Here is a 56,214-nt window from a genome sequence, read left to right on the forward strand (position 1 = left end):
GTCCAGAACACCGGATCGCCCGGCGGGACGAGCGCGCCCTCCGCGCCCGCGAGGCCCGAGAACAGCACCGCGCTGACCAGAGCCTGGACGGCGAGCGCCTCGGGCAGGGCGGCGGCGGGCCGGGCGCGCCGCTCCAGGAGGGTCGCGCCGACGAGGGAGAGCATCGCCGCGAACGGCAGCAGGTACGCCCAGACCGGGGCGCCGCCGCGCACGTCGCCGCCGACGACGAGCGCGACCCCGGCGAGCCCGGCGGCGAACCCGCCGAACTGCCGCCGGGTGATCGTCTCGCCGAGGACGGGGACGGCGAGCGTGACGGCGACGAGCGGCTGCAACGCGGTGACCAGGTTGTTGATCCCGGCGACGACGCCGTGCTCGGCGGCGAGGAAGACGCCGTAGAGGTATCCGCCCTGCGCGAGCGTCCCGATGACGACGTGCAGGATCAGGTCGCGGCGCGGGATCCGGCGCCGCCGCCAGGCCAGCCACCCCCCGAGGACGGCCGCGGCGATGATGAACCGCCAGGCCAGCAGGGCGCTCGCGGGCGCGCCGCGGGTGCCGAGTTCCGCGCCGATGAATCCGGAGCTCCAGGTGACGACGAACGCGGCGCCCAGCAGGGCGTCCAGGCGGCGGCTGTCCACGGCACTCCCTCAGGTATACATACCGGTATAGCCATAGAGTACCTATACTGGTATGTATACTGGCGGTGTAGTCATGAGGAGGGAGGCGCCATGGCCGCCCACGGCGACCGGCCGCTCACGCCCGCGGGACGGCGGGTGCTCCAGGTAGCGAGCCAGCTGTTCTACGAGCGCGGCATCGGCTCCGTCGGCATGGAGCTGATCGCCACCGAGGCCGGGGTCACAAAGAAGACCGTCTACGACCGGTTCGGCTCCAAGGACGCGCTGATCCTCGCCTACCTGCGCACCCGCGACGAACGCTGGCGCGACTTCATCACCGCGCGGCTCGCCGCCGTCCCCGACGGCGCCCGCGACCGCGTCCTCGCCACGTTCGACGCCCTCGGCGAATGGTTGAGCACGGAGTGCGGGCGGGGATGCTCGATGGTCAACGCCTGCGCGGAGCTGCCCTTCCCGTCCCACCCGGTGCACGCGGCGGCCGCCGAGCAGAAGGGCTGGGTGCGGGACCTCTACGCGGAGCTGACCGGCGACGGCACGCTCGCGGACCAGCTGCTCATCATCCACGAGGGCGCGGTCGTCGCGTACAGCGTCGGCGGGATCCGGAACGCCGCCGCCACCGCCCGCGCGACCGCCGACGCCATCCTCCCCCGGTAGCGGGCGAGATCAGCGGCGGCGCTTGAACATGTTGATCATGCCGCGGAGGGCGCGCTCGTCCAGGGAGCCGAACGGGTTGTCGTGGACGAGGTACGTCCACGTCGCCGACGGGCGCTGAAGGCCAGCGGCGTCGAGGTCGATGCCGCCCTCCTCGGACGCCGTGAGGGCCTCGAATGCCGCGATCGATCGTTTCCGCACGTCCCCGAGAAGGCGCTTGCCCGCCGGGACGGCCTCCCGGTTGAACTCGATCAGCGGGTCGAGCCCGCGGCCCAGCGACCGCAGATGGATGCCCTCGCGCAGGTCGGCGAGGTAGGCGAGGTGCTCGGACCAGCAGCGGTCCAGCTGGTACAGGACGATCTGCCGCGCGGCCGCCGCCACCGCGTCCGCACCAGCGATCTTGGTGAGCTCGGCGTGCCGGTCGGGGGCGTCCTCGGCCAAGGCCCGGTCGGCGGCGTCGCCGGTCAGCACGGCGTCGCGCTCGGCGAGGACCTCACGCCGCTGGAGCCCGATCAGGTGGTTGTAGCGCCAGGTGTTGCGGTGCAGTTCGAGGTCGACGCCCTCGGCGACGCGCTGCGCGTGCCCGACGATCCAGTGCGCGCCCTTGTCGGTGATGAGCCCGTCGTCGTCCGCGGACGCCTTGCTCTTCTCGTCCGGCGCGAAGCGGGTGACGAGGTCGTCCTGGAGGCTGGTGAAGAACACCGAGCCGCCGGGGTCGCCCTGCCGTCCCGCGCGGCCGCGGAGCTGGTCGTCCAGGCGGCTGCTGTGGTAGCGGCCCGTGCCGATGACGAGGAGGCCGCCCGCCTCGGCGACCCGGTCGTGGTCGGAGCCCTCGACGTCGGCCGGGGCCGTGCCGGGCGGCGTGGACGGGCTGCCGCCGAGCCGGATGTCGGTGCCCCGCCCCGCCATCTGCGTGGACACGGTGATCGCGCCGTGCGCCCCGGCCTCCGCGATGATCGCGGCCTCCTCGGCGTCGTTCTTGGCGTTGAGCACGACCCGGTCGAGCCCGGCCCGGGTGAGGCGGCGCGCGAGCCGTTCGGACTCGGCGACGTCGCCGGTCCCGACCAGCACCGGCCGCCCGGTGGCGTGCGCCGCCGCGATCTCCTCGACGATCGCGACCTCCTTGTCGGCGGTGGTCGCGTAGAGGCGGTCGGGCTCGTCGTCGCGGACGCAGGCCCGGTTCGGCGGGACGACGGCGATCTGCAGCGCGTAGAACTCGGTGAGCTGCGCCGCGACCGCCATCGCCGTCCCGGTCATGCCGCACCGCACGGGGTAGCGTCCGACCAGCTCCTGGACGGTGATCGAGTCGAGGATCTCGCCGCTCGGGGACGCCTCAAGCTCCTCCTTCGCCTCCACCGCGGCCTGGAGGCCGTCCGGCCAGCGCTGGAGCAGCGCCACCCGCCCGCGCGACTCGCTGATCAGCTTCACCTCGCCGTCGCGGACTAGGTAGTCCACGTCGCGGTGCAGCAGCACCTGGGCGTGCAGGGCGACGTTCACGGCGGTCAGGGTGTCGAGATGCTCGGACGCGTAGAGCTCCAGCCCGAGGACGCGTTCCACCTCGTTCGCCCCCGCCGGGGTGAGCTGGACGTTCCGCGCCTCGTCGTCGGTGGAGTAGTGCAGCCCGGGCCGCAGCCGGCGGACGAGATCGGCGTACCGGGGGTCGGCGGCGTCGAGGTCGGCGGCGCCCGCGAGGACGAGCGGCACCATCGCCTCGTCCACCAGCACCGAGTCGGCCTCGTCGATCAGCGCGACGGACGGCTCCGGCTGGACGACGTCGCCGGAGTCGGTGGCGAGCCGGTCCCGCAGGAGGTCGAACCCGATCTCGCTGACCGGCGCGTACGTCACGTCGGCCTGGTAGGCGGCCCGCCGCTCGTCCGGCGTCGACGACTGCCCGACCCACCCGACCGTCACCCCGAGCAGCGCGTACAGCGGCCCCATCCACTCGGCGTCGCGGCGCGCGAGGTAGTCGTTGACCGACATCACGTGGACCCGGCGGCCGCGGAGCGCGTACCCGGCGGCGGCCAGCGCGCCCGACAGGGTCTTGCCCTCGCCGGTGGCCATCTCGGCGACGTGCCCGGACAGCAGCGCGAGCGTCCCGACGAGCTGGACGTCGAACGGCCGCTCGCCGAGCGTCCGGCGCGCGGCCTCCCGGCCGAGGGCGCACAGTTCCGCCAGGTCCTCCTCCTCCCGGAGGACGGACGCGGCGGCGGTCAGCTCCTCGTCGGACAGCTCCCGGACGCGCTGCTCCCGCTCGCCGGCCTCGTCCACCAGGGCGCGGAACGGCGCGAGATCGACGCTGCCGGGCTTCTGGACGAGCCGCCGGAGCCGCTCACGCAGCGCCATGGCCACCCCTCGGTTCAACGATCACGGTTCCCCCAACGGGCTGGTGCGGGACTGGGTTCCCCACCATGATCCCAGGGCGGCCCCCATCCGTCCCAGGGTGTTCTCCCCACATGGTCTGACCTCGATTTCATTCCTTGGACGGATCCCCGGGGCCGTTCCGCTCTGGGAGGATGAGGACATCACGGGGTAGCGGCGGCGGGGGGAACGCCACCGCGGAAACAGGGTTCGCCATGACACCTACGGCACGCAAGGCGGCGGCGCTCCGGCGCAGGCGCCAGATCATCAGTCAGACCGTCATCGACCGGGCGCTGAACGACCCGCGGCGCCACCAGGAACAGGCCGCCGCGGCCACCGCCAAGTAAGAACGAGAACGCTTCGATGAGCGCCTCCGCCGCCCGGCGGAGGCGCTTTCGCCTTTCCGGGGTCTCGCCCCGCTGGGAGGCCCGCTCTAGGAGACCCCGGCCGCGGAGAAGACGTCGTCGCGGGCCTTCACCAGGGCGGCGTGGAGGGCACCGCGCAGGACGGGGTTGCCGTCCACCTCGGTCACGGCGACGGCGGGACGGGTCGGGCTGATCCGGCCGACGATCTCCTCGATGCGGGTGGCGAGGGGAAGGCCCCCGGCCCGCCCGAGGCCGCCCGACAGCACCACCAGCCCCGGGTCCAGGACGATGTTGACCGAGGTCACGCCGTAGGAGATGCGGCGGGCGAGGTCGTCGAGGAACGGGCCGCCGCCACGGGCCTCGTCGGCGGCGGCCGCGCGGACGCAGTCCACCGCGGTCTTCTCGGCGACGCCGTACTCGTGCGCGAGGGCCCGGACCGCGTCCGCGCCGACGAGCGCGCCGTAGCCGCCGGCGAGGGTCGGGATGCCCCAGGTCGTCGACTCGGTGACGCCCTCGTCCGCCGGGACCCGCCGGGCGGTGCCGAGCGGCAGCGGCGCGCCGGGGACGGGCAGGTAGCCGATCTCGCCCGCGCCGCCCGACCGGCCGCGGTGCAGCCGGCCGCCGAGCATCACCGACAGGCCCATGCCGCGGTCCAGCCACATGAGCGCGAAGTCGTCGGAGCCGCGCGCGGCGCCGTAGGCCCGTTCGGCGATGGCGGCGAGGTTGACGTCGTTCTCGATCGTCACGGGACGGCGCAGGTCGGTCCGCAGCGCGGCGAGGACGCCCTCGTGCCAGGACGGCAGGTCGAAGGAGAACTGCACGTCGCCGGACTGCGGGTCGACCACGCCCGGCGTGCCGATCACGAACGCGCTCAGCCTGGACAGCGCGACCTTGGCCGAGCGGCACGCCTTCACAACGGCGGCGTGCACCATGCGGACGGGCTCGTCCGCGCCGTTCGGGTCGACGGTGACCTGGGCGACGAGGTGCCCGGTGATGTCGGCGACGCCGGCGGTGACGCCGTCCGGTCCGACCTCCAGGCCCGCGACGTAGGCGCTGGACGGGACGACGGCGTACAGCGCCGCGTTCGGCCCCCGTCCCCCGGCCTGCGATCCGACGACCGAGACGAGCCCGCGGTCCTCCAGTCTCGACAGCAGCTGAGACGCGGTTACCTTGGACAGCCCGGTGTGCTCACCGATCTGTGCGCGGGTCAGCGGGCCCTGCTGGACGAGCAGGTCCAGGGCCGCGCGATCGTTGAGCTCACGCAGGAGCCTCGGCGTCCCCGGGCGGTTGGCGACCATGCTGCTACCCCTCGATGTCTCAAGTGTCTCAATCCGCTAACGGCAGTTTTGTTTAGGAAAGTTTCTTGTTAGTTTACGCCCAAGCGTCGACCGTTCCGGTACCCCGGATCGGGGGCGCGCGCAGAGCGCGGACTGGCGAGCAGGGCGCCCGCGAGCGTTGCGAACGCGAGAGGGGCATGGCTGGGACCCTAAAGGGTCCCCATCTCCCCTCGCACCGCAGGCCACAAGGCCGCGCGAGGCGATGCCGGAAAGGATCCCCAGTGAAGTACATCAAGGTTGCGGCCGTCGCGGCCGCGATCGCCCTGGCCGCCACGGCCTGCGGCGACGACGGCGGCAGCGACGAGAAGGACGCGGGCAAGGACCCCGCGCAGCTCAAAGTCTGGATGATGGGCGAAGGAACCACGGAGCAGACGAAGTTCCTTGACGCCGTCGAGGCGGACTTCAAGACCAAGCACCCGAACACCGACGTGCAGATCAAGTACGTGCCCTGGGACCAGGTCGCGACCACGTTCCAGAAGGCGGCGGCCGGCGGCGAGGGCCCGGACGTCACCGAGCTGGGCAACACCGACGTCCAGTCCCACATCGAGCAGGGCAACCTCGCCGACATCAGCGACGAGTACGGGGACTGGGCCGACGGCAAGACGCTGAACAAGACCGCGCTCACCAACGACCAGGCGAGCGGCAAGACCTACGCGGTGCCGTGGTACGGCGGCGTCCGCGCCGTCTGGTACCGCACGGACCTGTTCCAGGAGCTGAGCATCCAGCAGCCGAAGAACTGGGCCGAGCTGACCGCCGCGGCGAAGAAGATCCAGGACTCCGGCAAGGCCGACGGCATCGGCGTGCCGAGCGACCAGACCAACGCGCTGCTCAGCTTCATCTGGGGCAACGGCGGCGAGGTCGCCGTCAAGGAGGGCGGCAAGTGGGCCGGCAAGCTCGACCAGCCGCAGGCCGTCGAGGCCGCGAAGTACTGGTCCGGCCTCGTCACCACCGACAAGGTGGCGCCCAAGAGCTACATCGGCAAGCACGAGCTGCAGGGCCCGCAGCGTGACTTCGCCCTCGGCAAGCTCGGCATGTACTTCGACGGCAGCTGGTCGCTGAAGGAGATGAAGAAGCTCGCCCCCAAGAACGCCGACAAGTGGGCCGTCTTCCCGATCCCGGCCAAGGCCGGTGGGAACGCTCCGGTCATGGCCGGCGGCTCCGACCTGGCCGTCTGGGCCGACACCAAGGCCAAGGCCGCGTCCTTCGACTACATCACGGTGCTGAACAACGCCAAGAACGCCAAGGCGTGGGCCGACTACAGCGGGTTCTCGTCCATGCGCTCGGACGTGAAGTTCTCCGACCCCAAGCTCGCGATCTTCACCGACATCGCCGCCAACACCAAGTTCCCGCCGATCAGCGCCGGCTGGGGCGAGTTCGAGCAGGCCAAGAAGGTCCTGCCGAACGCGATCAAGGCGATGATGCAGGGCAAGGCGGCCGAAGAGGAGATGAAGAAGGCGAACGAACAGGCCAACACCCTGCTGAACGCTTCGTAGTCCCCGGCTGATCGGAACGTCCATGCTCGACACCGCACCGGCGGTGCGGAGAGCGCCCGGCCGGAGATCGTCCGGCCGGGCGCGCGCCCGCCGCGGGCCCCGCCTCGGGCCCTACCTGCTGATCGCGCCGACCGTCGTCGTGATCGCCGTCCTGATGTTCTGGCCCATGATCCAGATCGGGATCATGTCGTTCCAGAAGGTCGGCAACCGCCAGCTGCGCGGTGAGCCGGCCGAGCAGGTCGGCACCGAGAACTTCAGAACGATCCTCAACGACCCGTTCTTCTGGCAGACCTTCCGGCACACCGTGCTGTTCGCCGTCGTCGCGGTGTCGCTGACCCTGGTCGTCGGGACGCTCGTCGGGCTGCTGCTCAGCAAGCTCGGCAGGAAGATGTCGTCCTTCGTCGCGGGCGGCGTCATGGTCGCCTGGGCCACCCCGCCGGTCACCGCGGCGATCATCTTCACCTGGCTGTTCGGCACGACGGGCGGGCTCGTCAACTGGACGCTCGACCTGCTGCCGAACTTCCTCGTCGGCGGCGGCTGGGCGGACTACAACTGGTTCGCCAAGCCGCTGTCCACCTACACCGTCCTCACCGTCTGCGTCGTCTGGCAGGCGTGCCCCTTCGTCGCCGTGTCCGTGCTGGCCGGCCTGAAGAGCATCCCCGGCGAGCTGTACGAGGCCGCCAGGGTGGACGGATCCGGCCCGTGGCGGACGTTCTGGAGCCTCACCTACCCGATGCTCAAGCCGATCTTCCTCGTGCTGGTCGTCATGTCGATCATCTGGGACTTCAAGGTCTTCACACAGCTGTTCATCATGTCCGGGACCGCGAACCGCGACGCGTTCAACCTGTCGCTCTACGGCTACTCCGAGGCCTTCGGGTCGCTGAATCCGAAGCTCGGCATGGGCTCGGCGATCGCGCTGGTCCTCACGGTGATCCTGCTCATCGTCACCGCCCTCTACGTGCGGGTCATGGTGCGTCAGGGGGAGACGAAATGACCACCACGACAGTGAAGCGGCCGGGCGGCGCGCGGCGCCGTCCGTCGTCCAAGCGGCTGCGCCGGAGGATCCTGCTGAACGGGACGGGGATCCTGGTCTTCCTCCTCGCGGTCTTCCCCGTCTTCTGGATGGCGTCCACCGCGTTCAAGCCCAACGACGAGATCTTCAGCACCACGCCGAAGCCGCTGCCCTCGCACCCGACGCTGGACCACTTCGACGTCGTCCTCAACGGCGGCATCGCCGAGGTCACCTTCTGGGAGTACTTCCGCAACAGCGCGATCCTCGCGCTGATCACCGTCGTGGCGTCGAGCCTGCTCGCGCTGATGGCCGCGGTGGCCGTCGCACGGTTCCGCTTCCGGTTCCGCACCACCTTCCTGATCATGCTGCTGATCGTGCAGATGGTGCCGCTGGAGGCACTGGTCATCCCGCTGTTCCTCGACCTCAAGAAGCTCGACCTGCTGAACAGCCTGTCCGGCCTCGCCCTCGTCTACATCGGCTTCGCCGTGCCGTTCGCGATCTGGATGCTGCGGGGCTTCGTCGCCGCGGTGCCGCGCGAGCTGGAGGAGGCCGCCGCCATCGACGGGGCCGGGCCGATCCGGACGTTCTTCCGGGTCATGCTGCCGCTCGTCGCACCCGGTCTGGTCGCCACCAGCATCTTCTCGTTCATCACCGCCTGGAACGAGTTCATCTTCGCGTTCACGTTCATCGACGACCAGAACAAGTACACCCTCCCGATCATGCTGCAGTTCTTCTTCGGCCGCAGCGGCAACGCATGGGGGCCCATCATGGCAGCGTCGACGCTGCTCACCATTCCCGTCATCGTGTTCTTCCTGCTCGTCCAGCGCCGCATGGTGTCCGGCCTCACCGCCGGGGCGGTGAAGGGGTGACCACCGACGACATCGCGACCACGGCGGACATCGCCCGGCTGGCACGCGGCACCCTGCTCCCCTCCTTCCCCGGCCCGACCGCGCCGCGCTGGCTGCTGGACGAACTGGAGGCCGGCCTCGCCGGCGTCACCCTGTTCGCCCTCACCGGCAACGTGGAGAGCCCGGAGTCCCTGGCCGCGCTCACCACGCAGATGCGCAAGGCCGGCGACCCGTTCATCACGATCGACGAGGAGGGCGGCGACGTCACCCGCCTCGGCGGCCACCAGACCGGCAGCCCCTACCCGGGCAACGCGGCGCTCGGCGCCGTCGACGACCCGGAGCTGACCCGGCGGATCTACCGCTCGCTGGGCGCGGAGCTGGCCGAGGTCGGCGTCAACTTCAACTTCGCGCCGTCGGTGGACGTCAACACCGCCGACGACAACCCGGTGATCGGCACCCGCTCGTTCGGGTCCGACCCGGAGCTCGTCGCGCGGCACGCCGCCGCGTCCGTCACCGGCACGCAGGAGGCGGGCGTCGCGGCCTGCGCGAAGCACTTCCCCGGCCACGGCGCCACCGTGGACGACTCGCACCTGTCGATCCCGCTCGTCGACGCCGACCTGGAGCTGCTGGACCGGCGCGAGCTGGTCCCGTTCCGGGCGGCGATCGAGGCCGGCACCCGCGCGGTGATGACCGGGCATCTCAACCTGCCCACCATCACCCGCGGCGTGCCGGCGACCCTCTCCCCCGAGGCGATCACCGGGCTGCTCCGCGAGCACCTCGGGTACCAGGGGGTGATCGTCACCGACGCGCTCGACATGGAGGGCGCGAGCGGTGCGATCGGCATCCCCGAGGCGTCGGTGCGGGCGCTCATCGCGGGCGCCGACCTGCTGTGCCTCGGCCCGAGGGAGCACGCCGAGACCGTCTCGGCGACCCTCGCGGCGATCGGCGAGGCCGTCCGGACCGGACGGCTGTCGCCGGACCGGCTGCAGGCCGCGGCGGACCGCACCCGCCGCCTCAAGGAATGGCTCGCCGGACACTCCCCCGCCGTCGTCGACCGCGCCGCCGGGCTGGAGGCCGCGCGCCGCGCGATCCGCGTGTCGGGCTCGCTGCCCGGCTGGGACAGCGCGCCGCTCGTCGTGGAGACGGAGTCCACCGGCAACATCGCCATGGGCCCGACGCCGTGGGGCCTGAGCCCCTGGGCGCCCGACGCCGTGCAGACCGACGGATCGGACGGCGCGGAGGACCTGGTCCTGGACCGCGCCAAGGGCCGCGGCCTGATCGTCGTGCTCCGCGACGCGCACCGGCACGCCGGCCAGCGGGCGCTCACCACGGCGCTGCTGACGGCCCGTCCGGACACCGTCGTCGTGGAGATGGGCCTCCCGGTGTGGCGCCCGGGGTCCGCCGTCTACCTCGCCACCTACGGCGCCGCCGCCGCCAACGCCCAGGCCGTCGCGGAGCTCCTGGGGCTCTGCTGAGGCAGCCGTGCAGGTGAAGGCTCGTGGCGCGCCCGCCGGACGAATGAGCCCGGTTCCGGCGGGCGCGCCACGCCGCCGGTCCGAGTGGTGAGCCGACAAGGGATAATGGTCCTATGCGATTGTCCGCCCGGGTCGACTATGCGTTGCGCGCCGCCGCGGAGCTGGCGGTCGCCGGGAGCCACCCGGTGACCGCGGTACAGCTCGCGGAGGCCCAGCAGATCCCGCCCAAATTCCTGGAGAACATCCTCGGCCAGCTGCGCCGGTCCGGTCTCGTCCGGAGCCAGCGGGGACCCGAGGGCGGCTACTGGCTGGCACGTCCGGCCGACAAGATCTCCCTCGCCGACATCATCCGCGCCATCGACGGGCCGCTGCTCGGCGTGCGGGGCGAGCGCCCCGAGCACGTCGGGTACGCGGGGCCCGCGCGTTCCCTGCAGGACGTGTGGATCGCGCTGCGCGCCAGCGAGCGCTCCATCCTGGAGCAGGTCATGCTCTCGCACATCGCCGAGGGGAAGCTGCCCGAGCCCGTCCGGAAGCTGACCGACGACCCGGCCGCCTGGGAAAGCCCCTCGTTCCTCTGAGGCCCGTCCCATGCCGGAAGGCGATGTCGTCTGGCTGACCGCCCGGCGCCTGCGCGAGGCGCTCGCCGGGCGTCCGCTCGTGCGCTCCGACTTCCGCGTCCCCCGGTTCGCGACCGCCAACCTGCGCGGACGCGCCGTCCTGGACGCCGTGTCCCGCGGCAAGCATCTCCTCGTCCGCGTCGAGGGCGGGCTGACCGTCCACACCCATCTGCTGATGGAGGGACGCTGGCAGATCCGCCGCGCCGGGCCCGTGCCGCGCGACCACCGCGTCCGGCTCGTGCTGGCGAACGCGGAGTGGCAGGCGGTCGGCTTCTCCCTCGGCCTGGTGGAGCTGCTGCGCACCGCCGAGGAGGACGAGGCCGTCGGCCACCTGGGTCCCGACCTGCTCGACCCAGGCTGGGGCCCGGAGACGGCGGCGGACGCGGCCGCCCGGCTGGCGGACGAGCCCGACCGGCCGATCGGCGAGGCGCTGCTCGACCAGACCCGGCTCGCCGGGATCGGCAACGTCTACAAGGCCGAGATCCTGTTTCTGCGGGGCGTCCACCCGTGGACCTTGGTTCGGAACGTTCCCGACCTGATCGGCCTTGTGGAGCTCTCTCACAGGCTGCTGGACCTCAACAAGCAGCGGCACGGCCACATCACCACCGGCGACCTGGCCCGCGGCCGCGAGCACTGGGTCTACGCCCGCGCCGGACGCCCCTGCCGCCGCTGCGGCACGAGAATCGAGCGCGGCGACCAGCCGTCCCAGGGCGGCAAGCGCACCACCTACTGGTGCCCCCACTGCCAACCCGTCCCCGCCGTCTAGACGGCGTCCAGGGTCGACGCCCGCCCTGCACCCGGGTTGCGGGGGCGGGTCGCCGCCTGGGGTGGGGCGCTGGATCCCGCGCCCATATCGAGCATCCTCGGCGTGCGATCGTTCCAAGTCAATTCTCGGGTTTCCTTATTGATCTCCTAGGCATAGCTTGGGTACATGACGCTGGACGACCTGCGGGTCTTCGTGGCCGTGTGCGCGGCGGGCAATCTCAGCGCCGTGGCGCGCGACCTGTCGTGCAGCCAGTCGGCGGTCAGCCAGCACGTGAAGCGGCTTGAGCGGGAGACCGGGCTGGTACTGCTGGAACGGCGTCCGCGCGGGGTCGTGCCCACCCGGGCGGGACACGTCCTGCATCAGGCCGCGATGGAGGGGATCGCCGGGCTGGACGCGGCGCTGCGCCATCTCGACGACCTGCGCCGCGGAGTCGGCGGCACGGTCCGGATCGCGACGGGGGCGACCACCGTCCGGCACTTCATGGCGGCGGGCGTGGCCGCGTTCCGGGGCCGCCACCCGGAGGCGGCGCTTCAGTTCGAGACCGCGGGCTCCAGCCGCCGCTGCCTGGAGGCCGTCCGCTCGCACGCCGCCGACCTGGCGTGGGTGACGACCGGGCCGCCGCTGGAGGGCGTCGAGCAGCGCGCGTCCCGGGAGCTACCGTGGATGCTCGCCGTCCACGCCGATGATCCGCTGGCTCAGCGGACGTCGATCGCGCTGGAGGACCTGTCGGGCATCCGGCACATCGAGCTACCCGAGCACTCCACGTCCCGGCTCCATCTGGAGACGCACCTCGAACGGCACGGGGTGCGGCTGACGTCCACGACGAGCGTCGCCGACTGGGACACGGCGCTGCTGCTCGCCGAACTCGGCCTGGGCCACGCGATCCTGCCCGCGCTGCCGGGGTGGGGGCGCGGGAGCGGGGACGTCCGGCTCGTCCCCATCCCGGACCTCCCGCCGCTCACCGCGGGGTGGGCCGCCCGGCGGTGGGACGCGCTGAGCCCGCTGGCCGTCGAGTTCGCCGACACCGTCCTGGAGCATCTCCGGACGTGATCGGCGCACGCCCCACGCGGTGTCGTTCACGACCGCCGGGCGGCCGTTCCGACAAGAAACGGCCCCGGTCCTCGCCGGAACGGTCGGCGAGGGCCGGGGCCTCGTCGGCTCCGCGGCGGCGCGCCGGGGATCGCGGCGGCGCGCCGCGCCGGGCCGGCGCCTTCGGCGCCTGGACGCGTCAGGTCTGCGCCTGGAACATCCAGTGCTGCTTCTCCAGTTCGCGGGTGATGCCGATGAGCAGGTCCTGCGTCACCTGGTCGGGCTCGTCGGTGGCCGCGATGCGCTCGCGGAACCGCGCGATGATCTGCGCAAGGGTGTCGGTGACCGCGGCGACGACCTTGTCGTCGTCGAGGTAGCCGGCCTCCAGCTGCGGAAGTCTCGTCCGGTCGGCGACCGTGCGGACGCGGCCGTCCGGGTTCACGCCGATCGTCACGGCACGCTCGGCGACCTCGTCCTGACCGCTGCGGGCGAGCGCGACGACCTCGTCCAGGTGCTCGTGAACGACCTTGAAGTTGCGTCCGGTGAGGTTCCAGTGCGCCTGCTTGGCGACCAGGGAAAGATCTATGAGGTCGATGAGGGAGCCCTGCAGGGCGTCCCCCGCCACCTTCTGGGCCTCGTCACTGATCGGGCTCTTGACCGCCGCCATGGTGGGGCTCCTTCCGCGTCGTTACGGGTACCCGGTACAACTCGGGAATCTCCCCGCAAATGCCGCATTCATGCGTGAGACCGCGCACACCCGCGGCCTCGGGACGGAGCGCATGAACACTCGGTGAAGCACCCGGGAACAGCCGGCGAGCCCACGATGACGGGGCCCGCCGAGGACGGGTCAGGCCGCGACCATGTCGGCGCGGAACTCCCCCGTGATCTCTTCCGGCGTCTCCGGGATGCTCTCGGCGGAAATGCGCTCGTGCTCGGGCGGCGCGCCCGCCATGACGGGCTCGTGCTGCAGCTCGGCCAGGGCAAGCTGATCCGCCACGTCCCTCAGGACGTGCGACAGCGGCACGCCGAGCGCCTTGCAGATCGAGGACAGCAGTTCAGAAGATGCCTCTTTCTGCCCCCGTTCCACCTCGGACAGGTAGCCGAGTGACACCCGCGCCGCCGCGGACACCTCACGGAGGGTGCGTCCCTGGCGCAGCCGCAGCTGCCGCAGTACGTCACCGAGCAGCTGGCGAAGCAGGACCATCGTCTCGCTCCCTCCCTCAGTTCGGACCATCTGCCGGTTCCACCGTACCCGCCTTGACGGTGGCCATGGCAGACCGTTGAATTCGTGTTCGCTCGGAACGTAACGCTGTAATCAGCCCCGATCTTCCCGATCCGTCCGAGCGGACCCGCTCCGCTCCGTGACGTCAAGGCCGAGCAGGACGCGTCTCAGCAGCTCAAGGGCGTGCACGACGGTCATCCGCCGGATCACCGCACGGGACTCGGGCCCGGCACCCGGAACGGGAAGTTTCGGATTGATCACAGTACGTGAGTCCCCGGGCCCGGCCACGCCGATGTAGATCGTCCCCACGGGGCGGCCGTCCTGCGGTTCGGGGCCGGCCACGCCCGTCACGGCGAGCCCGTACGTCGCGCCGAGCGCGTCCCGTACCCCGGCTGCCATCGCGGCCGCCACGTCCGGGTGGACGGCCCCGTGCTCGGCCAGCAGCTCCGCCGGGACGCCGAGCAGCCGGTGCTTGGACTCGGTCGCATACGTCACCATGCCGCCCGCGAACGTCGCCGACGACCCCGGCATCGCGGTCAGCTCCGCGCCGATCAGCCCGCCGGTCAGCGACTCGGCCGCGGCGACGGTCGCCGAGCGCTCCGCGAGCAGCCGGTGGACGACCCGGTCGAGCGTCTCGTCCTCGGCCCCGTACACGGCGTCGCCGAGCAGGTCGCGGGCGCGTGACTCGACGTCCGCGAGACGTCCGGCGGCGCCGGGGCCCGCGACGGTGATCCGGACCTTCACCTCGGCCGGGTCGGGCAGGTAGGCGAGGCGGACCCCGTCCATCGCCTCGACCTCGGCGAGCCGTGTCGCGACGACCGACTCCCACATCCGGGCGGTGCGCAGCGTGCGGCGCGCGACGGCGGGCAGCCCGGCGATCTTCGCCAGCTCCGGCAGGACGGTCCCGTCCATGATCGTGCGCATCTCGAACGGGACGCCGGGCAGCGCGTACACGATCCCGCCGGGCAGCTCGACGCGCAGGCCGGGGGCCGAGCCCGCGGGGTTGGCGAGGAGCCGCGCGCCCTCGGGGACGTCCGCCATGCGCAGCGCCATCGGCTGCAGCTCCCGCCCGGCGCGCGCGACCCGCTCGCGCAGCCGCCGCTCCAGCGCCGGGTCGCGGACGAGGCCGACGCCCGCCGCCTTGGCGAGCGCGTCGCGGGTCAGGTCGTCGTAGGTGGGGCCGAGGCCGCCGGTGGTGATGACCGCGCCGGCGCGGCCGAGCGCCGCGCGCACCGCCTCGACGATCACGTCGAGCTCGTCGCCGACGACGACGCTGCGGGTCACGTCGACGCCGTGGTCGGCGAGCCTGCGGCCGAGCCACGCGGCGTTCCCGTTGATCGTGTCGCCGAGGAGCAGCTCGTCCCCGACGGTGAGCAGTTCGACCCGCATCGCGTCCCCATCTCCGCGTTTCCGCGTCTCCGCCGTTCACCCGCACGGCGCACCGAATCTACCGGCGGCGCCGCGCCTGGGACGGACCAGGGCCGGGCCGCGACGGGTCGCGACGCGCGCCGGTTGACCGTGAAAACGACCGAATGAGGACGGACGCGACGCCGGCTGATCGAACCGGTCCAAGCGGGTTTCGCCATTCGCTCGCCTCCGAAAAGCGACGGCCGCGTTTTGTGTCCCGCGACGGCGCCGCTCCCGTCGCCGCGTGCGACGTGCGGCGCGGCCGAGGCGCGCATCGTCCGGCGCGCGCTACTGACGGCGGGTCCACCAATTCCTTGAAGTGCAGGTCACAATGTGAGTCAAAACTCATTCGCCCGATTCGTCCGCCCGGGGATTCATAGGGATAATTGCGTACCGCGGGGCCCGAACGGGGCTGCGGGGCCACGACCGGGGTGGGCGTGGCCCCGCAGCCCACCCCGTGGCCGCCGCGCTCAAACCCGATGAACGGCTGGGCATCGGTTTTCGATTGATAGCGATTGCTCTACGATCGAAGTCATGGGGGAACCCGTCGACCGCGCCCGCGTCCAGGCCGGGCTGCGGCTGATCGCGCGCGGGCTTGAGGAGATCGCCGCCGCGCTCGACGGCCCCGCCGAAGTCGGCGAGGAGGAGCGCACGGCGCGCGTCATCCGCGACTGGGGACGCCGCGGCCTCCGCAAGGAGGAGGCGTCCGCGCTGTTCAGACGGCACGGGTTCGCGCCGCAGACGACCGGCGGCTGGACGCGCGGCGACTGGGTCGAGATCGGCGACGACGGCCTGCGCTACCTGACCGCCAAGTCCCACGAATGGCTGACCGGCCACGATGCGGGGCAGCACGAGGCGGAGCAGGAGGAGGGATCGTGACGGGCACCACGACGACGACACCGTTCACCGTGCGGGTCACCGTCCGCATCTACGAGATCGACGCGCAGGGGCACCTCAACAACGCGGTCTACCACCAGTACGGCGACCACGCCCGCTGGGCGTGCCTGCGCGCCGCCGGGATCTCGGCGGACGATCTGCGCGCCACCGGCACCGGCCCGGTGACGCTGGAGAGCACCATCCGCTACCACCGCGAGCTGCGCGCGGGCGACGAGGTAGACGTCACCTGCGCGTTCGACTGGGGCGACGGCAAGACGTTCGGAATCAGGCAGGAGCTGCGCCGCGCGGACGGCGTCCTCGCCGCCGAGATCGGCAGCCGTGCCGGGCTGCTCGACCTGGAGCGGCGGCGGCTCGTCCCCGACCCGGCGGGCCGCTGGCGGGCGCTCGCCGACCGGCCCGCGCTGCTCGGCCTCTGAACCGCCGTCAGGACGGGCCGGACGCGTCCGGCGCGCGGCGCAGGCGCCACGCCTGGACGACGTAGTCCGCCCCCGTGACGACCGTGACGACCAGCGCGGCGCCCATCGTGACCCAGCGCAGGTAGTCGAGCGGGCCGGGCAGGAGGTACAGGCCGATGGCGATGACCTGCAACATCGTCTTCAGCTTGCCGCCCTTGCTCGCCGGGATCACGCCGCGGCGGATCACGGTGAACCGCAGCACCGTGATCCCGATCTCGCGGACCATGATGACGACCGTCACCCACCACCACAGCTCCCCCATGATGGACAGGCTGACCAGTGCCGCGCCGGTGAGCGCCTTGTCCGCGATCGGGTCGGCGATCTTGCCGAAGTCGGTGACGATGCCCCGCGCCCGCGCGATGTCGCCGTCGATCTTGTCGGTGATCGAGGCGACCGCGAAGACCGCGAACGCGGCGAGGCGCCAGCCGGTGCCGTCCAGGAACAGCAGCCAGACGAAGAGGGGGACCAGCGCGATCCGGACGATCGTCAGCGCGTTCGCGATGTTCCAGACACCGGCCGGCGGCGGGTCGTGCGAGCCCGCCACCGGATCCGGGGCGCCGGCGATCATGACACGCCCGTGCTGGGATCCGTGCTGGGATCCGTGCCGAGGTCCACGCCGAGGTCCGCGGTGAGGTCCACGCCGTCGCTGCCGGTGACGCGGGCCGCGACGATCTCGCCGAGGGCCAGGCCGGCGCCGCGGACGCGGACCGTCCCGTCCACCTCGGGCGCCTGGTGCGCGGCGCGGCCCTCGAACCCGCCGTCCTCCGCCTTCTCCTCCAGGAGGACGTGGACGTCCGAGCCGACGCGGTCCTCGGCGCGCTGCGCGGTCAGCTCGTCGGCGAGGCTCGTCAGCTCCTCGACGCGGGCGGCGATCTCGGCGGGGTCGAGCTTGCCGTCGAGGGCGGCGGCCTCGGTGCCGTCCTCGTCGGAGTAGCCGAACACGCCGACCGCGTCCAGCCGCGCGGCGGACAGGAACTGCACCAGCTCGTCGAAGTCGTCCTCGGACTCGCCGGGGAACCCGACGATGAAGTTCGACCGCACGCCCGCGTCCGGCGCGAGCGCGCGGATCTGGTCGAGCAGCCCCAGGAATCGCTCACGGTCGCCGAACCGCCGCATCGATCGCAGCACCGGGCCGCTCGCGTGCTGGAACGACATGTCGAAGTACGGGGCGACGCCGGGCGTGCCGCAGATCGCCTCGATCAGCCCCGGACGCGTCTCGGCGGGCTGCAGGTAGCTGACGCGGACGCGTTCGATGCCGTCCACGGCGGCGAGGCCGGGCAGCAGCTTCTCCAGCGCCCGCAGGTCGCCGAGGTCCTTGCCGTAGGACGTGGAGTTCTCGCTGACCAGGACCAGTTCGCGGACGCCGTGCCCGGCCAGCCAGCGCGCCTCCTCCAGCACCTCCGCCGGCGGACGCGACACGTACGCGCCGCGGAACGCCGGGATGGCGCAGAACGTGCAGCGCCGGTCGCAGCCCGACGCCAGCTTGAGCGGCGCGACCGGGCCGCCGCCGCCGAGCCTCCGCCGCAGCACCCGCGGCCCGGATGCGGGCGCCACCCCGTCCGGGAGCTCGTCGTGCCCGCCGTGGCCCGGGATCGCCGCCGCCGAGGACGAGCGGTCGACCGGGGAGATCGGCAGCAGCGTGCGGCGGTCGCGCGGGGCGTGCGCGGTGTGGCCGCGTCCCGCCATGACGTCGTCGAGCCGGTCGCCGATGGCGGTGTAGTCGTCGAAGCCGAGCACGGCGTCGGCCTCCGGCAGCGCCTCGGCCAGCTCGTTGCCGTACCGCTCCGCCATGCAGCCGGCCGCCACGACCTTCGCGCCCGAGTCGTGCGCGGCGAGCAGCGTGTCGATGGAGTCCTTCTTGGCCGCCTCGATGAACCCGCAGGTGTTGACGACCACGACGTCCGCGCCGTCCGCGTCGTCGGCACCGTCGGTGTGGTCGACAAGGTCCCAGCCCGCGACCTCGATGCGCGCGGCGAGCTCCTCGGAATCGACCTCGTTGCGGGCGCAGCCGAGCGTGATGAGCGAGACCTTGCGGCGAGTGGACATCCCTCTAAGGTAATGGCCCCGGACGTCCAGGGAGACCAGCGCCCTCGTACGCCGCGCGGAGCGGCCGCGCGGACCTCGCGCGGACGATCGCCGGGGCGGCCGGTCAGGCGGGTTCGGGGTCGTTCCGGTCGAAGCTCAACCGCTGCACGCCCTTGCCCTTGCCGGGCGAGCCGATGTCCTTGCCGTTGACGGTCAGGTCGACGCTGCCGCCCACGCCGACCACGAGCCGGACCTTCTTCCTGGCGGTGAAGTCCTTCTGCTCGCCCTCGCGGAGCATGCCGCTGAACAGCGTCTTTCCGTCGTCACCGCGGACGTTCAGCCACGTCGTGCGCTTGGCCTCGACCCGCACCTGGACGTTGGTGCGCGGCGCCACCGCAACGGGGCCGTCGCTCTTCGGCGGCGCGGACGTTGGCGCCGGGGCCGAAGGCGCGGGCGTCCCGGCGACCTGCTGCGCGGTGCGCCGCTCGCCGCCGCCGGTCTGCCCGATCACCTGGAACACCCCGTAGATGATCACGAGGGCGAGCGCCAGGGCCATCGCGGCGCTCCAGTTCGGCGACCTGCGCTCGCGGAACGCGACGGGCTGCTCGGGCTCGAACGCCGACACCGCCGAGACCGGCTGCGGCGCGCCGCCGTGCGTCGCGTCGAACTCGGCGACGAGCGGTTCCGGATCGATGCCGATGACCCGGCCGATGCTGCGGATGTGCCCGCGCGCGTAGAAGTTGCCGCCGCAGGCGGAGAAGTCGTCGGCCTCCACGCCGCGGATGACGGTCTCGCGTATCCGCGTTTGGAGGCTCACCTGTGTCACCGAGAGACCGGCCCGCTGTCGCTCTTCCGCCAAGGTCTCACCGATGCTCACGCCGGGCCTCCTTCGCGGGCGCTCGTCGCCGATCTTCTGCGACACCAGTCTAGGAAGCGCCATGCCCGTTGAGCGACAGCCAACACGTTCGAAACAGGGCAAGATTTCGCATCATTCCGCAATGCCCCGGCGGCCGCCGCCTCGGCGTCGCCTCGGTGCCGCCTCCGAGCCACCTGAGCGTCGCTTCGCCCGCCGCCGACCCGCAGCCCCGATCGCCGCTCGTCGCCGCCCAGGTCGCCGGTCGGTCGCTGCTCGGTCGCCGACGCGGACGGTCGCCGACGCGCGGCTCCGAGCTCGGTCACCGCGCTCAGCCGCCGCGGAGTTCCGCGAGCACGCCCGGGAGGTCGTCCGGTTTCGTCAGGACGTCCCGCGCCTTGGAGCCCTCGCTCGGGCCGACGATGTCGCGGCTCTCCATCAGGTCCATGAGGCGGCCGGCCTTGGCGAACCCGACGCGGAGCTTGCGCTGCAGCATCGACGTCGACCCGAACTGCGTCGACACGACCAGCTCGATGGCCTGGACGAGCAGGTCCATGTCGTCGCCGATCTCCTCGTCGATCTCCTTCTTCGGCCCAGCGGCCGCGGCGACGTCGTCCCGGTACTTCGCCTCCATCTGCCCCTTGCAGTGGTCGACGATCCCGTGGATCTCCTTCTCCGCGACGTACGCGTTCTGGATGCGCATCGGCTTGCTCGCGCCCATCGGCAGGAACAGCGCGTCGCCCTGCCCGACCAGCTTCTCCGCGCCCGGCTGGTCGAGGATGACGCGGCTGTCGGACAGCGACGACGTCGCGAACGCCAGCCGGGACGGCACGTTCGCCTTGATGAGCCCGGTCACCACGTCCACCGACGGACGCTGCGTCGCCAGCACGAGGTGGATCCCGGCGGCGCGGGCGAGCTGCGTGATGCGGACGACGGAGTCCTCCACGTCGCGCGGCGCGACCATCATCAGGTCGGCGAGCTCGTCCACGATGACGAGCATGTACGGGTACGGCGTGTAGACGCGCTCGCTGCCCGGCGGCGGCTTGAGCTTGCCCGCCTTCACCGCCTTGTTGAAGTCGTCGATGTGCCGGTACCCGGACGCGGCGAGGTCGTCGTAGCGGCGGTCCATCTCGCCGACGACCCATTCGAGGGCCTCGGCGGCCTTCTTCGGGTTCGTGATGATCGGCGTGATGAGGTGTGGGATGCCCTGGTACATCGTCAGCTCGACCCGCTTGGGGTCGACGAGGATCATCCGGACCTCGTCGGGCGTGGCGCGCATCAGCACGGACGTGATGAGCCCGTTGATGCACGTCGACTTGCCCGCGCCGGTCGCGCCCGCGATGAGGATGTGCGGCATCTTCGCCAGGTTCGCGACGACGGTGCGCCCCTCGACGTCCTTGCCCAGCCCGACGATCATCGGGTGGTGCTCGTTGGTCGCGGCGGGCGAGCGGAGCACGTCGCCGAGGCTGACGATGTCCTTGTCGGTGTTCGGGATCTCCACGCCGATCGCGGACTTGCCGGGGATCGGGGAGATGATCCGCACGTCCGCGCTCTTCACCGCGTAGGCGATGTTCTTGGTCAGCGCGATGACCTTCTCGACCTTCACCGCCGGGCCGAGCTCGATCTCGTACCGGGTGATCGTCGGGCCGCGGGTGAACCCGGTGACCTGCGCGTCGATGTCGAACTGCTCCAGCACGCCGGTCAGCGCGTTCACGACCGTGTCGTTGGCCTTGGTGCGCGGCTTGGTGACGCTGCCGGGACGCAGCGCCGACGAATCGGGCAGCACGTAGATCTCGCCGGACGACGACAGCGGCAGCTGCTCGGAGCGGCGCGGCGCGGGCGTCGGGTCGGGCACGTCCGCGCCCGGGTGCGCCGGGTCGGCTCCCGCGACGTGCTCGTCGCGCTCACCGGGCGGCGGGGCGTCGTCGGCCGGCTGGGCGGGCGGCGGGACGTCCGGCTGGAACGGGTCGGGCTCGAACAGCTCGTCGGCGAGGTCGCGCCGCGGACGGTCGGCCTTCTTCGGGTCGTCCTCCAGCAGGGGCGTGTCGTAGGGCCGGGAGTGCTCGCCGACCTCCAGCTCGTCGCCGTCCTCCTTGTCGGCCTTCTTCTTGCGGCGGCGCTTCTTCGGGGCCTCGCCTTCGGCGTCGCCCTCCTTCGCGTCCTCGGACGGGCGCTGCGGGCGGCCCTGCAGCGTCGCCACGGCCCACAGGTCGGACATCCGCTCGGGCACGCGGTTGATGGGCGTCGCGGTGACGACCAGCAGCCCGAACCCGGACAGGAGCAGCAGCAGCGGCACGGCCACCCAGCCGCTCAGCGCCGCGTCCAGCGGGGCCGACACGACCCAGCCGACGACGCCGCCCGACTCGCGGACGCCGTCCATGTCCTTCGCGGGCGACGGGACGCCCGCCGCGATGTGCAGGATGCCGAGCACGCCGACGGCGAGCGCGGTCACGCCGATGACGATGCGCCCGGTGTCCTCGTGGTGCTCGGGGTGGCGCAGCGTCCGCCACGCCAGCAGCGCCAGCAGGACGGGCAGCGCCATCGCCATGACGCCGAGGCCGCCGCGCACGACCTTCTCCAGCGCGATCGTGACGACGCCGTCAGGACGGAACCAGGTGACCGAGGCCAGCACGATGGACGAGCCGAGCAGCGCGAGCCCGAGCCCGTCGCGCCGGTGCTCGGCGTCGAGGTTGCGGGCGCCGTGCCCGTAGGCGCGGAAGACCGACCCGACCGCGACCGCCGCGAGCAGGTACAGCTTGAACAGGAGCTTGAAGAACCCGAGCACCGCCTGGGAGATCGGGTCGGGCTTCTGCGGGGAACGCCCACGGCCCGAGCCGCGGCCCCCCCGGGAGCCGCCGCTCGAACGCTTCCGGGGGGACGAGCCCGCGGACTTGCGAGCCGTGCTGCCCCCCGCACGCGAAGAGGCTTTCGCTCCCCCAGACGCACGTGTGGCCATGGTTATGAGAGTAACCAAGGACCACATAGGTTCCCGGGATGACGGACGGGCGTGTTGACGAGCGCCCGCCCGTTCCGCTACCCGTCCGCCCGGACCCGGACCGCCCCGGGCGGACTGCCCGGGCTACACCTCCACGACCACCGGGACGATCATCGGGCGGCGGCGGTAGTTGTCGCTGACCCACTTCCCGACGGTGCGGCGGATGAGCTGGCCGATCTGGTGCAGGTCGTTGACGCCGTCGCCGGCCGCGTCCCGCAGCACGCCCTGGATCCGCTCGATGACCTCCTCGAAGTCCTCGTTGACGATGCCGGCGCCGCGGGCGTGCACCTCCGGCCCGGCGACGAGCTTGCCGGACGTCGAGTCGATGCCGACGACGATCGACACGAAGCCCTCCTCGCCGAGGATCCGCCGGTCCTTCAGCGACGTCTCGGTGACCTCGCCGACCGACAGGCCGTCCACGTACACGTATCCGGCGGGGACGGCGCCGACGATCTTGACGCGGCCGTCCACGAGGTCGACGACGACGCCGTCCTCGGCGATGACGATCCCCTCGTCGGGGACGCCCGTCAGCGCGGCGAGCTTGGCGTGCGCGCGCAGATGCCGCCACTCGCCGTGGATCGGCAGGAAGTTGGCGGGCTTGGTCACGTTCAGCACGTACAGCAGCTCGCCCGCGGACGCGTGCCCGGACACGTGCACGAGCGCGTTGCCCTTGTGGATGACGCGCGCGCCCCACCGGGTGAGCCCGTTGATGACGCGGTTGACGGCGTTCTCGTTCCCCGGGATCAGCGACGACGCGAGCATCACGGTGTCGCGCTCGGTGATGCGGATCGAGTGGTCGCGGTTCGCCATCCGCGACAGCGCCGACATCGGCTCGCCCTGCGACCCGGTGCACACCAGGACCAGCCGGTCGCCGGGGATGTCGTCCAGGTCCTTCTGGTCGACCATGATGTCGTCCGGGACGGTGAGGTAGCCGAGCTCGCGCGCGACGCCCATGTTGCGGACCATCGACCGGCCGACGAAGCAGACCTTGCGGCCGTTGGCGACGGCGGCGTCCAGGACCTGCTGGACGCGGTGGATGTGCGAGGCGAAGCAGGCGACGATGAGCCGCTCCTGCGCGGTGCGGAACACCTCGTCCACGACCGGGCCGATGTTGCGCTCGCTGGTGACGAAGCCGGACACCTCGGCGTTGGTCGAGTCGGACATCAGCAGGTCGATGCCCTCGCCGCCGAGCCGCGCGAAGCCGGGCAGGTCGGTGAGCCGGCCGTCCAGCGGGAGCTGGTCCATCTTGAAGTCGCCGGTGTGCAGGACGAGCCCGGCGGGCGTGCGCACGGCGAGGGCGAGCGCGTCCGGGATCGAGTGGTTGACGGCGAGGAACTCGATGTCGAACGGGCCGAACGTCCGCCGCTCGCCCTCGACGACGACGTCGGAGACGGGTTTGATGCGGTGCTCGGTCAGCTTGGCCTCGATGAGCGCCAGCGTCAGCTTCGAGCCGACCAGCGGGACGTCGCGGCGCTCGCGCAGCAGGTACGGGACGGCGCCGATGTGATCCTCGTGGCCGTGCGTGAGGATGACGGCCTCGATGTCGTCCAGGCGCTCCCTGATGTACTCGAAGTCGGGCAGGATCAGATCGACGCCGGGCTGCTCGGTCTCGGGGAACAGGACGCCGCAGTCGACGACGAGCAGGCGGCCGCCGTACTCGAACACCGTCATGTTGCGGCCTATCTCCCCCAGCCCGCCGAGCGCGACGATGCGCAGCCCGCCCTCGGGCGGGGCGGGCGGGTCCGAGAGCTCCGGGTGAGGATGACTCACCGGGCCCCACCTTTCTGGGGGGCGACCCCCAGGCCCCCGGACCGGTCGCCCGAAGATCCTCGCTTCGCTGCGGTCATCGGGCGACCTCCGAGATGACGACCTCAGGCACTTTGACTCCCCCTATCGTGAGGTCTTCACGCAGGCGCGCCGCGAACTCAGGCGAGGCCTCCACGAGCGGCGCGCGGAGCGGGCCGCCGCCGGGAAGGCCGAGCAGGTTCAGCGCTGCCTTGACGGCGATGGCGCCCTGCGTACGGGTCATGATGGCGGCGACCACGGGCAGCAGCCGCCGATGGATCTGCAGCGCACGCGCGTGCTCGCCGGCACGGTGTGCCTCGATCATCTCATGCAGCTCGACGCCGACGACGTGCCCCACCACGCTGACGAACCCCGCCGCGCCGACCGACAGCCACGGCAGGTTCAGGACGTCGTCGCCGGAATACCAGACGAGGTCGGTCTCCGCCATGACCCTGGACGCGCCGAACAGGTCGCCCTTGGCGTCCTTGACGGCGACGATCCGCGGATGCTCGGCGAGCTGCGTCAGCGTGTCGTTCTGGATCGGCACGCCGGCGCGGCTCGGGATGTCGTACAGCATGGCCGGCAGGTCCGTCGCGTCGGCCACCGCCGTGAAATGGCGGATGAGGCCCTCCTGCGGGGGCTTGTTGTAGTACGGCGTCACCACGAGCAGACCGTGCGCGCCGGCGGCCTCGGCCTGCCGCGCGAGCTTCAGGGTGTGCTCCGTGTGGTTGGTTCCGGCACCGGCGACGATCACGGCGCGGTCGCCGACCGCGTCGAGGACCGCCCGCAGAAGCTGCTGTTTCTCGTCGTCGCTCGTCGTCGGCGACTCGCCCGTCGTCCCGTTGACGACGAGGCCGTCGTGGCGCCGCTCGTCGACCAGGTGGGTCGCGAGGCGCGCGGCGCCGTCGTAGTCGACGCCGCCGTCGGGCAGGAACGGGGTGACCATCGCGGTCAGCATCCGCCCGAACGGAGCGTCAGGTGTTGTGCTGGGTGCCATGCACCGAACGGTACCGTTCCGGCCGTACCAGGTGGACCCGCAGGTCCAAGCTGGCATCCAAGCCGGCCCGAAGGCGTTCTTGGACGCGGCGTGGAAGAAGCCGCCGCCACACGCTCGGGGGTACGCGTGGCGACGGCTCCACCTCCACATCGTGGCACGCAAATGCCGCGTTACGGGGTCAGTCCGGCCACTTCCCGGACTCGGTTGCGTAACGTGACCTTGCGGTCGTCACCTGCGGCCGGACGTGCGGTATCACGAAACCCGGCGGCGGATGGGACCGTTCCTCGACCGCTGTGGATCTACGCGGTCAGCCGCGCGGGGGGCTCGTTCTCAGCCGCTGGGAATCTGGGCGGTCAGCCGCGCGGGGCTCGTTTCTCAGTCGCTGGGGGTCTGCGCGTTTCGGGGGAGCCAGGCGGAGCGGTAGTGGGCCCATTCCTCCGGGCCGGTGGTCCAGTCCGCGTACACGCCGACGCCGTACGGGCGCTTCGGGGGGCGCTTCAGGTCGTCGATGCCGCGCCGGACGCCGCGCAGCGCGACCTCCAGGTCCTCCGACCAGTGCATGAGCGGACGGTAGGTGGGGACGCCCATGAACACGGTCGTGCGGTCGCCGATGAGCTCCAGCGTGGTGCGGGTGTGGCGGGCGAAGTGCCATCCGGCGAGGGCGCCGGTCGGCAGCGACACGTCGTAGGTCATGATCGCGACCTGGTCGGCGAGGGCGGCGACGTCGCGCAGGAAGTCCCCGGTCGGGCGGGGCGGCTCGTGGTACCTGCCGCCGCGCGGGAGCAGCGCCTTGTAGACGGGCTGGGCCTCGTCGACGAGCGTCTGCTGCTCCAGCGCCACCGACAGGAGCCTGCCGCGCGAGCGGGTCAGCTCGCTGGTCCGCTCCATGAGCGTCATGAAGGCGTGGTCGTCGGGGTAGATCGGCTCGAAGTCGTAGTGGATGCCGTCGAACCCGAGATCGAGGAAGGCCGCGTCGGTCTTGAGCACCTGGTCGCGGACCCTCGGGTCGTCCAGGTCGATGACGCCGTCTCCGTCCACCATCCGGATCTGGCCGAGGTACGCCTGCGCGCGCACGCCCGGCGCGTACCTGCGGACGGCCTCGATCAGCTGCCGGGCGTAGCGGTACTTGTGGGCGGGGACCGTCCCGTCGGCCTCGAAGGGGCCGGTGTGGAAGTACACGTCGGTGATGCGGTTGCGCTTCAGCAGGTCGCCGAGCGCGCGGTATTCGGCGTCGGTGTGCGGCTCGCCGACCCACTGGTGCCGCGCCCACAGCGCGTTCGCCTCGGTGCCGCGCGCCTCCGGCTCCTGCTGCCACCACGTCCACGCCCCGGCGAACACGAGCGCGACCAGGCCGAGCACGTAGGCCGCGGCCCAGCCCGTCCAGCGCAGCACCGCCCTGCCCGGTCCACCACGAACCCGCCCGTCCTTTGCCATCTCGCAATGATCCCGGATAGAACCGGCGGATCGGACGCGCCGTCCCTCGATTCCGCCTCGCGCCGCCCTGCGTCCGCCCATGAAACGTCCACGAATGGGACGTGATCGCGCGCCGCGCGCGGCGGTCGGTTGACACCGGGGGAACCCTGTGACGACCAGGCGGCCCGGTGTCGCCGGCCCACCGGTCTCGACGGGGGCCGCCCGGTTCTCACCCGTCTACCGGGATGGAGGTCGAGCCGACATGCGAGTACGACCGGACCAGGCCGAACCCAGACCTCTGATCAGCACACGCGCCCTCGTGATCATCCTCGCGGCGGTCGGCGCCGCCGCGCTGACCGCCGCCGCCCCGTGGCTCGCCATCCCGATCGGGGTGGGCGTGGGCGTCGTCACCCTGCTCGCCCAGATCGTCAAAGACTGAAACGCGCGGTCAGGAGCATGATCAAAATACGGGGATGATGTCTTCGGGGTCGATGACGGTGACCTCGACCCCGGAGATGTCGAGCTCGGGGATGGCGGGGAACTCGATGCCCCAGCGTTCGACGATGGCGCGAATACGGGCGATGGCGAGCTTCCAGTTCTCCGCCTGCTCCTCGAACGACAGGACGCCCAGCCCGGCGTCGCGGGCGTGCCCCATCAGGACGCGGTGGTTGGCGAGGAAATAGGGCGGCAGGTCCCAGAAGCCGTCCGGCGGCTCCCAGAGGATCATCGACAGGAACACGAAACCGGCGCGGAGCTGCTTGGTGATCTGACCCTTGACGTCCTCGGTGAGGCCGGGCCACTCCTTGTCCAGGATGGTCATGCAGATCTGCAGGTGCCGCGACTCGTCCCGGCCGATCTTCTGGAACATCTCGCCGAACACCGGGTGGCGCGTGCCCGTCGCCATACCGCGGAAGAGGGTGGACGCCGCCATCTCGCCCATCATGAAGCTCGTGAACAGGACGGCGAGCGAGTACTTGCGGACGGCCGTGTTGTAGCCCTGCCAGTACCGTCCGCCGTTGTGGTAGAGCCAGCCGATGTTGTTGTGCGCGGCCTTCTCCAGGTCGGTCCCGGGCTGCCAGTCGAGGGGGCCGCCGGGCCAGAGCTTCGCGATGGTGCGCTGGCAGCACTCCTCGTGGTTCATCTCGTCCCGCGTGATCGAGAAGAAGCACTTGCGGACGGGGTCCTCCTCGTGCTGCTCGAACGCGTGGATGGTGGCGCGGGCGAAGACGGCGGGCCCGGACGCGTCGAAGTTGGCGAGGACCGCGAACCAGTACATGACCCCGAGGCGCTGCTCCGGCGTGAAGTCGCCGGGGCGGAGGTCGTCCCAGGGCAGGTCGGCGGGGTTCCAGACAACGCGCTTGGACTTCTCGTAGATGGCGGCGAGCTTGTCGGTCTCGACCCGCCACTCCATCGGGTAGATGTTCGGCTGCGGGATCTCCGGCGCGGGCCAGAACCCGCCTTCGGGGACGGTCAGCCCGCCCTCGGCAACGACCGCTTCGCGCTCAGGAACGGTCGGTCCGCCTTCAGGAACGGTCGGCTTGTCGGCCATGGACGACCCCCCGGAAGTCATCGCTCGTTGACGCTCCCTCTTCCATCGTGCGCGACGGGGTCGCATCCCGCAAACCGTCCGCCGCACGGTCGACGCGGGTGCGCTGGGTGACGGCCACGCAGACCAGCACGGCGACGGCGGCCAGCGCGGTCGTGGCGTCGATCTCCTCGCCGAGGAGGATCCCCGACCAGAGCAGGGTCAGCACCGGCTGGGTGAGCTGGACCTGGCTGGCGCGCGCGATCCCGGCTCGCGCCAGGCCCTCGTACCAGGCGAAGAAGCCGATGTAGGCGGAGAAGGCGGCGACGTAGGCGAAGCCGAGCGTGGCGCGTCCCGTCCAGTGGGGGCCGGTGGTGGCGAGCAGCCAGCCGGTCACCGGGACGGTGATCGGCGCGGCCAGCACGAGCGCCCAGGAGATGACGCGCCAGCCCGGCATGTCGCGGGCGAGCCGCGCGCCCTCGGTGTAGCCGGCCGCGCAGGTGACCAGCGCGGCGAACAGCAGCAGGTCGGCGGCCGTGAAATGGCCCGAACCGCGGATCAGCGTGAACCCGGTGACGCAGACGGCGCCGGCGGCTCCGGCGAACCAGAACGCGGCGGACGGCCGCTCCCCCGCGCGCAGCACGCCGAACACGGCGGTGACGGCGGGCAGCAGCCCGACCACGACGGCCGAGTGGGCGGACGAGGCGCCGTGGTCGAGCGCGAGCGTGCTGAACACCGGGAACCCGAAGACGACCCCGGCGACGACGACCGCGAACCCCGCCAGCTGGTCGCGGCGCGGAAGCGAGGCCCGCACCGCCAGCAGGACGGCGGCGGCGAGGACGCTCGCGGCGGCGGCGCGGCCGACGCCGATGAGGTACGGGTCGAGCCCTTCCAGCCCCAGGACCGTGCTGGGGATGGTGAAGGAGAAGACCAGGACGCCGACGGCGGCGAGCCAGAGGCCGGGTCCGGGGCCGGTGTCCGCTATCGGCGCGGGGGCAGTAGCGCTATCCTTCGTCTTCATGAAACACGATAGCAGTGTGGCGGCGCTGGCCGACTCGCTGCGCGCCGACGTACGCCGGATGAGCGCCGGGGAGCGGCTGCCGTCCAGCCGGAGCCTGGTCGAGCGGCACCGGGTCAGCCCGGTGACGGTGTCGCGGGCGCTGGGCCTGCTGGCCGCCGAGGGGCTGGTGGTGACGCGGCCGGGCAGCGGCGCGTTCGCCGCCGGGCGCCGCGAGCCCGCCGCCGAACCGGCCGACCTCGGCTGGCAGGCGCTGGCGCTCGGCGACCGGTCCGTCGACTCGGCCGGGATATCGTGGCTGCTCACCCCGGCGCCGGAGGGCGTCGTCGCGCTCAGCGGCGGCTACCTGCATCCGACGCTCCAGCCGACGCGGGCGCTCGCCACGGCGGCGGCGCGGGCGGCCCGGCGGCCGGACGCCTGGGAGATGCCCCGGCTCGGCGGGATGCCCGAGCTGCGCGCCTGGTTCGCCCGGACGGTCGGCGGCGCCGTCTCCCCCGCCGACGTGGTGATCGCCAGCGGCGGGCAGCAGTCGCTGACGACCGTCCTGCGGGCGCTGCTCCCGCCGGGCGCGCCCGTGCTGGTCGAGTCGCCGACGTACCTGGGCGTCCTCGCGGTCGCGCGGGCGAACGGACTGCATCCGGTGCCCGTGCCGGTGGACGCGGACGGCGTCCGTCCCGATCTGCTCGCCGAGGCGTTCGCGATGACCGGCGCGCGGGTCTTCTACTGCCAGCCGACCTTCCACAACCCGACGGGCGCCGTGCTGGGCGACGAGCGGCGCGGGCAGGTGCTGGAGGTGGCGCGGGCGGCGGGCGCGTTCGTGATCGAGGACGACTACGCGCGGCACCTCGGCATCGTCCCGCCCCCGCCGCCCCTGATCGCGCGGGACGGCGACGGACGGGTCGTGCACATCGCGTCGCTGACCAAGGCCACGGCGCCGAGCCTGCGGATCGCGGCGGTCATCGCGCGCGGCCCGGTCGCCGAACGGATCCGCGCGACGCAGCTGGTGGAGGAGTTCTTCCCGGCCAGGCCGCTGCAGGAGGCGCTGCTCGAACTGCTCAGCTCGCCCGGCTGGCCGCGGCATCTGAGCGCCGTCCGCGCGGCGCTGCGGTCGCGCCGCGACGCGCTCCTGACCGCGCTCGCCCGCGACCTGCCCGAGCTGCGCGTGAACCGTCCGGCGGGCGGTCTGCACCTGTGGGCGCGGCTGCCGGACGGCGTGGACGACACGGCGCTGGCCGAGGCCGCCCTGCGCGCAGGTGTCCTGGTCAGCGCGGGGCGGCCCTTCTTTCCCGCCGAGGCCCCCGCCCCGCACCTGCGGATCAGCTACGGGACGGCGTCGTCGGAGCCGGAACTGGCGGAGGGCGTCCGCCGCCTCACCGCCGTCCTCCGCTCGTAGCGCGACGGCCCGCCTCATGAGGCGGCGGCGCTCATGAGGCGGTGCAGAAGCAGAACTCGTTGCCTTCGGGGTCGTGCCAGACCTGGAAGGGCGTCCGCGGATCGCCCATCGGCTCTCCGGCGGGCGTCGCGCCGAGCCGCCGCGCCCGCTCCCCCGCCGCGTGGACGTCGGGAACGTCCAGGTCGAGATGGACCCGGTTCTTGATCGTCTTGCCTTCGGGGACGAGCTGGAACGCGAGCACGGGCCCGTCGCCGGCGAGGGGCTGCAGGTCGAGCCATTCGTCCTCGCGCGAGGTCGTCTTCATGCCGAGCAGCGCACCCCAGAAGGCCTCCATGACGTCCAGGTCGGTGCAGTCGAACACGACGGTGGTGACCTTCGGGGTGATGGCGGTCATCGCGCTCCCCCGGCCGTCCGCAGGACGTGTGCGGAGCGCGCTGAGCGGGCGGCGGCGCGCCTGCAATCGGGCGCGGGACGCACCGGACGCCGCCGAGCGCCGATCCGCTCGGGCACCCCGTCGAGCAGCCACCGGCGGACCCGCCCGGCGCGTTCGATCGACCGCCCCCGGGCGGTGAGCCTCGCCTCGACCAGGTCGGCCTGCAGCTTCGCGTATTCGCGCTCGGCCCATGCGTGCCGCCGGGCCGGTCCGGCGAGGTACGCCAGCGCCTTCATGATCGTCCTCCCGTTCGTTGACACCGGCTAAACACTAACGCTGGTGTCGTTTGGATGCAACCAGTAAAATGCGAATACCGGTGTTCCTCATTGGTAGGCTGCTCCCGAACAGGCAGGAGGGGTGATGGCCGAGGCTCAGGACGACCCCGCGCTGCTGCTGACGGACTTCGTCAACACGCTCAACATCGAAGACGGCGAGGACGAGTTGACGACGCCCGCCCAGCTCGCCGCGTGGCTGGCCGGGCGCGGGCTCGTCCCGGACGGGACGGGGGCGTCTGGCGCCGAGCTGGCCACCGCGACCGCGCTCCGGGAGGGGCTCCGCGAGGCCATGTCGGAGCACCACGGGCCTGCACACCACGAGTCCGCGCACCACGGGCCGGCGCAGCACGGGCCGCGGGAGACCGACTTCCCGGAATTCCCGGACGACCTCGACGACGCCCTCGCCGCCCTGCCCCTGCGCGTCGCGCTCGGCGGGACGCGACCGCGCGGCGCCCCGGGCCTCGTCCCCGCCGACCCGCCGGGCACGGCCGCCGCAGGCCTGGCCCGCATCGCCGCCGCGATCATGGACTCGGTCGCCGCCGGGACCTGGCCCCGGCTGAAGGTCTGCCAGGAGGACACCTGCCGCTGGGCGTTCCTGGACACGTCCAAGAACCGGTCCCGCTCCTGGTGCTCCATGCGCGTCTGCGGGAACCGCACCAAGACCCGCGCCTACCGCGCCCGCCGCCGGGCCTAGGCGACGCCGCACCTAGGCTGGGCCTGATCCCGGACCGAGAGGACGTGCCACGTCATGGCCGATGTCGGAGTGCGCCCCGCGCGACGGGCGGACGCGGCCGCCGTCGCCGACATCCAGGTGCGGGCCTGGCGGCAGGGCTACCGCGACCTGCTGCCCGCCGGCGTCCTGGCCGAGGTCACCGGGCCCGCCGCGGTCGAGGTGTGGCGCGAGAAGTGGATGGAGGCGGCGACGGCGCCGCCGAGCCCGCGGCACCGGCTGCTCGTCGCCGTCGCGTCCGACCTCGTCGTCGGGTTCGCCGCGCACGCCCCCGCCGAGGACCCGGACCTCGACCCGGCCGAGGCCGCGGAGCTGATCACGCTGCTGGTCGACCCGCCGCACGTCCGCGCCGGGCACGGCAGCCGGCTGCTCGCCGCGACCGTCGACCTCCTCCGCGAGGACGGCTTCGCCACCCTGACCACCTGGACGTTCGAGGACGACGAGGTCACGCGCACGTTCCTCGGCTCGGCCGGATGGGCGCCCGACGGGACGGCACGCACGCTCGACATGGGCGACCCCGTCCGCCAGATCCGCCTGCACACCGACATCAGCGCCTGATCGGTTGGGCAGGGGCCGGTGCGGACCGCTCCCGACCCGGCCATATCTTTGAAGCCGTGCCCGAGTCCACCTCCCTGACGCCGCCGCGCGCGCCCGCGACCGCGGAGCCCGCCTCCGGACGCCGCCGCTGGCTCGGCATGGTCGTCATGAGCCTGGGCGTCTCGCTGATCGTGGTGGACGCCACCATCGTGGGCGTCCTGATGCCGCGGATCGTCACGGACCTGGGCCTCACCACCAGCGACGCCGAATGGGTCACGTCGATCTACGCGCTGGTGTTCGCCGCGCTGCTGATCCCGTTCGGCCGCGCGGGCGACCTGTTCGGACGGCGGCGGATGTTCGTCCTCGGCGTGGCGGTGTTCGCGGCGGCCAGCGTCGGCGCGGCGGCCGCGGGCGACGGCTCGGCGCTGATCGGCGCCCGCGCGCTGCAGGGCGTCGGCGCCTCGATGATCATGCCGGCGACGCTGTCGACGGTGAACGCGGTGTTCACCGGGCGGGAGCGCGCCGTCGCGTTCGGGATCTGGGGCTCGATGATCAGCGGCATGGCGGCGCTCGGCCCCCTCGCGGGCGGTGCGCTCGCCACCGGCGGCGGCTGGCGCTGGGCGTTCGGGGTCAACCTGCCGCTCGGCGCCGCGCTGATCGCCGGGGCGCTGTGGCTGATGCCGGAGACCCGGCAGTCCCGGCCAGGAAGCGCGCGGCGCGACATCGACTGGGCGGGCGGCCTGCTGTCCACGCTCGGGCTCGGCGCGCTGGTGTGCGGGATCATCGAGGGCCAGACGTACGGCTGGTGGGCCGCGACGCGCCCGTTCTCCACGGCCGGGTTCGACTGGCCGGAGTCGGGGCTTTCGCCCGTCCCGGTCGTCCTGGCCCTGGGCTTGGTGCTGCTGGCGGCGCTGGTCGTCGTCGAGCGGACGCGGGCCGCGGCGGGACGTCCCGTCCTGCTCGACCTGGACCTGTTCCGCATCCCGAACTTCCGGCGCGGGAACCTGGCGTCGGCCCTCATCAACGTCGGCGAGCTGGGGCTGCTGTTCGTCCTGCCGCTGTTCCTGCTCGGCGTGCACGGCACGAACCCGCTGGAGATCAGCGTCGCGATCCTGCCGCTCGCCGCCGGAGCGTTCCTGTCCGGCGGGTACGCGGGCAGGCTCGCCAACCGGCGCGGGGCGCACCGGGTCGTGCAGCTCGGCATGGTGCTGGAGGTCGCGGCGGTCGTCGCGCTGGGCGTCACCGTGTCGGCGTCGACGGGCGGGCTCGGGCTCGCGCCGTGGATGCTGCTGTACGGGCTGGGCCTCGGCCTGACGGCGGCGCAGCTGACGAACGTGTCGCTGGCGGACGTCCCGCCGGCGCAGGCGGGCCAGGCGTCCGGCACCCAGTCCACGGCCCGGCAGGTCGGCGCGGCGCTCGGCATCGCCGCCATCGGGACGGTGTTCGCGACGAGCCTCGGCCACGCGATGACCGACCGGCTCGCCGGCTCCCCGCTCCCGCCGGAGGAACGCGCCGCCATCACCCACGACCTGCGCGAGAGCGCCGGGACGTACGCCCGCGAGCTGCACGACACGCCCGCGCGGGCCACCGAGGCCCGCGCCGCCGACGCGAGCCTCGCCGTCGCGACCAGGAACGCCGCCCTCACCACCGCCGCGATCCTCGCCCTCGGCCTCGCCGTCTCACTGCGCCTGCGTCCGAGCGGTGAGTCATTTTCATCCTCGGTCGAACGCGCCCGCACCGGTCCCGGTGAAGGGCCGGATGAAAACAACTCAGATCATCATCGGGAAGAATCGAAGGGATAGTCCCCCTGTCGCCCCACGAGAACGAGCGGTAACTGTGGCCACGCTGTCCCAATGGGTCGCCGGATCCCGGCCCCGTACCCTGCCCGCGTCCCTCGTCCCCGTCGTCGTCGGCACGGGCGTCGCCGCCGGTCAGGACGGCGCCGTCTGGTGGCGCGCGGTGCTCGCCGCGACCGTCGCGCTCGTCCTGCAGATCGGCGTGAACTACTCCAACGACTACAGCGACGGCGTCCGCGGCACCGACGAGGAGCGCGTCGGCCCGCTCCGCCTCGTCGGGTCGAAGGTCGCGCCGCCGAAGCAGGTCCTCGCCGCCGCGCTCGGCTGCTTCCTCGCCGCCGCCGTCGCCGGGCTCGTGCTCGCCGCCGTCACGACGTGGTGGCTGCTGCTCGTCGGCGCGTTCGCGATCCTCGCGGCCTGGTTCTACACGGGCGGGAAGACGCCATACGGGTACCGTGCGCTCGGCGAGGTGTCGGTGTTCGTCTTCTTCGGCCTCGTCGCCGTCGTCGGGACGGCATACGTGCAGGTGGAGGGCCTGCCGTGGGAGGCGTGGGCGGCGGCAGTGCCGATCGGGCTGCTGGCCTGCGGGCTGCTCGTCGCGAACAACCTGCGCGACATCCCCACCGACCGCGAGGCCGGGAAGCGGACCCTCGCCGTGCTGCTCGGCGACCGCTGGACCCGCGTCCTGTACGCGGCGTGCACCGCGCTGCCGTTCATGATCGTCCTGTCGCTGGCGGCGCCGCGTCCGTGGGCGCTGATCGCGCTGCTCGCCGCGCCGCTGTCGCTGCCGCCGACGCAGAAGGTGCTGAACGGCGCGGCCGGCCCCGCCCTGATCCCCGTGCTGGGCGAGACCAGCCGGCTCCAGATCGCCTACGGCGTGCTGCTGGCGGTCGGGCTCGCGCTCTGAGCGTCCGCGTCGCCCCTGTCGCCCGCGCCGCCGCCGTCCCGCTCGGCGAGCAGGACGGCGCCGGTCACGCCCATGAGCAGCCCGGCGAGCAGCCCGCAGAGCTTCGTCAGGTTGAGGGCGCTCGCCGAGTCCGTGGCGAGGAGTTCCGGCTGGCTGAGCAGCGTGATGAGCCCGTAGAACGACCAGGTGAACGTTGCGCCCGCGCCGATCCACACGCCGGCCAGCGGGACCGCGAACCGCGCCGGACGGCCGCTGCGCTGGACGATCGCGAGCAGCGCCACCGCGCCCGCCAGCGCCATCAGGCCCATCACGCCGTCCGCCAGCCGCAGGACCGCGCCCCGGTGGTCGAGGTCCTCTGCGGACAGCCCCGCCGTCCCGCCGAACGCCCAGAAGAACTGCACGGCCGCGAAGCCGACTGCGAACACGGCCGCAGTGCGCGCCAGAAGCACCTGCAGCGGATGCGTCGCACCCCTGGCGACGTCCTTGGTGCGGACGGCGAAGACGTCCGGCCACCTTTCCCGCGCGTGCAGGACGAAGGCCGTGACAAGCCCGAGCCCCTGCAACGTGAAGCCCGTGTACACGACGCCGTACACCCAGCCCTGGATCGCGTTGTCCGACGTGGTCAGCGGCTCGGACGAGAAGAGGACCTGCACGAGGGAGCCGAGCGGGACGGCGAGGGCGATCGGCGCGAGCAGCCCCGCACCGATCCACATCGGCGTCAGCACCAGCCACGCCGGAATGCGCCGGCCCCAGCGGAACGTGAACGCCAGCACGACCAGCACGGCCACCGCGTCCATGCCCATCGTGATCGCGTTGCCCACGTAGAGGGCCGAGCTCTCGGCGGCCTCCGGGTCGTTCCACCCGACCGTGCTGCCGGACAGCCACGCGAGCTTGAGGGTCAGGTAGGGGACGCACGCCGCGACGGTGGCCGCGCACACCCACAGCCGGGCGCGCCCGGCCCCCGCGGCGGGCGCCCTACCGGTGAGAACTGAAACCGTCATGCCCTCGACGATGGCGCGGACCGCGCCCGCGCCACTTCCCACCGCCGGGTGAAACCGCCCCGGCCCTTCCCCCGCGAGGGTGAGAGACCCGTCCTAGGCCCCTCAGCCACGCGCCTCTGCGTCGCTCAGCTTGCGGTCGCGCCCCAGTTGATCTCGGGGAGGCCGGCGTCCACCAGGGCCTTGTTCACGGCGCTGAACGGCCGCGTCCCGAAGAACTTCTTGGCGCTGAGCGGGCTCGGGTGCGCCGACTCGATCACGGTGTGCTGCGCGCCGGTGATGAGCCTGGCCTTCTTGCGCGCGTAGGCGCCCCAGAGCACGAACACCACGCGCTCGGACTTGTCGTTAAGCGCGCGGATCGCGGCGTCGGTGAAGTCTTCCCAGCCCTTGCCGGCGTGCGAGCCCGCGTCGCCGGCGCGGACGGTCAGCACCGCGTTGAGCAGCAGCACCCCCTGGTCGGCCCAGCGCGTGAGGTCGCCGGACGTCGCGACCGGCACCTCCAGGTCGGTGGCCAGCTCCTTGTAGATGTTGCGCAGCGACGGCGGCAGCCGGACGCCGTCGCGGACGCTGAAGCTGAGCCCGTGCGCCTGGCCGGGCCCGTGGTACGGGTCCTGGCCGAGGATCAGGACGCGGGCGCCGTCGAACGGGCAGTGCCGGAACGCGCTGAACAGGTCGTCGCGCGGCGGGTAGACGGTCTGCCCGGCGTACTCCCCCGCGACGAACGCTCCCAGCGCGGCGGTGGCGATCGGGTCGAGCAGCGGGTCGAGCCGCTCCCGCCAGTCGCCGGGCAGCATTTCCATCAGGTCGAGGGACATCGCAAGGCCTCCGGAACGTGATCTCCAGTCGCCGCAAACACTAGTGCGCGGCACTGACACGCCAGGCCCGAATCCCGGGAGCGCAACCCCCGCAACCCTAGGATGACGCCATATGCCCGGTTCCCCCCGTCGGCGGCGGCTCCGCACGTTCGCGCCGCTCGTCGCGCTCGCCGTCGCCGTCCCCGTCGCGGGCCTCGGCGCGGGCTGCGGCGGCTCGTCCGGGCCGACGACGCTCACCGTCCTGGCCGCCTCGTCGCTGACGGAGGTGGCCGACGAGATCGCGACGGCCTACGCCCAGGAGAACCCCGGCGTCAAGCTGCGGTTCGAGTTCGGCGCCTCGCCCGAGCTGACCGACCGGCTGTCCGACCACGAGCCGGGCGACGTGCTGGTGACGGCCGACAAGGCCGGAATGGACGAGGCCGGCGAGTACCTGAGCGGACCGCGCCGGATCGTCGCGCACACCTCGCTGACCATCGCCGTCGGCCCCGGCAACCCCCGGCGCGTCCGCGGGCTCGGCGACCTGGAGCGGCGCGGGCTGCGGGTGGTGGTCGGCGCCGGGACGGTCCCGGTCGGCCGCTACACGCGCCAGGTGTTCGCGAAGGCTGGGCTGTCCGTACGGTGGAGCTCGGAGGAGATCAGCGCGCGGGCCGTCCTGGACCGGGTGCGCTCCGGCGAGGCGGACGCGGGCGTCGTCTACGTCACCGACCTGCGCTCGGCGGGGGTCGCGGCGAGCAGCGTCCCCATCCCGGCGGACGTGAACGTCACCGCGGCCTTCCCGGCGGCGGCCGTCCGGGACGGCGACCACGAGGAGGCCGCGGGCGCGTTCGTGTCGTGGCTGGTCACTCCGGCCGCGCAGACGCTGTTCAACAAGTACGGCTTCGCCACCCCGCCCACCCCGCGGTGACCGGCGGCCAGGCGGCTTCGCCACCCCGTCCACCCGGCGGTGGCGGTGGTCAGGCGGCTTCGGCGCGGGCCTTGACGGCGGCGTTCATCGCGGCGAACTCGTCCTCCATGTCGAGCTGGCCGCCCGCGACCGGGACGAGGGCCCCGGAGAAGCGCTCGCCCTGGGTGAGGCGGACGCGCCCGTTCCCGGCCGGCTCGATGCGGAAGTAGTGCTCGCCGTCCACGATGCCGGGCATCCACATGCGACCGATCCAGCGGAGCTCGCGGCCGGGCTCGGCCTTGAGGACCTTCGGGGAGAACCTCATGATGCCGCCGTCCGAGTCGCGCAGGACGTTGTGCAGCCGCGCGCCCTTCTTCGGCTCGCCCTCGGCCTTGACGATGAACGGGTTCCACTGCGGGAAGCTGCCGAAGTCCGTGACGATCCCGTAGACCTCGTCGGCGGACGCGGAGATCTCGACGGTGGTGCTGACCTCGTGCGGGTCGAGCTCGCCCCAGGCGAGCAGCACGCCGGCGGCGGCGAGCGGAACGGCGACGGCGGTGACGGCGGCACGGCGGATGCTGATCATGACGACCTCCAGGCTGAGCCCTAAGGGCCTTGGCCCTTGGCTAATCTCATTAGCCAATAAGCTAGCTAGCATCATTAGCTTTGGCAAGCCCCTCCCTCCGCAAAGTCCGGGAGCGCCCGTGTCACATCTCGTGCGCCGCCTCCGTCAGTGCTATGACATGGCCGACGAGGGGGAAGAGATGGACGAGCGCGAGTTCCTGGCGGACGAGTTCGAGAAGCACCGGGTGCACCTCAGAGCGGTGGCCTACCGGATGCTCGGCTCGCTCGCCGAAGCGGACGACGCCGTCCAGGAGTCGTGGTTCCGGTTGAGCCGCTCCGACGCCGACGCCATCGAGAACCTGGGCGGCTGGCTGACCACCGTCGTCGGACGCGTCTGCCTCGACATGCTGCGCTCGCGCACCGCCCGCCGCGAGGACCCCCTGGAGGAACGCCTCCCCGACCCGGTCATCGGCCCCGCGTCCGGCCTCGACCCCGAGCACGAGGCGCTGATGGCCGACTCGGTCGGCCTCGCGCTGCTGGTGGTGCTCCAGTCCCTCACGCCCGCCGAGCGGCTCGCGTTCGTCCTGCACGACACGTTCGCCGTGCCGTTCGAGGACATCGCCCAGATCGTCGGCCGCTCCCCCGCCGCCGCCCGGCAGCTCGCGAGCCGCGCCCGCCGCCGGGTGCGGGGCGCCGCGCCCGTCCCCGAACGCGACCCGGTCCGTCAGCGCGAGGTCGTCGACGCGTTCCGGGCCGCGGCGCTGGAGGGCGACTTCGATGCCCTCGTCGCCGTCCTGGACCCGGACGTCGTGCTGCGCGCCGACGTCGGCGCCCCGGCCCTGCACGAGGTGCACGGCGCCGAGGCGGTGGCCGGTCAGGCGCTCATGTTCCGCCAGGTCGGCGGCGACTCCCGGCCGGCGCTGGTCAACGGCACGGCCGGCATGGTCAGCATCGTGAACGGACGCGCCAGGTCCGTTCTGTCCTGCACGGTCGTGGACGGCAGGATCGCCGCCATCGACATCCTCGCCGACCCCGCCCGCCTCGCCGGGCTCGACCTCACCGTCCTCGACTGACCTCCGCCTCAACCACCGGGTGTGAGGGAGCGGTGGAAGAGGACGCGATCGCTGCCCGGGCCGTCGTGCGACGCGCCGTGGACGACGGTGAAGCCCATCGCCTCGTGGAAGGCGATCGAGCCGGTGTTCCGCGGGGACGTGAGCGCATGGACGACCGTCCGGCCGTCGGCGGCGGCCAAGGCGAAGAAGGTCTCGTAGAGACGGCGGGCCAGGCCCGTGCCGCGGAAGTCGGGGTTCACGCCGACGAAGTGGATGTAGGCGGCGTCGGGCTGGGACGGCGACAGGAAGCCGACGAGGCAGCCCGCCAGGTCGTCGCCCGACTCCGCGACGAGGCTGGTGCGGTGGAAGTGGTCGAGGAAGAGGCGGGGCAGGATGCCGTGGATCGGGCGGCCCCACCAGTCGTCCACGACGGCGATGATGCGGTCGTAGTCGGCCGGCGTGGCCGCGCGGACGCCGATCACAGGCCGAGGAGGGACTCGATGCCCAGCGTGAGGCGATCGAGATCAGGTATCCGGCGGACGGCGAGCAGGACGCCCGGCATGAACGACGCGCGGTCCATCGAGTCGTGCCGGATGGTGAACAGCTCGCCGTGCCCGCCGAGGACGACCTGCTGGTGCGCGACGGCGCCGGAGAGGCGGACGGCGTGCACGCGGACGCCGTCCACGTCGGCGCCGCGCGCCCCGTCCACCTCGGACGTGGTCGCGTCCGGGGACGGGGACACGCCGGCCTCGGCACGGGCCGCGGCGACCAGTTCCGCGGTGCGGTAGGCGGTGCCGGACGGAGCGTCCGCCTTGTTCGGGTGGTGCGTCTCGACGATCTCGACGGACTCGAAGAACGGTGCGGCCCGCTGCGCGAAGTGCATCATCAGCACCGCGCCGATCCCGAAGTTCGGCGCGATGATGACGTTGCCCGACGACTCGTCGGTCAGCCACGAGCGGACCGTGTCGAGCCGGGACGGGTCGAACCCCGTGGTGCCCACGACCGCGTGCAGGCCGCGCTCGACGCACCATTGGAGGTTTTCCATGACCACGCCGGGATGGGTGAAGTCGACGACGACCTCCGCGGCCGTCAGGGCGTCGCGCGCGTCGTCCTGGTCGACGGCGGCGACCAGCTCCATGTCATCGGCCCCTCGCACGGCGCGGCACACCTCGGCCCCCATGCGCCCCTTCGCGCCCAGCACCCCGACCTTGATCACGTGTTCCTCCCGGTAGGCGTGGGCCGAGCCTATCGTCAGAAGCGCTTGCCCAGCTCACGTGCCTCGGCGTGCGCGGTGCGGCGCCCGGTCTCGGCGTCAGCGGTCGCGAGGTTCGGACGGAACGCGACACTGCTGATGTCGCTGATCCCGGCCCAGCGCAGCCAGCCGTCCAGGAAGGGCATCTGGTGGTCGGCGCCGAACGCGGGCGGACGGTCCTCGCCGTACACCGCGCTGGTGTACAGGACGGCCGCCTTCTTGCCGCTGAGCAGGCCGCTGTAGCCCTTCTCGGGGTCGAAGGAGAAGACCCAGCCGGGCTGCGAGACGACGTCGATGAACTGCTTCAGGATGTACGGCACGTTCGTGTTCCACATGGGGACGCTGAACAGGTAGCGGTCGTAGGAGTCGAACCGCTCGAAGACCCCGCGGGCGGCCCGCCAGGCGTCGGCCTGCTCGCCGGCCGGCTCGTTCCCGGCGAAGACGGCCATCTTGGCGGCGGCCGCGGCGGGGCCGAACTCGGGGAGCGTGCCGTCCCAGAGGTCGTGGTGGTCGACTACGTCGCCGTGGGTCTCGCGGTAGGCGTCGAGGAAGGCGCCGGCGAGCGCCAGGGACTCGGACGCGGCGCCGCGGGGGGACGCGGAGATGTGCAGCAGGCGGGCCATGAGGGGTTCCTCTCCAAAAGGCATACGGACTAGAGTCCGGTTAACTTCTTCGGAGATTAGCGGACCTTGGTCCGGTTATGCAACTAGTCGTCGGCGACGAACAGGTTGAGCGCCCAGCTGACGACGCCGACGATGATCGCCCCCCAGAACGCGGGCCAGAACCACTCGACGTGGAACGGCAGGTCGAGCTTCCCGGCGACCCAGCTCGTCAGCATGAGCAGCCCCGCGTTCACCAGCAGGGCGAACAGGCCGAGGGTCAGGATGTAGAACGCGCAGCCCAGCACCTTGATCACCGGCTTGAGGACGGCGTTCACGACACCGAAGACGGCCGCGACCGCGAGCAGCGTCAGCACCCGTTCGGTGGTGTCCCCGGCGGTGAGCTCGACGCCGTCCAGCGCCGCCTCGGCGACCCACAGCGCGATCGCGGAGATGACCAGCCTGATGAGGATCTTCACCCGCCGGGACCTACCCGATCATGCGCGGGCTAACGTCAGCCGCGGCACGACACAGCGAGCACCGCGTCAGAGGTCAGGCGGGACGCGTCAGGGTCAGGCGGGACGCGTCAGGCGGCGAAATCCCGGTCTCCGACCGGGCCGATGACGGTCAGGGCCTGGGGGGCGGCGAGGACCTCGCTCGCGATGGCGCGGACGTCGTCCAGCGTGACGGCCTCGATGCGGGCCAGGACCTCGTCCACGGGCAGGAGCGACTCGTACACGAGCTCGCTCTTGCCGATGCGGCTCATGCGGGAGCCGGTGTCCTCCAGGCCGAGGACCATCGCGCCGCGCAGCTGCCCCTTGCCGCGCTCCAGCTCCTCCTCGGTGAGCCCGACCCCGCCCGCCTTGTACAGCTCGTCGCGGCAGATCGACAGGACCTCCTCGGCCTTGGCGGGCTGGCAGCCCGCGTACACGCCGAAGATGCCCGAGTCGGCGTACTGGGCGGTGTAGCTGTACACCGAGTACGCCAGGCCGCGCTTCTCCCGGATCTCCTGGAACAGGCGCGACGACATGCCGCCGCCGAGCGCCGCGTTCAGCACGCCGAGCGCGAACCTGCGGTCGTCGGTGCGGGACACGCCCGCGCCGCCGAGGATGATGTGCGCCTGCTCGGTGTCCTTGTCGATCACGACGTTGCGCGGGTCGACCGGCGCGGGCGTCCCGTCCAGGCGGGGCGCAGCGGGCTCGGCGTCGCCGGTCAGGTGCTCCGCGAACGCGCGAGAGACCAGCTTCACGACGTCGTCGTGGTCGATGTTGCCCGCCACCGACACCACCAGCCGCGACGGGACGTAGTGCTGCCGGTAGTAGCCGTGGATGCGGTCGCGGGACAGCGCGTTGATGGAGTCCTCGGTGCCGAGGATGGGACGTCCGAGCGGGGTGTCGCCGTACAGCGCGGTGGCGAACTCGTCGTGGATGAGGTCGCCCGGGTCGTCGTCCCGCATGTGGATCTCTTCGAGGATCACGCCGCGCTCGGCCTCGACGTCCTCGGGACGGTTCACCGACGCCGCGACCATGTCGGACACGACGTCCACGGCGAGGGGGAGGTCGGCGTCGAGGACGCGGGCGTAGTAGCACGTGTACTCCTTGGCGGTGAACGCGTTGAGGTCGCCGCCGACCGCGTCGACCGCCGCGGAGATCTCCAGCGCGGTCCGCCGCTTCGTGCCCTTGAACAGCACGTGCTCCAGGTAGTGGCTGGCGCCGGCGTCGGCGGGGGCCTCGTCGCGGGACCCGACCGCCGACCAGACGCCGAACGCGGCGGACCGCACGGTCGGCATCGTCTCGGTGATGACCCGGAGCCCGCCGGGCAGGACGGTGCGGCGCACCGCGCCGGCCCCGTCGGTGTGGATCGTGGTGGTGGTGCCGGGCTCCTGCGCCCTCGCCGGCAGGGTCACGTGTCGCTCGCATTCCGTGGTGGGAAAGTGACCGGCCGACCAGCCCGCTAGCAGAAAGCCGAGCGCAGCTCGTCCTTGGAGAGGGTGGCTGGGCGGGGGCTGCGGGAAGGCCGGCCGGTCATCGTGCCAAAGGGGTCAGGAGTTGCGCTGGCCGGAGTCGTCGCCGCGGCGGGTGCGGCGGCGGCGCGGGCGGCGCTCGCCGTCGTCGCGGCGCTCCCGGTGCTCGCCGTCGTCCTCACCCTCGCCGTCGGCGGACGCGGACGCGCCCCCGTTTCCGGGCTCGGGCCGGTCGGCGGCCTCGCGCTCGATCACCTCGACCGGCACCAGCGACAGCTTGCCGCGCTGGTCGATCTCGGTGACCTCCACCTGGATCTTCTCGCCGACGCCCATCACGTCCTCGACGTTCTCGATCCGCGCGCCGCCGTGCAGCTTGCGGATCTGCGAGACGTGCAGCAGGCCGTCCTTGCCGGGCAGCAGCGACACGAAGGCGCCGAACGTCGTGGTCTTGACGACGGTGCCGAGGTACCGCTCGCCGATCTCCGGCATGTGCGGGTTCGCGATCGAGTTGATCGCCTGCCGCGCGGCCTCGGCGGACGGGCCGTCGGTGGCGCCGACGTAGATCGTGCCGTCGTCCTCGATCGTGATGTCGGCGCCGGTGTCGTCCTGGATCGAGTTGATCATCTTGCCCTTGGGGCCGATGACCTCGCCGATCTTGTCGACCGGGACCTTGATCGTGATGATCCGCGGCGCGTACGGGCTCATCTCGGCGGGCGCCTCGATGGCCTCCTGCATGACGTCCAGGATCGCGAGGCGCGCGCCCTTGGCCTGCTTCAGCGCGGCGGCCAGCACCGAGGCGGGGATGCCGTCGAGCTTGGTGTCGAGCTGCAGCGCGGTGATCAGGTCGCGGGTGCCGGCGACCTTGAAGTCCATGTCGCCGAAGGCGTCCTCGGCGCCGAGGATGTCGGTCAGCGTGACGTACTCGTCGCCCTCGTTGATCAGGCCCATCGCGATGCCCGCCACCATCTGCTTCAGCGGGACGCCCGCGTCCAGCAGCGACATGGTGGACGCGCACACCGAGCCCATCGACGTGGACCCGTTCGACCCGAGCGCCTCCGACACCTGCCGGATCGCGTACGGGAACTCCTCGCGGCTCGGCAGCACCGGCAGGATGGCGCGCTCGGCGAGGGCGCCGTGCCCGATCTCGCGGCGCTTCGGCGACCCGACGCGGCCCGTCTCGCCGGTGGAGTACGGCGGGAAGTTGTAGTTGTGCATGTAGCGCTTGGTGCGCTCGGGGTTGAGCGTGTCGATCATCTGCTCCATGCGGAGCATGTTCAGCGTCGTCACGCCCAGGATCTGCGTCTCGCCGCGCTCGAACAGCGCCGAGCCGTGCACCCGCGGGATGACGTGCGCCTCGGCGGTCAGCTGGCGGATGTCCTTCAGGCCGCGGCCGTCCATGCGGAGCCCGTCGCGGATGACCCGCTCGCGGACCAGCTTCTTCGTGACGGCGCGGTACGCGGCGGAGATCTCCTTCTCGCGGCCCTCGAACGTCTCGGCGAGCTTCTCCGCGACGCCCGCCTTCAACTCGTCCAGGCGGGTCTCGCGGTCCTGCTTGCCGGCGATGGTGAGCGCCTGCGCGAGGTCCTCGCTGACGGCGTCGGTGACGGCGGCGAGCACGTCGTCCTGGTAGTCCAGGAAGATCGGGTACTCGGCGGTCTCCTTCGCGGCGACGGCGGCGAGGTCGCTCTGGGCCTTGCACAGCGCCTTGATGAACGGCTTGGCCGCCTCCAGGCCCTCGGCGACGGTCTCCTCGGTCGGCGCGGCGGCGCCCTCGCCGACGAGCTTGATCGTGTCGCGGGTGGACTCGGCCTCCACCATCATGATCGCGACGTCGCCGTCCGCCAGCACGCGGCCGGCGACGACCATGTCGAACGTGGCGTTCTCCAGCTCGGTGTGGGTCGGGAAGCCGACCCACTGGCCCTCGATCAGCGCGACGCGGACGCCGCCGATCGGGCCGGAGAACGGCAGCCCGGCCAGCTGCGTGGACATCGACGCGGCGTTGATCGCGACGACGTCGTACAGGTGGTCGGGGTTGAGGGCCATGATCGTCTCGACGACCTGGATCTCGTTGCGCAGCCCCTTGGTGAACGACGGGCGCAGCGGCCGGTCGATCAGCCGGCAGGTCAGGATCGCGTCCTCGGACGGACGGCCCTCCCGGCGGAAGAACGAGCCGGGGATGCGCCCGGCCGCGTACATCCGCTCCTCGACGTCCACGGTCAGCGGGAAGAAGTCGAGGTTGTCCTTCGGCTTCTTCGACGCGGTGGTCGCCGACAGCACCATCGTCTCGTCGTCGAGATAGGCGACGGCGGAGCCGGCCGCCTGGCGGGCCACCCGGCCCGTCTCGAAGCGGATGGTCCGGGTGCCGAACGTGCCGTTGTCGATCACGGCCTCGGTGCTCTGCGCGCCATCGATGCGCACGGCTTCTGTCACGGGAAACCTCCTCAGGGTTCCATTCAGCGGTCCTCGCGGCCGTTTCCCGTGGTCGTGCACGCTGCCGGTCTTCGATCGAAGCGCCCGGATCGAGAGGCCCGCCGATGCGGCGGACGGATCCGGAAGCCACTACCGAGGACCGGCCCGCACCAGCGGTGTCCGCGAGGCTTTGTCTGTAGTTTTCCGGTCGGCCCGCGTCCCCGTGCGGGGCGAGCGGGCGGCCGGGTGCGCGCCGGGTGCCCGGCCCCTCCGGCCGGGCCCTGCCCGTGCGGGCGGGCCCTGGGGCGGGCCCCGGACGCGGTCCGGGCGGGGCGTCGCGCCCCGTCCGGCCCATCGGGCCCAAAAAGGAAGGGAGCGGCCCGGGCGGGCCACTCCCTCACCGTTCTAGCGGCGCAGTCCGAGTCGCTCGATCAGCTGCCGGTAGCGGTTGATGTCCTTGTTGGAGAGGTACTTCAGGAGCCGGCGACGACGGCCGACCAGCAGCAGGAGGCCGCGGCGGCTGTGGTGGTCGTGCTTGTGCTCCTTGAGGTGCTCGGTCAGATCGTTGATCCGACGTGTGAGCAGCGCGACCTGGACCTCCGGGGATCCGGTGTCACCCTCAGTGGTCGCGTACTCCGAGATGATCTTGTTCTTGGTGGCGGTGTCGAGCGACACGTGGCTCCTTCGATGCGATCGTCACCCGCAGATCCGGGGCCCGTGGGCGCGCGGTCCGCATGGTGCGTTGAAGAGGGTGGCGGGCCGCATGAGGGTGCAGCCAGCCGCGCCGGGGCCCTTCCCGGCGACTATTCACCGTACCATGCCGGAAAGGGCGCCGGTTACGAAGCGGAAAGTCCCGTTATCGCAGGGTACGCGGCTCGGAGGTGATTTCCCGGGCGCGGGCCACGTCCCGGTGCATCGCCTCGACCAGCGCGTCCACCGAGTCGAACTTCAGCGTGTCGCGGATGCGGGCGGTGAAGTCGACGGCCATGTGCTCGCCGTACAGGTCGAGGTCGTCGCGGTCCAGCGCGTACGCCTCGACGGTCCGCTCCCCCGCGCCCTCGAACGTCGGGTTGGTGCCGATGGAGATCGCCGCCGGCCAGCGGAAGCCGGGATAGCGGTCGGAGTCGCAGACCAGCCAGCCCGCGTACACGCCGTCGGCGGGGATCGCGGTGTGCGGCAGCGTCTCCAGGTTGGCCGTGGGGAAGCCGAGCGCGCGGCCGCGCTGGTGCCCGCGCACGACGACGCCCTCCACGCGGTGCGGACGCCCGAGCGCCAGCGCCGCCGCCTCCACGTCGCCCGCGTCGAGCCGCTGGCGGATGTAGGTGGACGAGATCGTGTCCCCGTTGGCCACCAGCGGCATGCCCGCGGTGGTGAAGTCGTACTTCTCGCCCAGCTCCCGCAGCAGCGCCACGTTGCCCTTGGCCTTGTGCCCGAACCGGAAGTCCTCGCCGACGATGACGTGGGCCGCGTGCAGCCGGTCGACCAGGACCGACTGGACGAACTCGTCCGGCGCCATCTTCGACAGCTCCAGCGTGAACGGCACGACCACGACCGCGTCGGTGCCGAGCCCCTCCAGCAGCTCGATGCGGCGCCTGGTGCTGGCGAGCAGCGGCGGATGGGTGCCGGGCCGGACGACCTCGTCCGGATGCGGGTCGAACGTGATGACCACGGACCGCAGGCCGCGGCGGCGGGCCTCCTCGGCCGCCGTGCCGACGATCCGCTGGTGGCCGCGGTGAACGCCGTCGAACACCCCGATGGTGACCACCGAACGGCCCCCGTCCGCGGGGACCTCGTCGAGGCCATTCCAGCGCCGCACCATGCTCTCCCTGCGTAGGACGTGCCTGCCCGGTCGTGTGGCCGCCCGGTTCTGCTGCCGTCCTAAGAGTGCCATGCGCGGCCCGCCGGGGTGGTACCCGGGTTCACGCGGAACGCGTCACGCGGACCGCACGGCCTGGTTCACGCGGACCGGTAGACGACGAACGAGACGGCGATGTACTGCAGGATGTAGGCGGCCAGCGTGCAGGCGTGGAAGACCTCGTGGAACCCGAACCAGTGCGGCGACGGGTTCGGACGGCGCAGCCCGTACACCACCCCGCCGACGCTGTAGCAGACGCCGCCGACCGCGACCATGAGGCAGGCGAGAAGGCCCGCGCCGTCCAGGAACTGCGGCAGGAAGAACACCGCCACCCAGCCGAGGACGATGTAGAGCGTCACGTAGAGGGCGCGCGGGGCGCCGATCCAGGCCGTCCGGAAGACGACGCCGGCGATGGCGCCCGTCCAGACGACGGCGAGGACGGCGACGCGGACGCCGCCGTCCAGCGCGAGGACGGCGAACGGCGTGTACGTCCCGGCGATGATCAGGTAGATGTTGGCGTGGTCGAAGCGGCGCAGGACCTCCAGCAGCCGGTGCGAGGTCTGCCGGTGGTAGGTCCCCGAGATCCCGAACAGCATCCCCGAGGTCGCCACGTACACCGCCGACGCGAGCCGCGCCTGCACGCTCGGCCCGAGCGCGACCAGCACGAGCCCCGCGACGAGCACCGCGGGGAACGCGCCGACGTGCAGCCAGCCGCGCAGCCGCGGGCGGGTCGGGGACGCCACCGGGGCGCCGTCGTTCACGGCGCCGTCGTTCACGGTGGTCATCGACACCTCCTCAGCAACTACCTACGCATTAGTAGGTTACGCGACCGTAGGTTGGTATGCACCGGTTCCCCCCGGTGATGATCGCCACGGGCGGTGCGTCCCGTCCAGGTCTTCCGGCTGATCAGGAGGTGAACACGGCGAGCGGTTTGGCGACGTTCCCGTGCTCCTCGACGAGCGCCAGCAGCGTACCGTCGGGCGCGAAGACCCCGACCGGGCCGGGGCCCAGGCCGGCGGCGGGGAGGCGCCCGCCGTGCGCGACCTTGCGGGCGTCGTCGTCCGACACGTCCCGGCGCGGGAACACCGCCGCGACCGCCTCGCCCATCGGCAGGATCTCCAGCTTCCCGGCGAGCTGGTCGAGCGTCCGCGCCATGCCCAGGTCGTACGGGCCGACGCGGGTGCGGCGCAGCGCCGTCAGATGCCCGCCGCAGCCGAGGAACGCGCCGAGATCGCGGGCCAGCGCCCGGATGTACGTGCCCGACGAGCACGCGACGGACGCGTCCACGTCGATCACGTCGCCCTGCCGCCGGACGTCCAGGACGGCGAAGTCGCGCACCGTCACCGGACGGGCGGCGAGCTCGACCTCCTCGCCCTTGCGCGCCCTCTTGTACGCCCGCTCGCCGTTCACCTTGATGGCGCTGACCTGCGGCGGAACCTGCCGGATCGGCCCGGTCAGCGCCGCGACCCCGGCGCGCAGCGCCTCGTCGGGCACGGACGCGGCCGACGCGGTCGCGGTCACTTCGCCCTCGGCGTCGTCGGTGTTCGTCGACACGCCCAGCCGGATCGTGGCGTCGTACCCCTTCTCCGTCAGCGCCAGATGCCCGAGGAGCCGGGTCGCCTTGCCGACCCCGAGGACAAGGACGCCCGTCGCCATCGGGTCGAGCGTGCCCGCGTGCCCGACGCGCCGCGTCTGCGCGAGCCGCCGCATCCTGCCGACGACGTCGTGCGACGTCCAGCCGGCCGGCTTGTCCACGATGACGAGTCCCGAGTTCTCCACACCCGCTCCGAAAGGTCAGAGGATCAGAAAGTCAGAAGGTCAGAAGGTCACAGGGGTTCGAGCGCGTCAGTCGTCCTGGTCACCGGGGTCGCCGGGGAGGCGCAGCGCGGCGCGCAGCCGGTCGATGATCCAGGCGGGCTCGCCGCCCATGGTGAACGCGGCGGCCGTGCGGTGCCCGCCGCCGCCGAGCTCGACGCAGGCGCGGCCGACGTCGACCGAGCCCTTCGAGCGGGTCGACACGTACCACTCGCCGCGGTCGTTCTCCTTGCACACGACCGCGACCTCGGCCTCGTCGGTGCGCCTGAGCTGGTCGATGACGCCTTCGAGCTGGTCGTAGTCGACGTCGCGGGCGTCCCGGTCGGAGCGGGTGATCGTCGTCCACACCAGGCCGCGGCCGCCGGCGGCGTCGCGCTCCAGCCGGGCCCGCGCCAGCGCGCCCGCGAGGACCTGCAGGTACCCGAACGGCGCCCGGTCCCACAGCTCCCGGCTGACCGCTTCCGGCCGGACGCCCGCCGTCAGCAGCCGTCCCGCCAGGTCGTGGACCTCGGGCGTCGTGCACGGGTACTTGAACGAGCCGGTGTCGCTCGCCAGCCCCGCGTACAGGCCCTGCGCGATGTCGCGGTCGAGCGGGACGCCGAGCCTGCGGATCAGCTCCTCGACCAGCACCGCCGTGGCGGCGGCGTCCGGGTCGACGAGCCGCACGCCGCCGAACCCGACGTTGGACGCGTGATGGTCGATCACGATCAGCGCCCCGGCCCGGCCGGCGGCCCCGGCGAGGGCGCCGAGGCGCGCCTGCCCGGCCGCGTCCAGCGAGATCATCAGCTCCGGGGCCGCGGGCATCCGCGCGGGCTCGACCAGCAGCTCCTGGCCGGGCAGGAACCGCAGGATCGCCGGCACGGTGAACGGCTCCCCGAACGACGCCAGGCACCGCTTGCCCATCGCGCGCAGGGCCTGCGCGAGCGCCAGCATCGAGCCGAGCGCGTCCCCGTCGGGCGCCACATGGCAGGCGAGGCACACCTCCCCTGCCGCGTCGATCAGCGCGACGGCCCGGTCCCACTCCAGTTCCCCGAACGTCGCTGCCGCCGCCGCGTCGGCGGGCGCGAGCCTCTCGCCTGCGCCGGTCTGCTCGCCCACGACGGGCGGCTCGCCCACGACGGCCGACCCGGCGGACGCGGACGGCCCGGCCGCGGGCGGTTCGGCCGCGGGCGGTTCGGCGGCGACGGGCGCGGTCCTGCCGCGGAGGCCGCCGCGCGGGATGACGTCATGGCCGTTCCCGGAATGCCCGCCCACGTCGTGCAGGAGGCATTCCTCGTTCCAGCCCGAGCCCGGCGCCTCCGCGCGCCCCTCAGGCCCGCTCACGGCGCCGGGCGTCCGGAACGGCCGTCCTCACCGTCCCCCGCCGCGTCGTGCCCGTCGAAGTCGGCGTCGTCGTCCTCGTCCGCGTCCGCGTCGTCCTCGTCGAGGTCCTCGTCCTCGTCGGGGCCGTTCGCGCGGTACGGGTTCGCGTCACCGGCCGGGGACGCGTCCTGCGCGGCCTTCGCCACCTCCGCGTCCCGGGCGCGGGCCTTCGCCAGCAGGTCGTCGATGTGCGCCGCGTTCTCCATCAGGGAGTCCATGACGAAGGTGATGCTGGGCGTGTGCCTGACCCCCGTCTTCCTGCCCACCTCCGACCGGATGACGCCCTTGGCGCTCTCCAGCGCGGCGGCGGTCTCGGCGCGTTCGCCGTCCGACCCGTAGACCGTGTAGTACACGGTCGCGTCGCGCAGGTCGTTGGTGATGCGGGTGTCCGTCACGGTCACGAAGCCGAGCCGCGGATCCTTGATCCGCCTCTCCAGCATCTCGGCCACGATCTGCTGGATGCGGTCGGCGAGCTTGCGCGCCCGAGCTGCGTCCACCATGATCGCACTCCCTTTCTGTGGTCTGACGACCCTTCCATGGTCTAACGGCGACCGGTCCCGCGCTCCGTTTTGCCACCGGTCGGTCGCCGCCGCCGCTTCGACGTGGGGGGACGCCCCACACCTCCGGTCAGTCGTCGTCGTCGTTGAAGAGCCGCCGCCGCGCGGACAGCAGCTCGATCTCCGGCCGCCCGGCCACGAACCGTTCGCACCGGTCGAGCACCTGGGTGCAGTTCGCGGCGCTGCCGGACACCACCGCCACCCCGATCTCCGCCCTGCGGTACAGGTCGTTGCCGCCGGTCTCGGCGGCCGCCACCCCCGGGAAGTGCTTGTGCACCTCGGCGAGGAGCGGCCGCAGGACGGACCGCTTCTGTTTCAGCGAGCGGACGTCCCCCAGCAGCAGGTCGAGTGTCAGCGCACCCACGTACACCTGGTCGATCACCTCGGGATCTTCAGAGAATTGAACGACAGCGGTCATCCGCCGTGTTCCCGGCCACCACCCCGGATTCGGAGACGGACCGGGCATGACAGACGCCAGGCTAGAAGATCCGCCCGCCGCCGCGTCGCCGATTGCACGAGCACACCGCCGATGGCCCGAGATACCAAGCGGCGGGCATCTCTACGTGTTCCGATCACCCTGGATCACCAAGGCCGTCAGTCGCACGGCCTCAACCATCGCGCGAGCGCGTTGCCTGGCCGTGGGAGGCGATGCCGAAGGCGAGCCTCCCACGGCCAGATCGCGAAGCGATGCCGCGCTCGCACAATTCAGGTCAGGATGCGAGCCGCCAGGCGAGCATCCTGGGCCGGAATTGCATGAATACGGCCTCAGTCGCGGGGCTTCTCCCGCATCTCGAAGCACTCGATGACATCTCCGAGCTTGATGTCGTTGTAGCCCACGCCGATACCGCACTCGAAGCCCTCGCGGACCTCGGTCGCGTCGTCCTTGAAGCGGCGCAGCGACGACACCGTGAGGTTGTCGGAGACCACGACGCCGTCGCGGACGAGGCGGGCCTTGGCGTTGCGCTGGATGACCCCCGAGGTGACCATCGAGCCGGCGACGCTGCCGATCCGCGGCACCTTGAAGATCTCGCGGATCTCCGCGGTGCCGAGCTGGGCCTCCTCGAACTCCGGCTTGAGCATGCCCTTGAGGGCCGCCTCGACCTCCTCGATCGCCTGGTAGATGATCGAGTAGTACCGGATGTCGACGCCCTCGCGGTCGGCCAGCTCCTGCGCGTTGCGCTCCGGCCGCACGTTGAAGCCGATGATGACCGCGCCCTCGGACGCCAGCGACAGGTTGACGTCGTCCTGCGTGATCGCGCCGACGCCGCGGCGGATGATCCGCAGGTTGACCTCCTCGCCCACGTCGAGCTTGAGGAGGGAGTCCTCCAGCGCCTCGACGGAACCGGACACGTCGCCCTTGAGGATGAGCAGCAGTTCCTGCCGCTCGCCGCGCTCCAGGTCCTTGAACAGCTCTTCGAGGGAGCTGCTCTTACGGCTCTTGAGCAGTTCGGCGTTGCGCTTGCGCGCGACGCGCTTGTCGGCGATCTGCCGGGCGACCCGGTCGTCCTCGACGACGAGGAAGTTGTCGCCCGCGCCTGGCACGGCCGCGAGGCCGAGCACCGCCACCGGACGCGACGGACCCGCCTCCTGGACGGGCTCGAAGTTCTCGTCGAGCATCGCCCGGACGCGGCCGTGCGCCACGCCGCAGACGATCGAGTCGCCGACCCGCAGCGTGCCGCGCTGCACCAGCACGGACGCCACCGCGCCCCGGCCCTTGTCGAGGTGCGCCTCGATGGCCGAGCCCTGGGCGGGCATCTCCGGGTTGGCCTTCAGGTCGAGCTCGGCGTCGGCGGTCAGGACGATCGCCTCCAGCAGCCCGTCGATGTTGATGCCCTGCCGGGCGGACACGTCGACGAACTGGGTGGACCCGCCGAACTCCTCGGCGACCAGGCCGTACTCGGTGAGCTGCGCCCGCACCTTGTTCGGGTCGGCGCCCTCCAGGTCGATCTTGTTGACCGCGACGACGATCGGGACCCCGGCCGCGGTGGCGTGGTCGATCGCCTCGGTGGTCTGCGGCTTGACGCCGTCGTCCGCGGCGACCACCAGCACCACCAGGTCGGTGGTGTCGGCGCCGCGGGCACGCATGGCGGTGAACGCCTCGTGACCCGGGGTGTCGATGAAGGTGATCTTGCGGTCCTCGCCGTCGACCACGGTCTCGACCTGGTAGGCGCCGATGTGCTGGGTGATGCCGCCGGCCTCGCCCGCCTGCACGTTGGCGCTGCGGACGGCGTCCAGCAGCTTGGTCTTGCCGTGGTCGACGTGACCCATGACGGTGACCACCGGCGGACGGGACTGGAGGTTCTCCTCGCCGCCCTCGTCCTCGCCGTACTCGATGTCGAACGACTCGAGCAGCGCGCGGTCCTCGTCCTCGGGGCTGACGACCTGGACGTCGAAGTCCAGCTCGAGCCCGAGCGCCATCAGGTCGTCGGGGTCGACGGACTGGGTCGCGGTGACCATCTTGCCGAGATGCATCATGATCGCGACGAGCGACGCCGGGTTGGCGCCGATCTTCTCGGCGAAGTCGGTCAGGGTCGCGCCCTGCGGCAACCGGACGGTCTTGCCGTTGCCGCGCGGAGCCGAGACGCCGCCGGCGGCGGGCGCCTGCATGTTCTCGAATTCCTGACGGCGCGCCCGCTTCGACTTGCGTCCGCGTGCGGGACGTCCGCCGGGACGGCCGAACGCGCCCTGCGTGCCGCCGCGACCGCGTCCGCCGCCGCCTGGACGGGGACCGCCGAAGCCCGGACGGCCACCGCCGCCGCCTCCGCCGGCGCCTGTGCGGGGACCGCCGAAGCCGCCGCCTGGACGGCCGCCGCCACCGGGACCACGACCGCCGCCACCGGGACCGCGGCCACCGCCGCCGCCACCGGGACCACGACCGCCGCCGCCGGGACCGCCGCGGCCTGGAGCGCCGCCACCGCCACCGGAGGGCCGCGAGGACGGCATGTTCATCGGGCTCGGACGCGGGCCGCCCGGACGGGGCGGCATGTTGCTGCCCCCGGGGCTCGGCCGCGGGCCGCCGGGACCGGCGGCTCCGCCCGGCCTCGGACCCGGACGCTGGCCGCCCGGAGCGCCGCCACCCGGACGGTCACCGCCGCCCTGGCGCGGCCCGGGACGCGGACCCGGCTTGGGCGCCTGGCCCATGCCGCTGGCGTTCGAGCTGAACGGGTTGTTGCCCGGACGCGGGCGTCCGCCACCGCGGCCACCGCCGTCGGAGCGGGGGCCGGGACGCGGGCCGGGCTTCGGCGCGCGGGGACCCGGCTTCGGGCCGCCCGGCGCGCGGCTGCCCGCGCCGCCACCGGGACCGGCGGCGGGCGGGGCGCTCGGGGCCTGCGCCGCGGGCGCGTCCACCGGCGTGCTCGGCACCGGCGGGACCGGACGCGGCGGGGCCGGCCTCGGGCCACCGCCCGGACCGCCCTGACCACCGCCGGGACCGCCCTGGCCACCTTGACCACCGCCGGGACCGCTCTGTCCGCCGCCGGGACCGCCTTGGCCGCCGCCGGGGCCGCCCTGTCCGCCGCCTGGGGCGGCAGGGCTCGGCTTGGGCGTGGACGGGCGCGGCGCGGCGGGCCGAGGGGCCTGCTGCCGCGCACCCTGAGAATCGGAGGCGCCGCCGGACGGACCCGGACGCGGCGCGCCCGGACGCGGACCCGAAGGACGCTTCGGGGCGGCTCGCTTGTCCCCCTGCTTGGCGGACGACGACGAATTTGAGAAGGCTTCTGTCAGCCTGCGTACGACCGGCGCCTCGATCGTGGAGGACGCCGACCTGACGAACTCGCCCATTTCCTGGAGCTTGGCCATGACGACCTTGCTCTCTACACCGAACTCCTTGGCGAGCTCGTACACCCGGACCTTGGCCACTGCACTCCCTACTCGGTCCGGGGGTGCGGCCTCCGGACCGTCGCTAACTTGCCGTACTCATCGCGGCGTGCTCATCGAGCGCTCATAGCAATCTCGACCTGCTTCCGACTAGACGTCGCTTACTATTCGGCCATCCTGCTGCTGCGCGGCGCGAGCCGCAAGCCGGGCCCGCAGCGCACCGGCGTCGAGCGGCCCCGGAAGGCGGAACGCCCTCGGGAACGCCCGCCGCCGCTCTGCGAGCTCGAGACACCCCAGGTCGGGGTGCAGATGCGCGCCCCGTCCCGGCAGCCGCCCGTGCGGATCGGGGACGATGACGCCCTCGACCGCCACCAGGCGCAGCAAGTCGGACTTGACCGAGCGAACCCGACAGCCCACACACGTGCGAACAGGGGCCGCCCGGCCACGTTTCATGAGTCTACCGCGCCGACGCGTCGGCGGGGCCTGTCGCATGCGCTCCTGGCGTAGAAGATCCAGATTCGCCGGGCTCGGTGGCCTTCGCGCCCGTTTCCCCGGGCGCCGCCCCAGGCCCCGATTCGGCCGTCTCCTGCGCCGATTCGGCCGTTTCGTCAGGCGCGTCCGTCTGGCCGGGCGTGCCCTTCTGGCCGGGGGTGCCCGGTTCGGCGGGCGCGGCCGTCTGGCCGGGGGCGGACGGTCGTCCCGGCGCCGCGGCCTGGCCTGGTGCGGCGGCCTGCTCGGGCTCGGTGTCGGATCTGATATCGATCCGCCAGCCGGTCAGCCGGGCGGCGAGCCGGGCGTTCTGGCCCTCCTTGCCGATCGCGAGGGACAGCTGGTAGTCGGGCACGATCACCCGGGCGACCCGGGCGTCGGCGTCGACGACCTCGACATGGGAAACCCGCGCCGGGGACAGCGCATTCCCGACGAACTCGGCGGGATCCTCGGACCAGTCCACGATGTCGATCTTCTCGCCGTGCAGCTCGGCCATCACGTTGCGGACCCGGCTGCCGAGCGGGCCGATGCAGGCGCCCTTC

At 72.4% G+C, this 56,214-nt stretch carries 54 protein-coding genes and 1 pseudogene (1 of these 55 only partly in view); 19 read left to right on the forward strand and 36 right to left on the reverse strand.

What is annotated here, in order from left to right; translation table 11 throughout:
• The coding region (locus tag ACH34T_RS34895) for a DMT family transporter (protein ID WP_396025240.1) at positions 1 to 635 on the reverse strand (635 nt) is incomplete at its 3' end.
• Positions 636 to 725: 90 nt separating this feature from the next.
• Here ACH34T_RS34895 and ACH34T_RS34900 point away from each other — a divergent pair.
• Positions 726 to 1,283 (forward strand): TetR/AcrR family transcriptional regulator, encoded by a 558-nt coding sequence (locus ACH34T_RS34900; protein ID WP_396025241.1) that lies wholly within the window; start codon positions 726 to 728, stop codon positions 1,281 to 1,283.
• 9 nt (positions 1,284 to 1,292) lie between these two features.
• On the opposite strand, the gene secA2 is transcribed toward ACH34T_RS34900, so the two are convergent.
• Positions 1,293 to 3,623, reverse strand: coding sequence for an accessory Sec system translocase SecA2 (secA2, locus tag ACH34T_RS34905; protein ID WP_396025242.1), 2,331 nt, complete (start codon positions 3,621 to 3,623; stop codon positions 1,293 to 1,295).
• Positions 3,624 to 3,853: 230 nt separating this feature from the next.
• Here secA2 and ACH34T_RS34910 point away from each other — a divergent pair, with 230 nt between their 5' ends.
• Positions 3,854 to 3,985 carry a hypothetical protein gene (locus ACH34T_RS34910; protein WP_396025243.1) on the forward strand — a complete coding sequence of 44 codons (132 nt, stop codon included), beginning with the start codon at positions 3,854 to 3,856 and terminating at the stop codon, positions 3,983 to 3,985.
• Between the two features lie 86 nt (positions 3,986 to 4,071).
• Here ACH34T_RS34910 and ACH34T_RS34915 read toward each other — a convergent pair whose 3' ends face one another.
• Complete coding sequence (locus tag ACH34T_RS34915) at positions 4,072 to 5,301, reverse strand: ROK family protein (protein WP_396025244.1); 1,230 nt, start codon at positions 5,299 to 5,301, stop codon at positions 4,072 to 4,074.
• Between the two features lie 260 nt (positions 5,302 to 5,561).
• On the opposite strand from ACH34T_RS34915, the gene ACH34T_RS34920 reads away from it, so the two are divergent.
• The 7 genes from ACH34T_RS34920 to ACH34T_RS34950 all read left to right on the forward strand — a co-directional run bounded on the left by ACH34T_RS34920 (position 5,562) and on the right by ACH34T_RS34950 (position 12,601).
• Positions 5,562 to 6,833, forward strand: a complete 1,272-nt coding sequence (locus ACH34T_RS34920; RefSeq protein WP_396025245.1) for an extracellular solute-binding protein — start codon at positions 5,562 to 5,564, stop codon at positions 6,831 to 6,833.
• 22 nt (positions 6,834 to 6,855) lie between these two features.
• Positions 6,856 to 7,827: a carbohydrate ABC transporter permease gene (locus ACH34T_RS34925; RefSeq protein WP_396025246.1), complete on the forward strand. Its 972-nt coding sequence runs from the start codon at positions 6,856 to 6,858 to the stop codon at positions 7,825 to 7,827.
• On the forward strand, positions 7,824 to 8,714 hold the full coding sequence (locus ACH34T_RS34930; protein ID WP_396025247.1) for a carbohydrate ABC transporter permease: 891 nt from the start codon (positions 7,824 to 7,826) through the stop codon (positions 8,712 to 8,714). Before ACH34T_RS34925 ends, ACH34T_RS34930 begins: the two co-directional genes overlap by 4 nt.
• Positions 8,711 to 10,168, forward strand: a complete 1,458-nt coding sequence (locus ACH34T_RS34935) for a glycoside hydrolase family 3 protein (protein WP_396025248.1) — start codon at positions 8,711 to 8,713, stop codon at positions 10,166 to 10,168. Before ACH34T_RS34930 ends, ACH34T_RS34935 begins: the two co-directional genes overlap by 4 nt.
• A gap of 113 nt (positions 10,169 to 10,281) precedes the next feature.
• Positions 10,282 to 10,746, forward strand: a complete 465-nt coding sequence (locus ACH34T_RS34940) for an RrF2 family transcriptional regulator (RefSeq protein WP_396025249.1) — start codon at positions 10,282 to 10,284, stop codon at positions 10,744 to 10,746.
• Between the two features lie 10 nt (positions 10,747 to 10,756).
• Entirely contained in the window at positions 10,757 to 11,551 is a 795-nt protein-coding gene (locus tag ACH34T_RS34945) for a DNA-formamidopyrimidine glycosylase family protein (protein ID WP_396025250.1), read from the forward strand.
• A 165-nt stretch (positions 11,552 to 11,716) separates the two neighbouring features.
• Positions 11,717 to 12,601: a LysR substrate-binding domain-containing protein gene (locus tag ACH34T_RS34950; RefSeq protein ID WP_396025251.1), complete on the forward strand. Its 885-nt coding sequence runs from the start codon at positions 11,717 to 11,719 to the stop codon at positions 12,599 to 12,601.
• A gap of 178 nt (positions 12,602 to 12,779) precedes the next feature.
• On the opposite strand, the gene ACH34T_RS34955 is transcribed toward ACH34T_RS34950, so the two are convergent.
• The 3 genes from ACH34T_RS34955 to ACH34T_RS34965 all read right to left on the reverse strand — a co-directional run bounded on the left by ACH34T_RS34955 (position 12,780) and on the right by ACH34T_RS34965 (position 15,191).
• Entirely contained in the window at positions 12,780 to 13,247 is a 468-nt protein-coding gene (locus ACH34T_RS34955) for a Dps family protein (protein ID WP_396025252.1), read from the reverse strand.
• A 180-nt stretch (positions 13,248 to 13,427) separates the two neighbouring features.
• The gene (locus ACH34T_RS34960) at positions 13,428 to 13,784 is read right to left on the reverse strand and encodes a helix-turn-helix domain-containing protein (protein WP_138649564.1); all 357 of its coding nucleotides are present in this window, start codon (positions 13,782 to 13,784) and stop codon (positions 13,428 to 13,430) included.
• A gap of 111 nt (positions 13,785 to 13,895) precedes the next feature.
• The gene (locus ACH34T_RS34965; RefSeq protein ID WP_396025254.1) at positions 13,896 to 15,191 is read right to left on the reverse strand and encodes a CinA family nicotinamide mononucleotide deamidase-related protein; all 1,296 of its coding nucleotides are present in this window, start codon (positions 15,189 to 15,191) and stop codon (positions 13,896 to 13,898) included.
• Between the two features lie 552 nt (positions 15,192 to 15,743).
• On the opposite strand from ACH34T_RS34965, the gene ACH34T_RS34970 reads away from it, so the two are divergent.
• Complete coding sequence (locus ACH34T_RS34970) at positions 15,744 to 16,088, forward strand: hypothetical protein (protein WP_396025255.1); 345 nt, start codon at positions 15,744 to 15,746, stop codon at positions 16,086 to 16,088.
• Positions 16,085 to 16,522, forward strand: coding sequence for an acyl-CoA thioesterase (locus ACH34T_RS34975; protein ID WP_396025256.1), 438 nt, complete (start codon positions 16,085 to 16,087; stop codon positions 16,520 to 16,522). The genes ACH34T_RS34970 and ACH34T_RS34975 overlap by 4 nt, the downstream gene beginning before the upstream one ends.
• Positions 16,523 to 16,529: 7 nt before the next feature.
• Here the strand turns inward: ACH34T_RS34975 and pgsA are convergent, their stop codons facing one another.
• From pgsA to ACH34T_RS35010, 7 genes are all read right to left on the reverse strand, one after another.
• On the reverse strand, positions 16,530 to 17,129 hold the full coding sequence (pgsA, locus tag ACH34T_RS34980) for a CDP-diacylglycerol--glycerol-3-phosphate 3-phosphatidyltransferase (RefSeq protein ID WP_396025257.1): 600 nt from the start codon (positions 17,127 to 17,129) through the stop codon (positions 16,530 to 16,532).
• Complete coding sequence (rimO, locus tag ACH34T_RS34985; protein ID WP_396025258.1) at positions 17,126 to 18,607, reverse strand: 30S ribosomal protein S12 methylthiotransferase RimO; 1,482 nt, start codon at positions 18,605 to 18,607, stop codon at positions 17,126 to 17,128. The genes pgsA and rimO overlap by 4 nt, the downstream gene beginning before the upstream one ends.
• Before the next feature lie 103 nt (positions 18,608 to 18,710).
• The gene (locus ACH34T_RS34990) at positions 18,711 to 19,463 is read right to left on the reverse strand and encodes a helix-turn-helix domain-containing protein (RefSeq protein WP_396025259.1); all 753 of its coding nucleotides are present in this window, start codon (positions 19,461 to 19,463) and stop codon (positions 18,711 to 18,713) included.
• A 307-nt stretch (positions 19,464 to 19,770) separates the two neighbouring features.
• Entirely contained in the window at positions 19,771 to 22,395 is a 2,625-nt protein-coding gene (locus ACH34T_RS34995; protein ID WP_396025260.1) for a DNA translocase FtsK 4TM domain-containing protein, read from the reverse strand.
• Positions 22,396 to 22,518: 123 nt separating this feature from the next.
• On the reverse strand, positions 22,519 to 24,204 hold the full coding sequence (locus ACH34T_RS35000; protein WP_396025261.1) for a ribonuclease J: 1,686 nt from the start codon (positions 24,202 to 24,204) through the stop codon (positions 22,519 to 22,521).
• A 73-nt stretch (positions 24,205 to 24,277) separates the two neighbouring features.
• Positions 24,278 to 25,216, reverse strand: coding sequence for a 4-hydroxy-tetrahydrodipicolinate synthase (gene dapA, locus ACH34T_RS35005; protein ID WP_396025262.1), 939 nt, complete (start codon positions 25,214 to 25,216; stop codon positions 24,278 to 24,280).
• Between the two features lie 375 nt (positions 25,217 to 25,591).
• Positions 25,592 to 26,650 (reverse strand): hypothetical protein, encoded by a 1,059-nt coding sequence (locus ACH34T_RS35010; protein WP_396025263.1) that lies wholly within the window; start codon positions 26,648 to 26,650, stop codon positions 25,592 to 25,594.
• A 241-nt stretch (positions 26,651 to 26,891) separates the two neighbouring features.
• Between ACH34T_RS35010 and ACH34T_RS35015 the strand changes: the two genes are divergently transcribed.
• A complete protein-coding gene (locus tag ACH34T_RS35015) occupies positions 26,892 to 27,068 on the forward strand; it encodes a hypothetical protein (RefSeq protein ID WP_396025264.1) in 177 nt (58 codons plus the stop codon).
• Between the two features lie 21 nt (positions 27,069 to 27,089).
• Here ACH34T_RS35015 and ACH34T_RS35020 read toward each other — a convergent pair whose 3' ends face one another.
• Both ACH34T_RS35020 and ACH34T_RS35025 read right to left on the reverse strand, forming a co-directional pair.
• Positions 27,090 to 28,178, reverse strand: a complete 1,089-nt coding sequence (locus ACH34T_RS35020) for a hypothetical protein (protein ID WP_396025265.1) — start codon at positions 28,176 to 28,178, stop codon at positions 27,090 to 27,092.
• Positions 28,153 to 29,175: a DMT family transporter gene (locus tag ACH34T_RS35025; protein ID WP_396025266.1), complete on the reverse strand. Its 1,023-nt coding sequence runs from the start codon at positions 29,173 to 29,175 to the stop codon at positions 28,153 to 28,155. Before ACH34T_RS35025 ends, ACH34T_RS35020 begins: the two co-directional genes overlap by 26 nt.
• On the opposite strand from ACH34T_RS35025, the gene ACH34T_RS35030 reads away from it, so the two are divergent.
• Positions 29,174 to 30,565: a PLP-dependent aminotransferase family protein gene (locus tag ACH34T_RS35030; protein WP_396025267.1), complete on the forward strand. Its 1,392-nt coding sequence runs from the start codon at positions 29,174 to 29,176 to the stop codon at positions 30,563 to 30,565. The genes ACH34T_RS35025 and ACH34T_RS35030 overlap by 2 nt on opposite strands.
• Positions 30,566 to 30,596: 31 nt before the next feature.
• Here the strand turns inward: ACH34T_RS35030 and ACH34T_RS35035 are convergent, their stop codons facing one another.
• Together ACH34T_RS35035 and ACH34T_RS35040 are read right to left on the reverse strand one after the other, a co-directional pair.
• On the reverse strand, positions 30,597 to 30,959 hold the full coding sequence (locus ACH34T_RS35035) for a VOC family protein (protein WP_396025268.1): 363 nt from the start codon (positions 30,957 to 30,959) through the stop codon (positions 30,597 to 30,599).
• Positions 30,956 to 31,258 carry a hypothetical protein gene (locus ACH34T_RS35040; RefSeq protein WP_396025269.1) on the reverse strand — a complete coding sequence of 101 codons (303 nt, stop codon included), beginning with the start codon at positions 31,256 to 31,258 and terminating at the stop codon, positions 30,956 to 30,958. Before ACH34T_RS35040 ends, ACH34T_RS35035 begins: the two co-directional genes overlap by 4 nt.
• Positions 31,259 to 31,358: 100 nt before the next feature.
• Here ACH34T_RS35040 and ACH34T_RS35045 point away from each other — a divergent pair, with 100 nt between their 5' ends.
• Genes ACH34T_RS35045 through ACH34T_RS35060 form a run of 4 tightly spaced genes read left to right on the forward strand, consistent with a single transcriptional unit; the run spans position 31,359 to position 35,243 of the window.
• Positions 31,359 to 31,967 (forward strand): CGNR zinc finger domain-containing protein, encoded by a 609-nt coding sequence (locus tag ACH34T_RS35045; RefSeq protein WP_396025270.1) that lies wholly within the window; start codon positions 31,359 to 31,361, stop codon positions 31,965 to 31,967.
• A 54-nt stretch (positions 31,968 to 32,021) separates the two neighbouring features.
• Positions 32,022 to 32,561: a GNAT family N-acetyltransferase gene (locus ACH34T_RS35050; protein ID WP_396025271.1), complete on the forward strand. Its 540-nt coding sequence runs from the start codon at positions 32,022 to 32,024 to the stop codon at positions 32,559 to 32,561.
• A gap of 56 nt (positions 32,562 to 32,617) precedes the next feature.
• Positions 32,618 to 34,342 (forward strand): MFS transporter, encoded by a 1,725-nt coding sequence (locus tag ACH34T_RS35055; RefSeq protein ID WP_396025272.1) that lies wholly within the window; start codon positions 32,618 to 32,620, stop codon positions 34,340 to 34,342.
• A gap of 34 nt (positions 34,343 to 34,376) precedes the next feature.
• Positions 34,377 to 35,243 (forward strand): 1,4-dihydroxy-2-naphthoate polyprenyltransferase, encoded by an 867-nt coding sequence (locus ACH34T_RS35060; protein ID WP_396025273.1) that lies wholly within the window; start codon positions 34,377 to 34,379, stop codon positions 35,241 to 35,243.
• Here the strand turns inward: ACH34T_RS35060 and ACH34T_RS35065 are convergent.
• The gene (locus ACH34T_RS35065) at positions 35,207 to 36,244 is read right to left on the reverse strand and encodes a hypothetical protein (protein WP_396025274.1); all 1,038 of its coding nucleotides are present in this window, start codon (positions 36,242 to 36,244) and stop codon (positions 35,207 to 35,209) included. The genes ACH34T_RS35060 and ACH34T_RS35065 overlap by 37 nt on opposite strands.
• Positions 36,245 to 36,369: 125 nt before the next feature.
• Positions 36,370 to 37,056, reverse strand: coding sequence for a uracil-DNA glycosylase (locus ACH34T_RS35070; protein ID WP_396025275.1), 687 nt, complete (start codon positions 37,054 to 37,056; stop codon positions 36,370 to 36,372).
• A 112-nt stretch (positions 37,057 to 37,168) separates the two neighbouring features.
• On the opposite strand from ACH34T_RS35070, the gene modA reads away from it, so the two are divergent.
• Positions 37,169 to 37,960, forward strand: coding sequence for a molybdate ABC transporter substrate-binding protein (gene modA / locus ACH34T_RS35075; RefSeq protein ID WP_396025276.1), 792 nt, complete (start codon positions 37,169 to 37,171; stop codon positions 37,958 to 37,960).
• A gap of 49 nt (positions 37,961 to 38,009) precedes the next feature.
• On the opposite strand, the gene ACH34T_RS35080 is transcribed toward modA, so the two are convergent.
• A complete protein-coding gene (locus tag ACH34T_RS35080) occupies positions 38,010 to 38,525 on the reverse strand; it encodes an SRPBCC family protein (protein ID WP_396025277.1) in 516 nt (171 codons plus the stop codon).
• A 178-nt stretch (positions 38,526 to 38,703) separates the two neighbouring features.
• On the opposite strand from ACH34T_RS35080, the gene ACH34T_RS35085 reads away from it, so the two are divergent.
• The gene (locus tag ACH34T_RS35085; RefSeq protein WP_396025348.1) at positions 38,704 to 39,576 is read left to right on the forward strand and encodes a sigma-70 family RNA polymerase sigma factor; all 873 of its coding nucleotides are present in this window, start codon (positions 38,704 to 38,706) and stop codon (positions 39,574 to 39,576) included.
• 8 nt (positions 39,577 to 39,584) lie between these two features.
• Here the strand turns inward: ACH34T_RS35085 and ACH34T_RS35090 are convergent, their stop codons facing one another.
• The 16 genes and pseudogenes from ACH34T_RS35090 to nusA all read right to left on the reverse strand — a co-directional run.
• Positions 39,585 to 40,037: a GNAT family N-acetyltransferase gene (locus ACH34T_RS35090; protein WP_396025278.1), complete on the reverse strand. Its 453-nt coding sequence runs from the start codon at positions 40,035 to 40,037 to the stop codon at positions 39,585 to 39,587.
• Positions 40,034 to 40,771 (reverse strand): 4-hydroxy-tetrahydrodipicolinate reductase, encoded by a 738-nt coding sequence (gene dapB, locus ACH34T_RS35095; RefSeq protein WP_396025279.1) that lies wholly within the window; start codon positions 40,769 to 40,771, stop codon positions 40,034 to 40,036. The genes ACH34T_RS35090 and dapB overlap by 4 nt, the downstream gene beginning before the upstream one ends.
• A 35-nt stretch (positions 40,772 to 40,806) precedes the next feature.
• Positions 40,807 to 41,430 (reverse strand): FMN-dependent NADH-azoreductase, encoded by a 624-nt coding sequence (locus tag ACH34T_RS35100; protein WP_396025280.1) that lies wholly within the window; start codon positions 41,428 to 41,430, stop codon positions 40,807 to 40,809.
• An 83-nt stretch (positions 41,431 to 41,513) separates the two neighbouring features.
• Positions 41,514 to 41,885, reverse strand: a complete 372-nt coding sequence (locus ACH34T_RS35105) for a phage holin family protein (protein ID WP_396025281.1) — start codon at positions 41,883 to 41,885, stop codon at positions 41,514 to 41,516.
• Positions 41,886 to 41,992: 107 nt separating this feature from the next.
• Positions 41,993 to 43,312, reverse strand: coding sequence for a M16 family metallopeptidase (locus tag ACH34T_RS35110; RefSeq protein ID WP_396025282.1), 1,320 nt, complete (start codon positions 43,310 to 43,312; stop codon positions 41,993 to 41,995).
• Positions 43,313 to 43,447: 135 nt separating this feature from the next.
• Positions 43,448 to 45,781 carry a polyribonucleotide nucleotidyltransferase gene (locus ACH34T_RS35115; protein ID WP_396025349.1) on the reverse strand — a complete coding sequence of 778 codons (2,334 nt, stop codon included), beginning with the start codon at positions 45,779 to 45,781 and terminating at the stop codon, positions 43,448 to 43,450.
• A gap of 402 nt (positions 45,782 to 46,183) precedes the next feature.
• The gene (rpsO, locus tag ACH34T_RS35120; protein ID WP_067884254.1) at positions 46,184 to 46,453 is read right to left on the reverse strand and encodes a 30S ribosomal protein S15; all 270 of its coding nucleotides are present in this window, start codon (positions 46,451 to 46,453) and stop codon (positions 46,184 to 46,186) included.
• Between the two features lie 181 nt (positions 46,454 to 46,634).
• Positions 46,635 to 47,594, reverse strand: a complete 960-nt coding sequence (locus tag ACH34T_RS35125; RefSeq protein ID WP_396025283.1) for a bifunctional riboflavin kinase/FAD synthetase — start codon at positions 47,592 to 47,594, stop codon at positions 46,635 to 46,637.
• A gap of 140 nt (positions 47,595 to 47,734) precedes the next feature.
• Positions 47,735 to 48,418 (reverse strand): hemolysin III family protein, encoded by a 684-nt coding sequence (locus ACH34T_RS35130; protein ID WP_396025284.1) that lies wholly within the window; start codon positions 48,416 to 48,418, stop codon positions 47,735 to 47,737.
• A gap of 121 nt (positions 48,419 to 48,539) precedes the next feature.
• Positions 48,540 to 49,412: a tRNA pseudouridine(55) synthase TruB gene (gene truB / locus ACH34T_RS35135; RefSeq protein WP_396025285.1), complete on the reverse strand. Its 873-nt coding sequence runs from the start codon at positions 49,410 to 49,412 to the stop codon at positions 48,540 to 48,542.
• Positions 49,413 to 49,478: 66 nt separating this feature from the next.
• Positions 49,479 to 50,771 carry a bifunctional oligoribonuclease/PAP phosphatase NrnA gene (locus ACH34T_RS35140; RefSeq protein WP_396025286.1) on the reverse strand — a complete coding sequence of 431 codons (1,293 nt, stop codon included), beginning with the start codon at positions 50,769 to 50,771 and terminating at the stop codon, positions 49,479 to 49,481.
• Entirely contained in the window at positions 50,768 to 51,310 is a 543-nt protein-coding gene (gene rbfA / locus ACH34T_RS35145; RefSeq protein WP_396025287.1) for a 30S ribosome-binding factor RbfA, read from the reverse strand. Before rbfA ends, ACH34T_RS35140 begins: the two co-directional genes overlap by 4 nt.
• A 127-nt stretch (positions 51,311 to 51,437) precedes the next feature.
• The gene (locus tag ACH34T_RS35150) at positions 51,438 to 51,749 is read right to left on the reverse strand and encodes a DUF503 domain-containing protein (RefSeq protein WP_396025288.1); all 312 of its coding nucleotides are present in this window, start codon (positions 51,747 to 51,749) and stop codon (positions 51,438 to 51,440) included.
• 383 nt (positions 51,750 to 52,132) lie between these two features.
• Complete coding sequence (gene infB / locus ACH34T_RS35155; protein ID WP_396025289.1) at positions 52,133 to 55,225, reverse strand: translation initiation factor IF-2; 3,093 nt, start codon at positions 55,223 to 55,225, stop codon at positions 52,133 to 52,135.
• 108 nt (positions 55,226 to 55,333) lie between these two features.
• On the reverse strand, positions 55,334 to 55,600 hold the full coding sequence (locus ACH34T_RS35160; protein WP_396025290.1) for a YlxR family protein: 267 nt from the start codon (positions 55,598 to 55,600) through the stop codon (positions 55,334 to 55,336).
• Between the two features lie 289 nt (positions 55,601 to 55,889).
• Positions 55,890 to 56,214, reverse strand: a pseudogene (gene nusA, locus ACH34T_RS35165) (transcription termination factor NusA); its annotated part runs 659 nt beyond the window's last position; the annotation flags it as partial.

It is taken from the genome of Actinomadura sp. 9N215 (assembly GCF_044326345.1).
In the GTDB taxonomy this organism is placed as follows: Bacteria; Actinomycetota; Actinomycetes; order Streptosporangiales; family Streptosporangiaceae; genus Spirillospora.

Bases quoted from the DNA above. Each gene is read 5' to 3' on its own strand.
- ACH34T_RS34900 (WP_396025241.1), top strand. From the start codon at position 726: ATGGCCGCCCACGGCGACCGGCCGCTCACGCCCGCGGGACGGCGGGTG.
- secA2 (WP_396025242.1), bottom strand. From the start codon at position 3,623: ATGGCGCTGCGTGAGCGGCTCCGGCGGCTCGTCCAGAAGCCCGGCAGC.
- ACH34T_RS34910 (WP_396025243.1), top strand. From the start codon at position 3,854: ATGACACCTACGGCACGCAAGGCGGCGGCGCTCCGGCGCAGGCGCCAG.
- ACH34T_RS34915 (WP_396025244.1), bottom strand. From the start codon at position 5,301: ATGGTCGCCAACCGCCCGGGGACGCCGAGGCTCCTGCGTGAGCTCAAC.
- ACH34T_RS34925 (WP_396025246.1), top strand. From the start codon at position 6,856: ATGCTCGACACCGCACCGGCGGTGCGGAGAGCGCCCGGCCGGAGATCG.
- ACH34T_RS34930 (WP_396025247.1), top strand. From the start codon at position 7,824: ATGACCACCACGACAGTGAAGCGGCCGGGCGGCGCGCGGCGCCGTCCG.
- ACH34T_RS34940 (WP_396025249.1), top strand. From the start codon at position 10,282: ATGCGATTGTCCGCCCGGGTCGACTATGCGTTGCGCGCCGCCGCGGAG.
- ACH34T_RS34945 (WP_396025250.1), top strand. From the start codon at position 10,757: ATGCCGGAAGGCGATGTCGTCTGGCTGACCGCCCGGCGCCTGCGCGAG.
- ACH34T_RS34950 (WP_396025251.1), top strand. From the start codon at position 11,717: ATGACGCTGGACGACCTGCGGGTCTTCGTGGCCGTGTGCGCGGCGGGC.
- ACH34T_RS34955 (WP_396025252.1), bottom strand. From the start codon at position 13,247: ATGGCGGCGGTCAAGAGCCCGATCAGTGACGAGGCCCAGAAGGTGGCG.
- ACH34T_RS34960 (WP_138649564.1), bottom strand. From the start codon at position 13,784: ATGGTCCTGCTTCGCCAGCTGCTCGGTGACGTACTGCGGCAGCTGCGG.
- ACH34T_RS34965 (WP_396025254.1), bottom strand. From the start codon at position 15,191: ATGCGGGTCGAACTGCTCACCGTCGGGGACGAGCTGCTCCTCGGCGAC.
- ACH34T_RS34970 (WP_396025255.1), top strand. From the start codon at position 15,744: ATGGGGGAACCCGTCGACCGCGCCCGCGTCCAGGCCGGGCTGCGGCTG.
- pgsA (WP_396025257.1), bottom strand. From the start codon at position 17,129: ATGATCGCCGGCGCCCCGGATCCGGTGGCGGGCTCGCACGACCCGCCG.
- rimO (WP_396025258.1), bottom strand. From the start codon at position 18,607: ATGTCCACTCGCCGCAAGGTCTCGCTCATCACGCTCGGCTGCGCCCGC.
- ACH34T_RS34995 (WP_396025260.1), bottom strand. From the start codon at position 22,395: ATGGCCACACGTGCGTCTGGGGGAGCGAAAGCCTCTTCGCGTGCGGGG.
- dapA (WP_396025262.1), bottom strand. From the start codon at position 25,216: ATGGCACCCAGCACAACACCTGACGCTCCGTTCGGGCGGATGCTGACC.
- ACH34T_RS35010 (WP_396025263.1), bottom strand. From the start codon at position 26,650: ATGGCAAAGGACGGGCGGGTTCGTGGTGGACCGGGCAGGGCGGTGCTG.
- ACH34T_RS35015 (WP_396025264.1), top strand. From the start codon at position 26,892: ATGCGAGTACGACCGGACCAGGCCGAACCCAGACCTCTGATCAGCACA.
- ACH34T_RS35020 (WP_396025265.1), bottom strand. From the start codon at position 28,178: ATGGCCGACAAGCCGACCGTTCCTGAAGGCGGACCGACCGTTCCTGAG.
- ACH34T_RS35030 (WP_396025267.1), top strand. From the start codon at position 29,174: ATGAAACACGATAGCAGTGTGGCGGCGCTGGCCGACTCGCTGCGCGCC.
- ACH34T_RS35025 (WP_396025266.1), bottom strand. From the start codon at position 29,175: ATGAAGACGAAGGATAGCGCTACTGCCCCCGCGCCGATAGCGGACACC.
- ACH34T_RS35035 (WP_396025268.1), bottom strand. From the start codon at position 30,959: ATGACCGCCATCACCCCGAAGGTCACCACCGTCGTGTTCGACTGCACC.
- ACH34T_RS35045 (WP_396025270.1), top strand. From the start codon at position 31,359: ATGGCCGAGGCTCAGGACGACCCCGCGCTGCTGCTGACGGACTTCGTC.
- ACH34T_RS35050 (WP_396025271.1), top strand. From the start codon at position 32,022: ATGGCCGATGTCGGAGTGCGCCCCGCGCGACGGGCGGACGCGGCCGCC.
- ACH34T_RS35065 (WP_396025274.1), bottom strand. From the start codon at position 36,244: ATGACGGTTTCAGTTCTCACCGGTAGGGCGCCCGCCGCGGGGGCCGGG.
- ACH34T_RS35070 (WP_396025275.1), bottom strand. From the start codon at position 37,056: ATGTCCCTCGACCTGATGGAAATGCTGCCCGGCGACTGGCGGGAGCGG.
- modA (WP_396025276.1), top strand. From the start codon at position 37,169: ATGCCCGGTTCCCCCCGTCGGCGGCGGCTCCGCACGTTCGCGCCGCTC.
- ACH34T_RS35080 (WP_396025277.1), bottom strand. From the start codon at position 38,525: ATGATCAGCATCCGCCGTGCCGCCGTCACCGCCGTCGCCGTTCCGCTC.
- ACH34T_RS35085 (WP_396025348.1), top strand. From the start codon at position 38,704: ATGGACGAGCGCGAGTTCCTGGCGGACGAGTTCGAGAAGCACCGGGTG.
- ACH34T_RS35100 (WP_396025280.1), bottom strand. From the start codon at position 41,430: ATGGCCCGCCTGCTGCACATCTCCGCGTCCCCCCGCGGCGCCGCGTCC.
- ACH34T_RS35130 (WP_396025284.1), bottom strand. From the start codon at position 48,418: ATGACCACCGTGAACGACGGCGCCGTGAACGACGGCGCCCCGGTGGCG.
- rbfA (WP_396025287.1), bottom strand. From the start codon at position 51,310: ATGGTGGACGCAGCTCGGGCGCGCAAGCTCGCCGACCGCATCCAGCAG.